Consider the following 57,671-nt stretch of genomic DNA (forward strand, 5'->3'; position numbering starts at 1 on the left):
CAAGCCCTGATGTTGAGTTGTTCTTGTAAAACAAGATTAGCAGCGATCGCAGTCATAGCTGGGGAAAGAGTACCAAGCAGTAAAACCCGCCGCGCCCCTAAGTAATTAATCGCCCGTAAAAACGCTGTATCCCCCCAACTAATACCGATAACCCCACTCAAACACAACAGCAAAATCGGCATGGGGGCAGAAATCGGTAAGGTTTCTCTAGTGAATAGGATAGTCAAAATCAACAAGGCGATCGCTACTATTCCCTTGAGCAGATTTAGCTGTAATGGCGGAATGTGTCGCCCGACAATAGCATACACCGTGGAAGCGATCGCCCACAAACCAGCCGCCAATAAAGCCGCTAATTCACCCTGAGTATTACTAAGTAGAAAAGTTAAAGAATTATTAAAAATCAAATCCTTCCCTAAATTTATGCCTGAAACTCTTTAATAATACATCAAACAACTACATAAAAAATTAGCACTCTCCGCTAGCAAGTGCTAATTTCACAAAAATCTTGAACGCCTAATTAATAGGTAATAGTTTTAGTTTTCCCAGGTCATGTTTAGGCAATTTTGACAAGCAATAAAACCAGAAAATTAGGCTGTTCCATAGAACTAACTCACCATGAGGAGCAATGGAATGAAATACACTTTTGACATTGTGGGCGTGTCTCCAGTTTGGCAATTTTTTACGCATCAACAGCAAACCTCGAATAAACCCCAGCCGCAAGCTATAGAATATTTAGCCACCCATAAATGCACCCTCGACGCATTATTAGAAACTGTAGAACCCTTGCCGATAAAATGGGGTTGGAATACCGAGCAAGTCATAGATACTGTAGTGCAGTTTTGGATGAATAACGCCGACAGTATTCGTTATTGGAAAGCGCGGTTAAACGATGCCGGGAAAGATAATATTCTCGTAGCTAGACTAGCCGAAATCACAGCGTTACAAGCGGAATTTGAATCTTTATTAGGGAGGAATTTTTGAGAAATTTCTCAAAGAATGTTTGACAAGTGATTAAGAATACTAAAAACCCCTCTCCAAACCTCTCTCCTACAAATTTAGAGACGTTGCATGCAATGTCTCTACATCATTGATTTGATGCAACTTCATAGAGAAATGGTATGAGTTTGTAGGGTGGGCATTGCTGGCAATTTGCTCAAACATTTCATATTATGTGATTGGCAATGCCCACCGATGATTAACTTATTCTACTTCATCACTTAACATAATCATCCAGCCGCAACCAACGGCTGAGTCGGAAAAACTTTACACCGTATTGATTCCCCAGTCAACAATTCTACAACATCCATACCATTGCCAATCACACCCGGCACACTGGGATAACCAGCACTGGCACCAACTAAAAACAAGTTAGGTAATTCTGTAATATACCCGATGCGATTTAACCCCACTTGCGACGGTACTAATTTTGCACCGTAAATATTACCTTGTGGTTGTCCCAAATAAAACTCACTCGTGGTGGGTGTACCCAGCACTTTCATGCGGATGTAGTTATCTAAATCAGGAATTAAATCTCTGACAGAGTTCATAATTTGCTGGTAAAATTCCCGCTTTTTAGCTTTGTAAGCTTTAGAGTCAGTTTTGTGTAGCTGTGCAAAAGGTTCATAAGGACAAACAGTAGCAATTTCTAAGATATGATGTCCCTGGGGAGCTACACCCGGTTCATGAGATTTCATTGTCGGACAAGACAGAAAAATCCACGGTTTGCTAAAATCACCTTGCAATTGTCGTTGATATTCTCTGTTTAAGTTCCCAGTCGGATAATACCAAAGATTCCAGTTACCAATACCGTAACGTTGCGGCTCAAACCGACTATCTAAACCCAAGTAAATATTAAAAGCACTCGCTGAGTATTCATAGCTAGTTAACCGCCGAGATTCTTTGTAACTGATGGCTTCTCCATCGTGCATTAATTCTACAGTTAATTTAGGGTCAAGGTCACTGATATAAGCCTTAGTAGCACGATAGGTTTTACCATCAGCAAGTACACTATGAATGCTACCGTTGCTGACTTGAATATGATTAACAGTTGTTGCATAGGCAATTACACCACCACCTGTGGTGATAGCATCAACAATGGTATTAACAAAGTCCTTAAAGTGATATTTGGGATAATATGCGCCTTCGGAATAATCCCAAACTAAAGAAGTGTGGGTAATTAAGGCGATTTCTTGGGGTGGTAGAGCATAGTCGCCACTCTGCCCGGCTAGAATTGCTTGTAATTTTGGTGATAATCCCACATGATTATATAAATCTTGTAGAGTCCAGTTTCGCCTGCGAAATAGATGAAAATATTTAGGCAACTTTAACCAATCAGACCATTTTTGGTTATACCAACGCAAATCTTTACCTAGGCTACGAATTTCTTGGTGTAGTTGCTTAATTTCGTCACAGTAGCGGTTAATAGCATTAGCTTCTTCAGGAAATGTAGACAGCAAGCGATAACGCAGATTTTCCCAACCTAAAGGTATTCTAAAATCTACCTCTGGGGTAATGACCCGATCTATGCAGTCTGAATCAAGGCTATGAAAGGCGACATCCCGACCAATATAATTAAGAAACTGCCCTATCGTCTGATTAGCACCGCATTGAGAAATATAATGTACATCAGCACAAAAACTGTATTCGCCATAGTCAAAAGTATGGCAGCAACCACCCGGTAAATAATGCTTTTCTAAAACTGCTACGTTATATCCTTGCTTGGTTAAACAAGCAGCAGTTGCTAATCCACCTAAACCCGCTCCTAAAATAACATAATCAAAGATTTCCATTTTCCTCTCCTCTGGTAATCTTGATTGCTTTTGATTTAATTAATGTTTTTTGATTTTTTGGTAAATGCTAAAAAAAATCAGCAAATCTGTGTCCAGGTTTGCAGATTTTGCCTCATATATATTCAAAAATGGAAAACCTCCAGCCAGAGACTTAAGTATTTATTCTGGGTTCATCATTGACGATGACAATGGGGTAGCACCAATCAGCTAATATGCTGTTATTTTGAGTATTTCAAACTAGATAAATACTGAGCCAAGAATTTTCTTAACTGGTAGATACTGGCTGGCTAATACGATGATTAGCAATTTACTTTGTAAATGATATTATCTATTCTATCTAATATCTTAATTTTGGAACATTAAAATTATTTATTTTAAAAATATTGTGCCAAAAGTTAGAGTTTTTTAACAAAGCTCATCTAAAAGATGGATGAGGTTGATAACTGAGGAAAAATCTTTTATTTCTAATAGCTGAATTTCCCAAAATGTAGGTTGACAGACAGAAAATTATGCTAATATATAAGTGGAATTGCAAAGAACCTCTGACATAGCAATAAGTGGCAACACCCTTAGTCACAGACATAGCCTAAGAGTCAAGCCAAACCAGGATCTGAAGAAGAGGCGACTATGGGAGGTTTAGGTAAAGATTGCAAGACCTGTAAACGAAAGTGCGTGATGGAGGACAAATTGCACCAAACAGAAGAACAGCAATGAGGGGTCTGCTTGAAAGCAACTAGACCCCTTAGCTTTTGTGGTGTCAAATGCTAAAATTTATTCTCAAGCGGCTTTTGCACCTGGTTGTCCGTTTTCCACCACAAAAGAAGCGAGGGTACTGATAGTAGCATCCTTTTCTGTAATCGTAGAAACAACCCGATAATCACTTTGCCAATTATCTCTAGTCAATTTACAACGGACATAACCCCGATAATTACCATTAAAAAATTTTGTGTGGGGATTATTGCTGAGTGCGGCTTGGGTTGATTCAATAAACCGGGTGGGAAAGTCAGAGGAAATGGAAGTACAGATAAACTCAGTACCGACTGTTGCAGACTGGGGATTATTAAAATCGGCTTTTAAATCATTTACCCAACTGGAATGGATATCTCCAGTAATCACCACTGGGTTAGAAGGCTTGCGTTGTTCGAGAAAGTTTAACAGGCGATCGCGAGATGCTACATAACCATCCCATTGATCCAAATTAAAAAATTGTACCTCAGAACGGGGGTCAAAATCAAACTGAGCTAGCATGGTTTGTTGAGCAATTATATTCCAGCGTGCTTGTGATTTGTCGAGTCCCTGAAGTAGCCAACGTTCCTGTTTTGCGCCTGTCATCGTCGCCTGGGAATCTAAAGCTGCATCACACCGGGGTTTGAGTCCGTCATTACAAGGTTGATCTGTACGGTACTGGCGAGTATCTAGAACATTAAACTCTGCTAAGTCCCCGAAAGTCAACCGCCGATATAGCAGCATACTAGATTTATTCGGTAGGGATGATAAACGCAACGGCATATTCTCATAATATGCTTGATAAGCGTTGACTCGGCGCGTGATAAATGCTTCTCGACTTTGATTATTTTCGGGGATATAGTTGGCGTAATTGTTTTCTACTTCATGGTCATCCCAAGTGACTATCCACGGGAATTTAGCATGAACCGCTTGTAAATTTACGTCGGTTTTATACAAAGCGTAGCGGTTGCGGTAGTCATTTAAGGTAATAATTTCCTCGCCAATGTGCTGGCGTGGCGTATCAGAGTTAGCCCCGTATTCGTAAATATAATCACCGAGATGTACAATTAAATCTAGGTCTTCTTCAGCCAGATGTTTATAAGCTGTGTAAAAGCCGTTTTGCCAATCTTGACAGGAAGCAAAAGCAAAATTTAGCTGTTGAATAGAATTATTCGGTGCGGGTGCTGTACGAGTGCGTCCTATGGGGCTAACTTCATTACCTACTTTAAATTGATACCAGTACCAACGGTTAGGCTCTAGTCCCCGGACATCAACGTGTATAGAGTGGGCGAGTTCCGGGGTGGCTAAAACTGTGCCTTTTTGGACAACCTGAGTCATTTTTTCGTCCCGCGCAATTTGCCACTCTACGGGGACATTTACGGGTTGCATTCCGCCACCATTCAGGGGTTCGGGTGCGAGGCGAGTCCATAATACTATACCATCGGGGAGAGGATCACCAGAGGCGACACCAAGCTGAAATGGGTAGTTAGAAAATATAGGTTGAGCTATTACAGGCCAGGTTTTGCTAGCGATGACTAAGCCTGTGAATAGTCCTGCACCGAGTAGAAAGTTACGCCGATTGAGTAGGCGATCGCCATTATATTGCATACTTACCCCTACTAAGATTTAACAGCTTTTATGTAAGCTATCAAACCAGAATCTTAGCAGGATTAAGAAGATGTTAAGTCTACAGTTCAGGAAAAATATTTAAACTCATTTCTTGCACCTCTACGTACAACCCCAGGTAAAGTAAAAAGATGCGCGATAAAGATACCTTACTTTTATAGGCTTTTGTCGATAAATCAAGGCTTTCATTTTTTTACTGAGTAATAAAATTACATCAATTTTTATTGGTGCAAGATGTGAGTAAACGCAGATGCACGCAGATATAGCTTGCTTCTCTTACGATGGCGTAAGCCTACCCGTAGGGTACGCGGATGAATCTGCGAGAAATCTTAATTTTTCTACCCTACTCTCTCCGATGAAGGCACGTTTTTAAACTTTGAGCTAAAACCTGGACATGGGGTTCTAATACAAACGTATAATGATTTCCGGGAACATCAATAATATTGATTTCTTCAGCCGCCATTACAGAAAATAATTCTACCCAAACTAAAGTCGGATCGGGTGCCATGATATGTTTTTCTCTGGCTCGAAAAACGGTGACTTTCCCAGGATATGGCTGTCGCTGATAAGAATAGGTGGCTTTTAAAGTTCCGACTAATACATCTAAAATCCGACGATTATTTTGACGTTCCACGCCAGGAGGAAAGATTTTCGCTTTTCTGGCTTTATCAATAATGTAATTGATTTTTTCTTCTAAACTTAAATGTGCGATTTCTGCGGGCGTGACTAGATTATCTAGTCCAAACATTCCTCCGAATACTCTCGAAAGTACACCCACTAAATAAACATCATCAATTGGTTTTTGTTTATCTAATAAAATGGGTACGTAAGAATCAAGTATTGCCAGCAAAGATACTTCTTGTCCTTGGCGTTTTAGCTGTTGTGCGACCTCATAAGCAACCACTCCCCCAAATGACCAACCACCGAGTTGATAAGGGCCTTGAGGTTGAAATTCCCGGATGGTTTTGACATAGAGGCTAGCCATATCTTCGACTTTGGTTAAGGGTTCTTCTTCCCCATAAAAACCTTGCGCCTGTAAGCCATAAAACGGGTGTTCATTACCGAGGTAATGGGCTAATTTAAAATAGCATAAAACATGACCACCAGCAGGATGAATACAAAAGAAAGGCTGTTGATCGCCTTGTGGTTGAATTGGTACTAAAGGCGAGTTATGAATCAGATTATTATCATCAATTGCTGCCGCTAAATCCCTAATGACTGGATTTTTTAACAGTGTCGCCAGAGGTATTTCTTTGTGAAAATGTTCTTCAATTTTCGAGATTAAATGCAAGGCTTTCAGGGAATTACCACCTAACGAGAAAAAGTTATCTTTAACTCCGATTTGTGGTATGCTTAAAATGTCTGACCAAATTTTAACTAATTCTGCTTCTACTGCATTCCGAGGAGCGACAAATTCATTAGTTTCAATGAAATGAGAAATATTCGGTTGTGGTAAAACTTTACGGTCTACTTTTCCACTAGGAGTTAAAGGTAAAGCTTCCAGCATCACAAAAGCGGCTGGAATCATAAAATCAGGTAGTTTTGTTTTCAGAAAATCACGCAAATTATTGATTGTTGGTTTTTCTGAATTATAGGTAATATAAGCCACAAGTTGTTTTTCTTCATTGTGATCAGCACGCGCCAAAATCACAGCTTCTCGCACTTGTGGATGTAAGCAGAGAACATTTTCAATCTCGCCAATTTCAATTCTATAGCCTCGGATTTTTACTTGATAGTCTACTCTGCCAACATATTCAATATTACCATCAGGTAAATAACGGGCTAAATCACCAGTTTTATAAAGCCGTTCCGAGGCTGATTTGGAATTTTTAAAAGGATTAGAAATAAATTTTTCTTGTGTTAATTCTGGACGATTCCAGTAACCACGCGCCACACCTACACCACCGATGTAAATTTCACCGATTTCACCCACATCAACAGGTTGTAAATTAGCATCAAGGATATAAATTTGGGTATTAGCAATGGGACAACCAATTGGTACTGTTGTTAAATTACTATCTTTTTGACATTGCCAAAAAGTAACATCAATAGCTGCTTCTGTAGGGCCATAAAGGTTATGTAATTCGCAGTCAAAATACTCGAAGAATCTATTTTGTAAATCTACAGGTAAAGCTTCACCACTACAAATAACTCGCTTGAGAGAAGTGCATTTTTCCACACCACGACTAGCTAGAAATATTTGCAGCATGGAGGGGACAAAATGCAAAGTCGTAATTTGTTCTTGAATAATTAAATTAATTAAATAATTACTATCTCGATGTCCACCAGGTTTAGCAATTACTAACCGTGCGCCTGTTAATAAAGTCCAGAAGAATTCCCAAACCGAGACATCAAAACTAAAAGGGGTTTTTTGTAAGATACTATCTGTAGAATTTATCTGATAAGTTTCCTGCATCCACAGTAAGCGATTACATATACCCTTATGGGTATTCATTGCACCTTTAGGTTTACCAGTAGAACCAGATGTGTAAATCACATAAGCCAAATTATCTGGTGTTACGCCACTGTCCAAATTAGTATTTGGTTGTGTAGAAATCTTCTCCCATTCTGCATCTACACAAATAGTATCAGCTTGATGCTGGGGAATTTGACTCAGTAACTTTTCCTGAGTTAATAATACATTGACCTGAGAATCTTCTAACATATAAGCGATGCGTTCTTGGGGATATTCTGGGTCAATTGGTACATAAGCACCGCCAGCTTTCAGAATTCCCAATAAACACACAACCATTTCTACAGAACGTTCTACACAAACACCAACTAATGTCTCTGGTTTGACTCCGAGTGTTTGTAAATAATGCGCTAGTTGGTTAGCTCTAGCATTTAGTTCTTGATAGGTTAATTGTTGCTGTTCAAAAGTTACAGCGATGGCGTTAGGGGTGCGTTTTACCTGTGCTGTAAATAAGTTATGTAAGCCTTGAGAAAGGTCGTAATTTCTTTCTATACCGTGGGGATTTATTAGTGTAGTTTGCATTTTTCAATATGAAGAATAATGTTAGTTAATGGCGTTGTGGAAGTGGAAGAATTTACTCACGCAGAGGCGCAGAGACGCAGAGAGTAAGAGGGAAGATTTTGAGGAGTCCTTAAAAAATAGGGTTTTAAGTTCTCCTCCGCGCCTCTGCGTCTCTGCGTGCCATAAAACCTCTTAATCTCCTCCCAATTCCACCAACTTACCGATGTTGAAATCTATCCGCGTCCAACCTTTGAGTTGACGGAGGTTGTTCAATAACAACAGAGGAATTTGCCAATGATGTACCATTAAGAACGGTAGCGGGTCATTTAACTGTAAAATCGCATCAGTTCCCCGCCAAATGTTCGCTAACCATTTCTTTAGCTGGGTGAAGGAACGAATACCAGTCAAACGCCAAACTTCGTGATAAGTCCAATAGGTTGGTTTGCTGGTTGGTAATGGTTGTAAGGTTTGTGTGAATGGTGTTTTACCAATGTAAGCTTCTGCAACTTGGGGGTGGTTGTAGAAGGTGGTAATTGCTGAGTGTGTGCGGGGGTTACACTCGATGACGTATACTTGTCCGTCTTCTGCTTGGATGAAGTCAAAGGAAATTTGTCCTGTTAGCTTCTGTTCTTTGACAAAGTGCTTCACCCATGCCAATATTTCCGGGTTGTCAACGTTTTCATAGTTGACTTGAAATGCTGATGACTCACAGCAACAATGTAGTCTTATTTCGCCATCCCTGACTGTGCTGTGGGTGCAGAATTCTTTTCCGGGAATGAATTCTTGCATAATCCACGGTTTTTCGGGAGTTATGGGTAAACTTCTGACGAATGCTGCTGTTTCTTCGGGGGTGGTGCAGGGGAGTTTGGTTAAGTCCAAACGTCGCACTGAGTCGTAAGGTATGCTTTTGAGGATGTATTTCCGAGTCTCGTCGGAAAAGTCGAAGTTGATGACTTGTTCGGGTGAGGTGATTTTAAAGGATTTGGGTACTGTTAAACCAAGCGATCGCGCTTTCTCTGCTAGTGCAAATTTATCATCCAGCATTTGGGTGATATCTGCATCAAAATGAAATACTTCGCAATAACGCGATAACTCTGGTTTGGCTAGGGAGTCGTAATAACTCCCGACGGGACTGGTGACGGGAATATATACATCAATGTTTTCTCTCTGGACTATATCTACTAAAGCTTTGATATAGTCTTCTGGTTGTTTTTGCGGTGCGGGAACTGTGTAAAATTTATCCACCGCTTGAGAAAATCTATGTCCCGTCAACCAATATTTATGAGTTTCCAGCAGTACCACCCGATGTCCTGCGGCGTGAAATGACCTGGCTAGTTGCAAAGCTTTGGTCATTTTTCCGCCACTGATGAGGATATTTTTTGGGTTGCTGGTTGTCGCGGTTTGGGGACGAAAGATAGCACCCAAAACCAAGTATATGAAAACAATACTGGCATTGATGGGCAATGCTAAAAATAGCACAGCCAAAGTCCCAATATTTTGCATGATTGCGGCTATTTTCGCCTCTAAACCTAGAGACGGTGTAGCCGGTGAGGAGTCAAGAGAAATTGATTGTGTCATAGTTTACACTCTGCGGATAATCGTCAAACCATCGCGCAGGGGGAGTAAAACCTGTTCAACACGGGGGTCTTGGGCTACGGTACGATTAAAGTCAGCAATAGCTTGGCCGTTAACACTGCGCTTTTCAGGAGGTAAATAAACTTCTCCTTGTAGGAGTGTGTTATCTACACAAATAAATCCCTGCGGTGCTAACAAGTTCTTGTCCAGCAGCATTTGGAAGTAAGTAATGTACTCTTTTTTATCGGCATCGATAAATACTAAGTCAAAACTTTCTCCACTGGCGGCTAATTTTTCTAGGGTGGCTAAAGCTGCACCTAGTTCTATCTGTATCTTGGCACCGTAGGGAGATTGGTTAAAAGCTGTCTGTGCTACCTTAGCCGCGTAAGGGTCTACTTCACAAGCTACTAATTTACCATCTTCTGGTAAGGCTTCCGCCATTGCTAAGGCTGAATAACCTGTGAACATCCCAATTTCTAGGGCTTTTTTGGCTTTGGTCATGTAGACAAACATCTTTAAGGTTTGTCCTTCGATATGACCAGACAGCATCTCTTGTTCTAGAGGACGCACTGTTGCACCTTGGGTAAAGTGTTCACCCCAAGCTTCTTGTGCGGTGGTTTTCGCCAGTGCAGCCAAGACGTTTGATTCTTGGGTGGTGCATTCTTCTAGATAAGGGTCGATACCTGCTGCTAATTCCCATGCTTGCTGAATTTGGTCTACTAATTCAGCAGGTAAGTTTTGCTGTTGCTTGACTTGTTCAACAATGGCTTCTAACTTCTGGGTTAAAATTCCCAAGGGTGTGACAGGTCTAGCTGTCGGTTTTGTGATTATATCAGTCATGCTGTAGCACTCCCTACAAGTTCTTTCTGGCTGCTGAGGGGATACATATCTACACCCTCGCCACCACGGGGATATGTGCTGCAAAGTTCTTTATGTTCTGCTAAAGCTGCGGCGGACTCGTCTTTTGTCAGGTCGTTGACGAAGAAGCATTCACCGATGGGTTTGGGCATGGCGGCTCTGAGTAAACCGTCTCTGGTGAGTGTGATAGACTCAGTTGCACGCCATAATAATTCTGCATCTAGTAGGGGATGGTCGAGGGCTAGACCGATGCGACTCATTAATCCTAAAATGCGATCGCGCTCTTGATTAGTAATATAGCCTCTACGTGCTGCCATAGTTGCAGACAACGCCATGTCAATATTCACAGCATGACCGTGGAACATGGGGATACGTGGCGCAAGTTCTAATGTCGGACTCCAAGTATGTCCATAGGCAATTACCCTGTCTAGGTCTAACTCATGCAGGTTGGGAACTTCCAACTCCAACATCTTTTTAATCGCTTTGTAGGTGACTTCGTTGGCTACTGCTTTGATTTCTGGCGTAGCATCAATATTGCCGAAATGCGTATGTAGTAAGTCTTCGCCGTACTTCTCCAACAACTCAAACACTTCTTTGTGTGCAACTACGGCAATTTTGACTAATTCCGCCATACCGTTACGCACTTGGTCTGTTGGTAGAGTCCCCAAGAAGGAGAAGTCTAAGAACACTTTGCCAGAAGCATGGTAAGCACCTAAACGGTTTTTCAGCTTCTTATGGTTAACTGCGACTTTGATGGCAACACTAGCATCAATTAATCCGATTAATGTGGTAGGAATACGGATGTAATTACTGCTGCGGCGGTATGCAGAACAAGCAAAACCGACAACATCTGTAATCAAACCACCACCAACTACTAATACTGGTTCTTTGCGAACTAGCTTGAAGTCTGCAAAGACATCTACTACTTTCTCAAATGTTTGAATTGTCTTGTTTGGTTCGCTAATAGTAATCGGAAAGAGTGTCAGATCAATATTGTGATATTGGAAATATTTTTGAATTTGGGTGCTGTATAGCTGACTCACATTAGCATCGACTATCGCCAAGCATCGCCCAAAATTTTTGTAGACTTCTGCCAGTTCTGGATTCTTAATCTCAAAAACACCATCTACATAAACTAAGTCGTACTCAATTTTTTCGTAGCCTTCTACATGGAAAGATGTTTCTTTCGCTTCTAAGGTGGTTTGAACGATGCTCATATTTTTTGCCTTTTAACTGCAATGAATTACTGTATGCGTTGCCTGAAACCTTGGGAAAATCCAAAAATGGTGAAATCACCAATACAGACTTCAGTCAATTAATCAGCAGCCTAATTTACTCTGATTTTTACTCAAAAACAGAGGGAATAACTGGCAGCATTTGAGGTGGTCAAAACTTAGCTGCACCAGAAGATAACGCTTATTATGTATAGCGTCTGGCTTTCGTATTTAGGGAAACATCTATGAGTCTTGGTTAAACTTTAAGACTCGGCAAATACGAGCAACATTCATTAACTTTCTCCCGTGTTTTAGTAGTGTTACTAGATGGAGTCCAATAATTATTGGGCTGATCGTAGACGGGTATATTATGTCAGTGGTTAGCAGGATTTGTCTGATTTGCTCAAGGAGCTTAAGGTTTTCTTCACATTCGTAAACATAACACTATTTGCGGAATAGTTGCAATATTTTGGAAAAAAATTTCCAAAAAATATCAACTTTGGGCTGAAACTTAGTTTACATAAGCATCATAGTTTTTAGATTGAACTGCCAACCCAATAAATTAGATGTAAGTTTGATATTCATTTCCATGTTCCGTCTCAACACTACTACAAAACTATCAATCCCATGCAATACCCAGGCAAAGATTTCCTGAATTCTTGAGCCAGAATAGGAGTCTAAAAGGCAAATTTAGAGATAATTGTTGCTTGCTAAAAACGCCAAAGTGGAGTGCTAACTATATTGCACTTCTACTTTTATCAGCGCAGCAAAAATGTCTTTGGTTTGGTTGAACCTTAAGGCTGCTACCAACACCTACAACAAAACTTCATGAATTTGCGCTTATTTTTAAGTTGGTAACACCACCGCAAGTCCTAAGTAATAGCGGACTTTTTGCAGTTGGGCAATAGGTTACAAGCTATTTTGAGCAGTTATCTTACTTGCTCCAAAGCTTAAACCATACTTTACATTTCTCAATGTAACATCCTTTGTAAAATATTGCACCTAAACTAAAGATATATTTTTAATCTTCTATGGCTGTTGACTAGATGAAAGGGAACAGGGAAAACTAAGCCACCCACAAGGGCTGGGGTTTCTACCAGCCTTGGGAAATAAGGATTTTTTCTCTGACGAGACGCTACGCGAACGCCCACAAGGGGCTTAGTAAAAGTTCTTCTCCCCTGCTTCTTCCTCTCCCCTACCTCCCCACTGCCTGTGTTTCTGAGGAGAAAAATTCATTAGTCCAGTAAAATTACTGATTGACAAAATGGTTTTTATCCTAGTTGATTAAATAAGTCAGCTAAGACCACATTAGAAAATAAAAACCCCTCTGGATCACACAGGCGTAATCTTTCGTTGACTACTTCTACCCAACCTTTTGTGAAGTAAGGTTGTAGACATTTGTAAACTGCTGCGATTTTCTCTTGACCAAATGTCTCTGTGAGTGATACCAAGTTTACACCCTCAGCCAAACGTAACCCCAACATTAAAGTTTCTAATAATCTGTCTTCTAGGGGTGTGATATCACAATCAATGACACAGCCAGTCTGTACCCATTGGTAATATTCTTTTGTGGTACGGGGACGAGTGAAGCGTTTACCATCTATATAACTGGCTGCACCCATACCAAAGCCATAATAGGGGCGATTTTCCCAATAAACTCGATTATGTTGACATTGATACCCTGGTTGGGCATAGTTGGATATTTCGTAATGTTCGTAACCTACAGATGTTAAAACTTGCTGTGCGGTTTGGTACATTTTGACAGTGGTTTCATCTGTGGGTAGGGGACTGTCACCGGGTTTGTAGTAACGACCGAAGGGGGTTTTTGGTTCAATGGTGAGATCATATATAGATATGTGAGTGGGTGCGATCGCTATTGCTTTTGTAAGAGAATCTTGCCATTGCTCTAAAGACTGATGCGGCAACCCAGAAATTAAGTCTATGCTAAAGTTGGGGATTTCGGCTTGGTGAATTAATTCTACAGCTGCAAAAATGTCTTCGACCGAGTGCGATCGCCCAGCTACTTTTAACAATTCCCCTTGCAACGCTTGTACACCCAAACTGACCCGATTCACACCCGCATCACGATAACCTGTAATATGGGCTAAATCAAATGTCCCTGGATCTACTTCCATAGAAATTTCCACACCCGCACTCATCCCAAACCGCTTGTCTAACACCGCTAAGATTTGTTGTAACTGGTTTGGGGATAACAGCGAAGGAGTCCCACCACCAAAGAAAATTGTCTGTAGTGGTTGACTAAAAGCTGGTGTCATGATGATTTCTTGACACAGCACCTCGACATAATGGGAAATAGTACCAGAATTTTCACCCCGCAGGCGATCGCCCACCACCGACACCGGAAAATCACAATAAAAGCATCGCCGTCTACAAAAGGGAATATGTACGTAAGCAGAACTCACAACGGCTAAATCATTAACTTTTTGCATAATCGTGAACAATAATAAACTTAACTAACAGAAAATTAGAAATAATGAAAATAAGTAGTTTATTTACAGTTATTATCTTTTGCTGACGAAACTATGAAATATCGGAAGAGAAAACACTTTAGTTATAATGTTTGCAGACATTGCCTGCATAAAACCCTAGTCTAAGTCAATATAAGTTAGTCTCTCTTACCGATGAAATTCAAAACTCTCGACTTTATCGGGTAAAACACTCGCAGGAATCAATCAAAACCATGCTTGATGCCATTATTATTTTCTCATTTATCCTGGCAGCAGCAGGAATAGGATTCTACAGCACCGATCTATTACCCAATGGTACGTTAGATCAGGTGACGAATCTAGAAGCTTTACGCTTAACTGTTGCTGTCTTTGCTGCTATTATTGGCGGTGCGATTGGCTTGAGTTTCCAAACGACATATCGCCGTTTAGAAGCACAAGTCCGAGAAATGCCACTGGAAGTTATTTTAACCCGTGCCATTGGCTTAGTAATCGGGTTATTGCTGGCTAACTTAATGTTAGCACCACTATTTTTACTACCGATCCCCACAGACTTTAGTTTTATTAAACCATTGGTGGCAGTTGTCGGTAGTATTATCCTCGCCGTCACCGGGATGAACTTAGCCGACACCCACGGACGGGGTTTATTGCGGTTCATTAATCCTAACACTGTAGAGACAATGGTAGCTGAGGGAACACTCAAACCCGCCAGAACCAAAGTTTTAGACACCAGTTGTATTATTGATGGTCGCATTGAAACGCTGCTAGACACGGGATTTTTAGAAGGACAAATCATCGTTCCCCAGTTTGTCTTGCAGGAGTTACAACAAGTCGCTGACGCAAGCAAAGATCAAAAACGAGTCCGGGGAAGACGGGGACTGGAAATCTTGAACCGTATTAAAGAAGCATATCCCGACAGAATTATCATCAATCCATCGGATTATGAGGATATTCCCACAGTAGATGCTAAATTAGTGCGTTTTGCTCAAGAAATCAACGGGACTCTCCTCACAAACGACTACAACCTATCTAAAGTCGCTAGTGTGCAGAAAGTACCTGTTTTAAATGTGCATGACTTAGTTAATGCTGTCCGTCCTAGCTACTTACCTGGAGATAACCTGGACTTAAAAATTCTTAAAGAGGGTAAAGAACCAAGTCAAGGTATCGGCTACCTCGATGATGGCACAATGGTTGTTGTCGAAGAAGGTAGTAGTTATGTGGGTGGTGAATTACGGGTAGTAGTCACCAGTGCATTACAAACCTCAGCCGGACGGATGATATTTGCTAAACCCCAAGCTTCAGCATTGACGTGAGGCAAATGTCTGCTGTAAATCGAGTTAAACTATGCTATCGGTGCAGTCAACCTGCACCGCTTTTGTATCGGGTGAAATTTGAAGAAAACGGAAAGTGGGTTTTCGTTTGTCCTCAATGTTGGACTGGTGTCAGCGAAAATAACCCATTTTATGTTTATGGTGGCACTTGGAAGGCGAGAAAGCAAAGAAAGTAATAGCATTTCTTAATGAAGATGCCCTTGATTCTGCACTGTAGAGACGTTGCATGCAACGTCTCTACATTATGGGCGACGAAACACAAACATATTACCCGTTGCGCCTTTTCCCACCCTGATTTCATCGTCTAAATATGACGTTATCCATACAGCCTGTTTTCGCAAAAATTCTAAGACTGGAATTGTTAACTTTGGCAAATTTAAGCCAGATATCCCCAAGGGTTTGACAGCTTGCACAGAAAAGCCATGAAAACTCACCATTGCTTCCTGTTGATTATCTCCCCAAGTCCAAATTCCGTCAGCCGAGATTTGCCAGTTTCCTAACAAGGGTAATTGTAACTCAGCACCATTGCTAGCACAGATGTGGTTGCGATCGCCTACAACCAATTTTTGCCACACCCGTTTAATCTTGATTCCACCCCACACCTCAGAAATTGAAGCCAACGGACGAGTAACCACCGTTCCACGAGAAGCATACACCAACTGCCAATTCCCACATAAATCATCTACGTGATTCACACTCAGGGGGTTAGGGATGGGATTGAGCATTTCTAACTGTTGCACCAGTTGATCAATCTTCGGTTCTGGTGATGGAAATAAAGCTTGCTGTACATCTAAGGCTGCTACTCGCTGCAATAGCTCATTTTTTAAGCCGAGTCTCCCGCCATCATTCTCCATTATCTCTTGATATCTCCCCTGATAAGTGAATTTTATCAGCATTATCACCCTTTTCTTGTCAAGTCAGCTTGACAGTTTGTAACATTATTGTTAAATTTATTTACATAAGTTAACAAAAGCTAGAAAAAAAACTATGTATACCACCATCAACGAAGACGGCATCCTGAACAACTACGCAACTGAACCAGAAATGTACTATGCTACCTATCCCAACCAAGAGGAGCAACGCCGCTACAGACTCCAAGGAGCATTTGCTACATTGCTTGTCACCACTTTAGTTTTAGTTGCATTGGGTGTTAGTTAAAATTTTTACTTTTTACTAGGTTTCTCATCGTCATTCGGACTTCTCCTTATTACCCCAGCTTGGCGGCTGGGGTTTTTTGTTGCGGATAAATATAGGATCAGCATTGGTGAACCCCTAATTACCATGACCAAATATCATGAACAATCAGCAATATTCCTACTTATTCCCGATTTTCAGCCCAATATACCAGTAATTTTACTGAGGTATTATATGGCTAAATTTGCGTAATATTGGTTTAATTACGCCTAAGCTGCCTAAAACAACTCTAATTTATACAAGTTATGTTCATGTAAAAGCTTAGGTGTATCAATAATTTATACAAATCAGTATTGGGTCAGCAATGGGTAAGGCAATCGGTATTGATTTAGGAACTACTAATTCTGTAGGTGCTTTTAAGTTAGCAGAAGTAGAGGTAGTGACAGCTAATGACAACACACCACCAGATAGAAAACTGACGCGATCGCTCGTAGCTTCCGACCAAGATAAATTATTAGTGGGGGATCAAGCCTACAATCAATTGCGGGCTGACCCAGAAAATGTGATTATTTCCATCAAACGGTTGATAGGTAGAGGTTTTAGTCACCCAGCAGTACAGGAACAAAAATCAAAAGTGGGTTATAAAATTACCGAACCCAGCCAAGGCACTGATAATAGTATAGCAGTTTGGCTAGGTGGCAAAGAATACAGCCCAGAAGACATTTCCGCCGAAATTCTCAAAAAAGTGGTACGAAACGCCCAAGCTTATCGTCAGGGAATTGGTAAAACCGACGAAGTAATTGATCAAGCGGTAATTACTGTCCCGGCTTACTTTAATGATCAACAACGCTATGCTACTCGTACCGCCGCCCTAAAAGCGGGACTCACTCCCTTAGAATTATTACCAGAACCTACTGCTGCTGCTATATCCTATGGTTTTTCACCCAATAGCGATGATGTCAAGACAATTTTAGTTTACGACTTTGGCGGTGGGACATTTGACGCATCTCTGCTGACATCTGCTGGAACTTCATTTATTGAACATGGCAAAGCCGGAGACTTATGGTTAGGAGGGGATGACATTGATACTCGACTGATGAACTTTGTTAAAACCCAAGTCGCCACAGAAGAAAAAATTGCTGATATTGAGGGCTTAATTGCCAAAATGCCCTATTATCAACGGGTAAGATTTAACGCTGACCTGAAAATAGCTGTAGAACGTGCCAAAATTGAATTGAGTAGTTCTCAGGTAGCGCGAATTAGTCCAGCTACTCAGTTATTAGATGAATTAGGAATTGCTATCCCCATTGAGGTAGAAATTACCCGCCAGCAATTTGAGGCGATGATTAGCGATTTGGTAGAGCGTTCGGTGCAAATTTGTCGCCTGGCGGTACAAGAGGCCGAATATCATTTAGAAATGGTGGATATAGTCCTGTTAGTCGGGGGTTCTGCTCAAATTCCCTTAGTACAGCGCAAAGTCAAAGAAACTTTTGGGGCTGATAAAGTAGTTTTGCATCCGCGCCCGATGTATGCAGTAGCGGAAGGTGCAGCGATCGTTGCGGCTGGGCAAACAGAGAAAGTTACAACAGTGTCCCGTGATTATTATATCAAGTTAGTGGACGATAAGTATAAAGTTATTAGTCGGAATGATATTCTGCCTGTGAAAACATCCCACACCTTCAAAACTGTGGCGGATGGACAACGGTTAATTCATTTTAAGTTTTTTAGCCCTGATCAGGTGAGACAAGAATTAGATGGGCTAGATGCAAAGGAAAGTATCGGGGATATGTGGTTGGGTTTAGATGAGGTTTATCCCAAAGGAACGGAAATTTTAGTCTATTTAGAGTTAGATGAAAAAACTAGCGATTTGAAAATGACAGCTACTCTCAAAGTTGATCCTGCTATGAAAGTGAGTTGTACATTTTCACATGGTGAGGCTGACGAGAAAATTTACCAAGAATTAGAAGCTACCATTGCTGAACTCAACAATCAAGAACTAACCCAAGTAGGTGTAGAAGCAGCGTTAAAGTTAGCAGTTCCAGTAGTGCAATCAGCTAACCAAATTATTGATTATAAAACAGGGCAAAACCGTACAGATTTACTGAATCGCGCCAAAGCCAGTTTACAAACATTGCAAATTTCTATGTCTGAGGAGTGTTTGGAAGCAAAATATTTAGCGGGTGAATGCGATCGCCTCCTGAAATTATGTCATTTTCTCATCCCCGAACCACAGCAGCAAAGATTAGAAAAACTGACTGAAAATTTGCAATTGGCAATTAATGCTCATGACTTATCTCGAATGGAATCTTATAGCGAAGATGCTCGACAAGAATTGAAAAATTTACCAGATGAAGTGCAACTAATTCAAATTTGTCTAGCGGCTATTCGCCAAGCTCAACAAATTGCACCCACCCAAGCTAATGCGATGATTGAAAAACTCTATCGTCTACTCGACGCAATGGCAAGAGAAAATCAACAAGAAGCTCAACGTTTGTGGGAAGAACTACTTCCAGATGTTGAACGTTGGCTAGATCATGATTTACCCAGTAACATAATTGTCACCGGACTTAGCCGATGAAGATTAATCTTAATTGTCCTGTGTGCAGCTACCAAGGTATTACAGGTGATATTTGTCCTAATTGTGATGCTGACTTGAGTTTAATTCGGATGCTACAAGAATTACCTCAACAGCAAACTAGAGCAGTTTTCTCCTGGAAAATTATCTTGTTGATGTTGCTCATTGGTTTAGGTTTAGGATTAGGAACAAGCATGATATTTTCACAACCCCAGTTGAATACAGTGGTTGTTTCTCATCCCATTCCCATTGAGCGCACTAAAACTACTCCTCCCGTTGTTGTCAAACCCCAGCCACCACCAGCACCAACGACATACACAGTAAAACCGGGAGAGCATCTGAGTGCGATCGCAGAAAAATTCTGTGGTAAAAATACTTCTTGGCAAATCATGGTAAAAGCCAACCCGCAACTTCAAGGTAGGGAAGATTATATCAATGTGGGAGAAGTATTAAAAATTCCCAATTGTCAGGAGGGGATTTAATGAACCTTCTGGAAATTATCAATCAATTCACCAAGAATATTTTTGGCATAGGAATTGTTGACGCTTGGCAACAAGCACCACAAACTAAACAAGCTAGTCAAAAAGCAGCAGAACTAGCACAAAAAAAACACCTGCGACAAGCTATCACCATCGGCGAAACCGCCCTCGCTTTTTGGTCAAAAAAACCCGGTTTTTGGGAACGTTGGCTTACTCAATTACTGTTAGGAAATCTGCTCAAGCAACTAACTCAGCAAACGCAAGAGTGGCGTAAACAAGTAGCAACAGCTAATAAACTCGCCGCTAATGCTAAAAATCTCCTGAAACAAGATACAGGTGATCCTTGGGAAACACAAACACTCGCAAATGCCATCAATATTTATCAACGCTGTAGCAAAATTCTCCACGATGAACGGCTATTGCAAGCTATCAACCGATGTCAAGGGGAACTAGACAAACGCCAACAGTTTCAAGGATTAGTACAACAGGCGCAGTCTCAAGCAGAAAATCGCTACTTTAAAAATGCGATCGCCATTTATTCCCAAGCTCAACAACTTTATTCTACACAGGCTCTCACAGAGGCGATTGCTAACGCGACAGCCCAAGCTACCGAAGAAGCAGCTTTTGAAGCTAGTTTACAAAGGGCGCGACAAGGGGAACGGGAAGGAAAATTACGAGGTGCGATCGCGCTTTTACAATCGGCGGTAGCTAAATTTCCCCGCACCGACGGACAAGATTTATTAAACAAACTCCAATCAATTATCAAAGGTAGAGAACTTTACCGTCAAGGTTTAGCAGCAGAAAAAGCCGGAGATTTCAAAACAGCTATTTCTCTGTATGAAAATGCTCAATATCTATTACCAGATGTCAGCAACTGCCGAATCAGGTTAGCATTGGTAGCAATTAAAATTCAAGATTGGGGACAAGCAATATCTTACCTAGAAGGTTTAGATAGTGAACAAGCTGCATATCTGCGGGGGTTTGCTTACGCCCAACAACAAAATTTACAACTAGCATATCGGGAATGGCAAAGTTTATCTAGTAAAAACATCGCCCCACAACGAGAAATTCTCAAAACTCTCAGCCAAAGACAACGCTTGCTATATCTCCAAAATATTGAACAATTAGTTAAAGCTGAAAATTTGCCGCAAGCCAAAACAGCTAGTACAAAATTTATAGAAAAATTTGGTTATGATTCATTAGTAGAAGAAAACCTTCAGCAACATATTCAGCCACGTTTAGAAATAGCAGTTTGGCAAAGTGCAAACTGGGAACTTATTAGTGAACAAGCTGAAAAAGACTGGATGGAACAACCTAATATTATCACCTTACATAATTGGGCAGTTGCCAATTATTATCATGCTCAAACAGACTCTAGCAAATTATCGCATTTAATTATTTCTTTGGCAACTGCCTTAGCAAATTTGCATCAAGACATCAATCTGCAAGATGTACCTTGGCTGGGAAATAAATCTGTTGATTTTGCTGCCATATCGGCACAATTAAAACACAGATTAGAAGCAATGATTGATATTGTCAAAGATAGCAATCTTCATGATTATTTTAACCTGCGTGATACTTGGCGTTTGGAATCAGTCGCATTAGAATTAATTGGAAAAACGCCAGTAAACGGTGTCAAAATAAATGATATATTTGTAACTCCTGGTTGTTATCAACATTATATTTCTGGCAAACAAACTTCTTTAAATAAGATAGATACTAGCGAAAAAATTCTACATTGCTTATACACAACTTGGGGTTTAGCAGTAGCAGCTTGTATCGTTGGAGATAGCCAAAGGGCGATTAAATTAAAACCGACGAATCAAGCCAATTCTGAATTAAAAATATTTGCTCAACAATTTGTAGCTTACCATGAAGGATGCTATTATTTACAACAACAAACATGGCGGGAAGCAATTAATCCCTTTAAGCAAGCACAGCCACAAATTCAAACTAATCAAGAATGGCAAGAAGAAATAGATAGACTTTGCAGTTTACAGCGTAGAAATATCTCAGAAAACACAGAACATCTAGCTTTCGCTCAGTTTTGGTACGATGTGATTAATAGTGCCAATGCTAGAGCTTATTTAGCTGAATATAAAGCAGAACAAGTCAGAGAGGAAGTTGCTAATGAGAAAATCACCAAACAGCAAGCTTTAGAAAAACTAGAGAGAATTAAACTAATTGATGTGGAAAATCCGATTGTGCTTGACTTAATGCAGAGCATTGAGAATGCCATAGCACTAGACGCAATTAAAGTATTTTTTGACAAAAATGATTTAGAAGGTGCTGTGAGGTATGCTAAACAAAATGGTCAAACAAAGGTTAAAAATATAGTAGCAGAAATTTGCATTGATATATTAATTGATGGATTTAAAACTAGAAAATTAGGATTTAGAGATATTTATGAGTTAGGCAGTTGGGCTTATGAACTAAGTCCTGAAAATCCCACAGTGCAAGAGATGTATATTATAGCCCAGGAAGTGCAAGAAATTGGCAATTTGATCAAGCGCGATCGCTATGAAGAAGCTGTTCGCCATGCTCAATATTCCCAATATGATGGTATCCGATACTATGTCGGGGATTATTTCATGATGATATTAATCAAAGGAATTGAAAACAATGCTTTATCGAGTTATTTAGTGCATCAACTATGTCGGTGGGCTTGTGAATTGTGTCCTGATAATACAGATTATCAAGCAATTCGTCGTCGGCTAAATGGTTTTTGAATCAAGGTGCAAGATGGAACAGAATCCTTATGATATTTTAGGTGTATCGCCAGCAGCGTCAAAAGCTGAAATTACGAAAGCTGTGGCAGTAGCTATGAAGCGCAAGCAATATCCTGTAGATGTCATTGCTAAAGCCCAAAAAAGCTTAATGAAGTCAGAGGAGAGAATTATAGCTGATTATTTACGTCCGATATTACCTGCGATCAAACGTTTTAAAACCAGTGATTTATCAGCGTTAGCAGAGTCCGCGCCGAATTTAGTGATATTACCAGAATTTGATGGCTTAGAACAAGCGATCGCCCACGCCACCCAAGAAGAAAACCAAGAACGAGAACCGTTAACGATACCCTTAGCAAAACTATTCAGCGAGGGTGTGACAGCTTGCCAAGAGAAACGTTACCCCAAAGCCATAAAATATTTAGAAGACTACTGCCAGATTTGTACAGAACGCAATACAGAGACTTATATTCAAGCGCAAATGTGGCTAATTAGAGCATATCAGATGGGTGGACAACTACAACGAGCGATCGCCCTCTGCCAAATGTTAGTTAATCATTCCCATCCTCAAGTGCAAACTTGGGCAAACAAAACCTTACCTATGTTATCTCAAGAGATGTCCCGTGTCTGACTCGCCATCCATGTATCTCAAAGTTACCAATTGGCTGAAATCCAAACTTCTTGGTGTTAACCCTGAAGTATCCTCATCTGCTCAAGACGTACTTTCATCCAGCCAAAACCGCTATATTCTCACATCAGAACAACGAGAAAAATTAATAGCAGAATTCAGCAACTTACAAAAACAAAATACTTTACTCCAGCAAACTTTACGCGAACAACAAACTCAAGCAGCAGCTAATAGAGAAGATTTATTTTTAGAACTATTAGAAGTGACTGACGCGCTAGAAGCATTGCTAAACTACTTAGAAAACAACCCAGAACCCAACCCGGAAATTTTCCAACGCTTACCCAAGTCTGTGGGAATAGTTTATCGGAAATTTCTCAGCGTACTCAGCAAACGTCAAGTTGTACCCATAGAATTATCAGGAAATCAACCCGACTTTAATTTATGTAGAGTAGTAGATAGAGAAGTGAGAAATGATGTAGAAGAACAAACAATTACTAAAATTGTCCGTCCAGGTTTTATGATAGGTGAAAAAGTTTTACGCCCAACAGAAGTAATTACATCTAAGTCAGAATAGTCCTCAACTTTTTGTAAGTAGGACTTACGCACTTGTGAGCATCACAGTCTTTTGTAGGGTGCATCAGAAAATAAAATTTGCTAAAAATCAACTGCTGTTCAACATCTGGCCTACCCTAATAATATGCCAATTGTGTCAGTCCTGGTAATATGAACAAAGCCTAGCCAACTAGCATCATATTTTCAGTTAGTAGTCAGGACTTTAGTCCTGTTTTTATCTCTCACTCAGCAACCATAACAGTCAAATACTGCGGTGGTACATGATCTACTAACCACACCCCATTTTCTGAGCAATAAAAAGTAAATCCTGCTTGATACATCACCATCGCGTCAACCGAGAAAATAACTGGACTACCATGACGTATTCCGACTTTTCTGGCTGTTTCTATATCTTGAGATAGATGTACATGATGACGCGACATCTTCAAAATTCCAGATTGCAAAATTGCTGGTACTGATTTTTCTCCTGTACCGTGATACAGAATATCTGGGGGAATTTGTCGTTTTAGTTGCAAGTCTACTGTTACACTGTGTCCCTGATTGGCTCGGATTTTTGTTCCGGTTTCATCAAATGAGAATCGCTGTTTATCGCTATTTTTTACAACTTGTTCTAATTCGGTACGGGAAATAGGAAAGTTATGAGATGCACAAGCTGTAAGTAATTCATCAACTTCTACCCAACCACCAGCAGTTAAACTGAGTTTAAGCAGTTCTGGTGTATGCCGCAAATGCTTGCTTAAAAATTTGCTGATTTTTATCTCGCGTGATTTATCCATATCTAGTATTAGACATCTGACGAAAAATTTTTATAGATATTAAGTAACTCAACTTAGTAAGTAGGCTTAATTAATTGTTAGATAGTGGAACAGGCTTCTAGCCTGTTGACAGGCTGTCCGGCCCATCCGTAATACTCAGATACCCGACTTCTCAAAGAAGTCGGGTATCTATCCCATCAGTATTTTATTTTTAACACTCATAAATTTCTAAAGGCAAGTTATCAGGGTCTGGGAAAAAAGTAAATTTTTTACCTGTAATTTCATCAATTCTGATATTTTCTACCTCGACATGATGAGCTTTTAAATAATCAACAGTTTCTTCTAGATTTTCAACAGCAAAAGCTAAATGTCTTAAACCACAAGCTTCTGGATTACTACATCTTTGGGGAGGATGGGGAAATGAGAATAATTCAATTTGGGTAGTTGCGTTAATTCGTAAATCTAATTTATAGGAATTTCTGGCAGCGCGAAAAGTTTCTTTAATAATAGGAAAACCGAGAACTTCTACATAAAACTTTTTTGAGCGTTCGTAGTCTGAACAAATAATAGCGATGTGATGAATGCCAGTAGTTTTCATGATGTCAAGAAGTCTGTAAAATTGTCTTGGCAGCCATGCGTGTTTTTTTCAGGTCAGCATCGGAAAGTTCTTGACCAGATTGTAGACGGGTGGCGGAGGTTTGTAAAACTGTCGCTGCATTCTGATCACCGATTTGTAAAGCAGTTTTGGCGGCAGTTTGTAACATTGTCACCGCACCAGAGCGATCGCCTAGTCGTAATTTAGTCTCGGCTAACTGGGCTTGGCGATACTTAGCTAAGGTCAAAATCCACTGATGCACTTGGGAGTTGAAATCTGGTTGATATTCTGGTAAAATGTTGGCATATACTGGCCAAATAGTCGAAAAAATTCCCTCTTGTTGCCTAGAGGGGTCATCATAGCGGATCTGCACTTTGCCAATGACTTGCTGTCCTGGCGGTAACTGTCCTAAATACAAATTCAGCAAAACCACCCGTTCCATATTCGTCATCAAATCACCCAAGCGGACAATAAAATCGCCATCTGGGGATGTTTCCACGGGTAACTCAATAATGTCTGGGGAAACTTGCGCCACGGGTTTGAGTTCAGCTAACTTGACATCAGGAGCTAAAGATAGTAACAGGTAAGCATTGGTGAGTCCTACCGACTGCACCCGTGTAAACAGACGATTAAATTGATGGGTTGCTTGTTCAGGTCGCTCAATATGGGCGAGAGTGCCGCCACCAGCATCAGCAATTTTTTCGAGTAAATCTTGATTCCAGCTATTGCCGAAACCGAGACTATTAATCGTTAAGTTAATTTTTGCGGCTTTGTGAGCCAGTTCCAGACACCGTTTACTGTCATCGCGGCCGATTTCCCATTTCCAAATTTTCAGACTGCTTTCACCGTGACCATCAGTGAGGAGAAACGCTTGGGAAACCGCGCCTTTTGTCCCCTTCATTAATTCCGTAATTCCCAGTTGCAAACCCTCAGCAATGGTTGTACCACCACTAGCAGTTAATTTATGCCTAATTTGAGATTTGATGGTTTCACGGTCTAAAACTGGTTGATTGGGGATGATCACCTCAGCCGAACCCGCAAACGCCACAACTGAAATGCGATCGCCTGGCTCTAGTCTGTCTAATAAGCGTTCTACAGCCTCAATCACAGTTTTCAGGGGTTTGCCGTGCATGGAACCACTTTGATCCAAAATTAAGCAGAAATTAAGCGGCAAATTCTGCTGAAACTTTTCAATATTCGCAGAAACAGAAATTGCCAATTGACGCTGACTGGTGAGTTGAGCCGCATCAACATTGTAGTCACTTAACGCACTGAGCAATTGGACTTTCATCTAAGAAGAGGTATCTTGCAAGACAGTTTTGGAAACGATTCTGGTTTTCTTGCGATCGCTTTCTGATAAATCTTCACCAGATTGCAGTCGAGTGGCTGAGGTTTGTAATACAGTCGCCGCACCCCTATCTCCCATTTGCAGAGCAGTTTTCGCAGCCGTTTGCAACATAGTAGCAGCACCAGAGCGATCGCCTTGTTGTAGTTTGGCTTCTGCAATTTGGGTTTGACGATACTTAGCTAATGCCAGAATTGACTGCTGTACCTGGGCATTAATATCTGGTTGGTAGACCCGCAAAATATTAGCATAGATGGGGACATTAGGCGTGAATAACCCGACTTGATTTTGGGACGGGTGATCATAACGCACTTGGACATTCACAATCGGCTGTTTACCTTCCGGCAATTGTCCCAAATAAATATTAGCCAAAATCACCCTTTCTACATCCTTCATCAAATCACCCAACCGGACAGCAAAGCGGCCATCAGCTTCTTGTTGCACAGGTAACTCAATTGTGTCTGGTGCAACTTGGGCAATAGGTTTGAGTTCTGCAAATCTGACATTGGGCATCAGAGAGAATAGCAGATAAGCATTAGTCAAACCCACAGTTTGAATCCGACTGAACAAGCGACTAAATTCATCTACAGCTTGTTCCGGTTTTTGGATATAGGATAAAGTACCCAAAGCCGCATCAGCAATTTTTTCTAAAACATCTTGATTCCAGTTATCGCCAAATCCCAGAGTATTTAACGTCAAGTTATAGTTAGCCGCCAACTGGGCAAATTTTAAACAGCGATTATTATCACCGTGTTCATTTTCCCCATCGGTGAGCAAAAACGCCTGAGAAACCGTGTCTTTTTTGCCTTTGGCTAACTCCTCAATTCCCAAGCGCAAACCTTCATCGATAGCTGTACCGCCATCAGCCGCCAGACGGCTGATTTGTTTTTTGATTTGTTCAGGGTTGTCAATGACTTGATTAGGGACTAAGACCTTAGCACGATGATCGAAGGCTACCACACTCAGGCGATCGCCCACTTTTAGTTTATCCACCAACCGATTCGCCGCTTGTTTAACAATTTCTAAAGGTCGCCCATTCATCGAACCACTATGATCCAGAATTAAGCATAAATTCACCGGCACATTTCGGTCTTGTGGTTCCGCACTCGCCGAAACCGAAATTGCCAACTGACGCTGACTGCTTGCTTGACTTGCGTCAATATTGCCATCATTGAGGAGAGGTTGCAAATTAACTTTCATAATCCAAACATCACAAACAGGATATATACATTTATGAATAGCTTCAAATCGTTACAGCAATGCTACGGAAAAATTAATTTCAGCAATCCATGAAGATATTTCAGATAATATATTCAGAATATCTTAGAAGCCAACCATTGGCAGATGCCCAGCTATCTTGCCCATAAGTGAGAAAACCGCACTTGCAGATAGCTAGCATCGCGCTAGGATGTATTACAGTTAACGGCATAATTCAGGCGATCAGTTGCTATGGACATTTCCCCCATCAAGGCTGTTCAAGCCCCTTACTACGGCGATAACTTCTACCGGACACCGCCGCCAGATTTACCTTCCCTACTATTAAAGGAGCGAATTGTCTATCTGGGAATGCCACTGGTGCCTGCTGTCACGGAATTGATAGTTGCCCAACTATTGTATTTGCAGTCCGACGACCCCGAAAAGCCGATTAAAATTTATATCAACTCTACCGGCACCTCCGGTTATAGTGGCGAACCCATCGGCTTTGAAACCGAAGCCTTCGCCATCTATGACACGATGAAATATATCAAGCCTCCCATTCACACCATTTGTATTGGTTCAGCGATGGGTATGGCGGCGATGTTACTCAGTGCTGGCACAAAAGGTTGCCGTGCTAGCTTACCTAATGCCTCCATTATCTTGCATCAGCCCAAGAGCTACGCCCAAGGGCAAGCAACCGATATTCAAATCCGGGCTAAGGAAGTTCTGGCTAACAAAGCCTCAATGGTTGATATTTTGTCGCGTAACACCGGACAAACCCCAGAAAGAATTACTAAAGACATGGATCGTCTCTTTTACATGACTCCTTACCAAGCCAAAGAATACGGCTTGATTGATCGAGTCTTTGAAAAAGAAGAACTTGCCAATCCTCCACTACCCGCTAGTGTTCTTTAAAGCAACATTAGTCAACAGTCAATAGTCAACAGTAATGACTAATGACTAACGACTAATGACCCTTACGGGTTCGCCAGTCGCTCATGGGGGAAACCCCCAAGACCGCGCTGACTCACTAATGACTAATGACTAATTACAAACGGAGTCAAATATGCCTATAGGAGTGCCTAAAGTTCCTTATCGGATGCCCGGAGGACAGTTTACAGATTGGATCAGCATTTACGATCGCCTGTACCGAGAACGTATTATTTTCCTGGGGCGTGATGTTGATGATGAAATCGCCAACCAAATCATTGCCGTAATGCTGTATCTGGATTCGGAAGACCCAGGTAAGGATATTTACTTATATATCAATTCCCCTGGTGGGATGGTAACATCCGGCTTGGCAATTTATGACACCATGCAGCACATCAAGTCTGACGTGGTGACAATTTGCGTCGGTTTAGCCGCTTCAATGGGTTCTTTCTTATTGGCAGCCGGGACAAAAGGCAAACGCCTAGCATTGCCCCATTCTCGGATTATGATTCACCAACCCTCTGGCGGTACTCGTGGACAAGCCACCGACATCGAAATCGAAGCCAGAGAAATTCTGCGGATTCGTAACCAGTTAAATAACATTTATGCTAACAACACTGGTCAACCCCTAGCCAAAATCGAAAAAGACATGGATCGCGACTTTTTCATGTCCGCCCAAGAAGCCAAAGAATACGGCTTGATTGACCGTGTGATTGAAGAACGGATTTAGGATTAGGGACTGGAAGGGACTGGTGACTGGGTACTGGGAGCAAGGGAAAAGAACTTGTACCCAGTCAACAGTCAACAATTTTGAATTTTGAATTTTGAATTTTGAATTTTGAATTGATCTGCCCCAATCCCTAGCAAAAATGTCAATTGCACTACATAATTGATTCGGAAGATACTGAGTTTGGCGCATCGTCCAAGCTGATAAACTATAATAGAAGATTATTTATTATTAAAATTTCATGCTGGCAGCTAGTAGCTGATAGCGGAAATATTCAACCACTAATAGATCAAGATGGATCTTGGAGATTGCTACCGTTTATTGGGTTTAAGGTCGGGTGCTTCTTTTTCCGACATTAAAGCCTCCTACCGACGACTCGCGCAGCAATATCACCCGGATATTAATCCAGGGGACAAAAAAGCTAAAGATAAGTTTATCGCCTTGACAGAGGCATATAGATTCTTATTGACAGTAGTACCACCAGAAGAGACTGCCCAAAGTGTAAAGCAGTCTTATACATCTACGTCTAGTCGCCAACAGACTCAAGCCACCAAGCCAGAAACAGCACCTAAAGCCACCACCGCCACCACGGAAAAGCCACCCACCCAACCGCCTAATATGGCGGAAATAGAGCAACGGCTGAAGTGGAAGACTTACGAACAACTGCAACGGTTTTTAAAAGAACGGCGATTTCCCCAAGCGATCGCCTTAGCAGAAGCCTTAGCCGCACGTTTACCCAAAGACGCAGAAGTACGCCAATGGCAAGCGATCGCCTATCAAATTTGGGGACGCGCTCTAATTAATGAAAACCAATTGCTCAAAGCCAGGGTTTATCTCAAAAAAGCCTTAAAAACTGATCCTCACAATAAAGCCTTATGGGAAGAAGTACAGCGTGATTTCCAGAAGTTAGAGCAGATTTTTTAGTCATTAGTTATTAGTTATTAGTCATTAGTCATTAGTTTCTCGCCTCCGTTCCCTCCGCTCCTCCGCTCCTCCCCAGTCCCTACCTTTGGGCGTGGATATAATCTACAAAGTAAAATTTGGGAGTTAGCCAGAATTTGAGCCAAGCATAGACAGCAAGGCTTAAGAGTGCTGTAATAATTAGGGGTAAACCTAACTTTAGTCTGACGCTATCTGGGAGGATGGCAGCCCCGGCGACTGTAATGGCAAAATATGTGAGTAAGATGAATTGCGATCGCTCGATATTTTTCAGGGCTTGACGGCAGCTACTACAATGTTGGGTATGTTGTTTGTAACGATCTAAAATCACAGAGCGATCGTCATTAATGGTTAAGCTGTCTGTAGGATTAATTCCTACCTCTTGCCAAGGTAACTTGCCCTGACAATAGCGATCAAACCACCTCCGAAACTCTATCACTAAACGGTCAGCACTGGTAGGCATTTTGTAGGCAGTTTTCCAGCTTTCAGTTGATTGTTTTTGTTGCAAAATCTTCTCTTGCTGGAGTAGTAAAATCATATCTCCATCTAAAACCGCATTACGGTTAGTGATGTGATCCCACCACCGGGGGGTAAGTCGATGGAGTTTAGTCGCAAAATTGCGGCTAAATTGGGCGACAATCCGAGATTTACCCGGAGCTACAGGAATACAGTAAGTAATCAATCCTACTTGTTTGCCAGCATTACCGAAACTAATGGCATACTCTAAACGACAAGGTGGCTCAAAGGTAATGGTGCTGTTAAAATTGCCCTTAACATGGGCTTGAATTAAATCTGCTGTAGATTGCACAATTTCCATAGGAACAGGTTTTGCTTGTTCTCGCTTACCCTGTACCCCATGATGAGCAAAGGGAACATGACTAGGATCTGCCACATTTTCTACTAAAGTTTGCCAGTCATAAGCCAAATCACGCACAAAAGAACTCCAAACAAAACCTTTGCTTGTATCTATTTGCGGTGATAAAGGTAAAGCTTGAGTAGCTGCTAATTCTGGTGATTGAGCATCCAGCCAAACCCAAAGCAAATCATTGGCTTGGCGCACTGGTAATGTAGTCACACAAAAACTGTGTTGATTTTGGGTAACAAGTTCTGGATTTTCAGCTTGGGGGATATGAGTACAAATTCCTTGCTGATCAAATTGCCAACCGTGATAGCTACACATTAAATTTCCCGTCTTCTCATCCACTCTTCCCTCACTCAAGGGAGCTAGACGATGGGGACACTGATCTAAAAACACTCGGTAAGTTTCGGAAGTTTTAGGTTTCCAGATAACTAACCGCAGTCCTAAAATAGTAACTGGGGTTGGTCGTTGGGGGTCTAAGTCTTCAATGGGTGATACAGGATACCAGTTTTGCAGAAAATTGAATTCAGCTTGCATATTGTGAAATAATTACATAAATTTTAAAAAACGTATACCACCAGAGGTAGAGGTAATAGTCAACATTTTTGCTAGTCAGAGTCAGCTATTAACTAGCTACTGCCTAGACTCAACTTTAATGATGACCGAAATCGGCAAAATATTGTTGGTGTGTTCTGTGTTTTGAAAACAATTCTTGTACTGTGGTAGTCTGCGTTTTTCAAACAAAATCCTCGTACCGTCAAATCGGTAGGGAAAAATTTTATGTGCAATTGTGCAATCACCATTACCGTCAAATTGTTTGCCGCTTATCAAGAAGCCTATGGAGTTTCAGAATTGGTATGGGAATTTCCTGATGGTACACCTGTAAGCGCAGTGTGCGATCGCCTGATTGCTGAACACCCAGAACTAGCTAAATGGCGAGATGTCACCCGTTTTGGGATTAATTTAATGTTTGTTGAACCGGATACCGGCTTAAAAAATGGTGATGAAGTCGTGTTAATTCCCCCGGTGAGTGGTGGTTAGGAAGAACTAGGGGGGTAGGGGGTAGGGAGCAGGGGAGCAGGGGGGGAAACACTAATGACTAATGACTAATGACTAATGACTAATGACTAATGACTAATGACTAATGACTAATGACTAATGACTACTACTTAACCTTGGCGCGGAAGCGCACAAAGCCATAGGAATTAGTTGGTGTACCAGAGCCAGTTGCTTTTGGTAGATTAGGTACATCGGGATTGCGGGTTATATTGACTGCTACAGCACCATTAGTATTATTGCTAGGACAATAAGTTGGTGTATTGGGGTCATTGGCTGGGTAAAAAGTGCCGCGATCGCCATCTGCTACACTACTCAAAAATACTGTATTCAAGCCTACAGCCAAAGCAATACCATGATCAGCCCCAGCTAAACCCCCATCATTAGGAGTTTGATTATTAAAACCATTAGTCAAAAACGTCACATTATTAGGAACTAAATCACAGAATTTTACATTATTTGCATTGACTTGACCATTAGACAGGAAATAAATCGTATACTCTAACTCATCACCTGGTTGAACATTACCAGCATTGATCAAACCCCGTAAATAACCCACTGGCCATTTAGAATCATTATCATCAGTATCCCGTGGTGCCGCTACATAGTTAGTAGCAGTTGGCGGAACATCACTACGACCATCTACAATATCAGTGAAATCTTGGTCATTAATCCGGGTGATCCGTTTGACTAATACTATATTAGGTGGATTGGTAGGCGCAGTAGCTACTGTTAACAGAGTCGGATCATCATCTCCGGTTTGAGTCGGATTATTACCTACATTTGAACCATCATCAGCAGTTTGGGCAAAATAATTTCCTACAGTTGGCGGATTACTACTACTACCAGATGAATCTGCATCAGTTAAAACAGTACCAGACGTTGCTTGAGCATTATCGGGAGTATTAAAAGTAGCACTAGCTTGGTTACTAATCGGATTACCACCATTATTATGATTAATTTTGGCAGTAATTTTAATGCTGATAGTATCTCCAACTCGCAAAGTGCCGCTATTAGTTAAAGCTCCAGTGCCATTGTAATTAGGATTGAGCGTGATATTATTGCCCGCAGTAGCACTGGTAATAATTGCACTTTGATAAGTTAACTGTGATGGTAAGTTATCAGTAATTATAAAATTAATCGCATCACTATTACCAGGAGCTAGGTTAGAATAAGTAATAGTATATTCTACAATATCACCTACATTTACAGTTTCCCCTCCATCACTATCTACCGCAAAGCGCACAGATTTAGTTGCTCTGACATTGGCTTGTTTGTTAGTAGTAATTACTAAAGGTGTAAATATAACTTGACTGGGGAAGAATGTCCAAGTGTCTATACCTTTAAAATCACCATAGTTGCTACTAAAAGCGTGTCTATATAAAGCATTATTACTGTCTACTCCTCTAGCAGCATTCCTGGGATTACTAGCCCCTGTACCATCTAAGCTGACATTGGTACCATTAGCAGTTGTATAGTTAGTATCATTATAATAAATTGTGGTAGACCCAATATTTTGTCCATTTTGATCTTGAATTATCGGGTAAGGGGCTGGTGGGTTTTCCATCGTAATTTTAAACCCATTCGGATTATTTTCGGCATCAAGTAAGGGAAAGTGGTATTCACCGCCTCTCGTAGTAATTTGAGCATCATAGGGCTGATTTCCGGGACGGGGTTGTAAGTTCACCCCATTAACATCTTTCCCATCCCAGAAAACTACAACCTGCCCGGCAGACATGACATTTTGTAATACCCGGTCTGCACTAGGGTCAAAAATGCCATCGGTATTACTATCAATAATAATTTGATAACTACCACTGCGAGCCACATTAAAACTAAAATTTCCTCCCACACCCACAAAAGTCTGATTACCACTGCCACCGCTTCCACCAGTAAACAGAAAATTTTCGGGGACTGCTGGTGGTGTTGCATTTAAAGGAACTCCTAAAGCATTAAGCGTTACCGTCGCTGGGCGGTTAATGAAAACATAATGGGTAATATCAGTAATTGTGTCTGGGACATCAGGACGCTGGACAGCTACATTACCATAAAAGTTTAGGGGACTCAGAGGAGCATCTGGAGAATTGGCAGAGTGATAGAGTGTAGAATTATTCGTTTGATCAATAAATCCCCGGCTATTAGCAAAGAAGATGAAACCAAAGGGATCTAGTCCATTCATATCGGTTTCGTAGCGATAGCCATCGTTTGTTTGAATGTAGAGTTTAGAATTGAGAGAGCGACCATTACTACCCATATTCAGGGCTAGATAATTAGCAAATACCCGTCCAGTTTGAGCTACACCATTATTAGCCACGGTAATATCCCAAGCTGCTATCCCGCCGTTTTGAGACGCATCTGTAGGAAATTGGGCGGTAGCCAACCTAGCAGGGGGGTTTACGCCATCCAGAGGGCTAGTAAGGGGTTTAGGAGAGCGAAATTCTACTTCATAAATACCTGTTTCCGTAGCTACAAAGCTACAGGGAGTGTAACCACCAGTCCTTAAAGGTGCAGGGCCAAGGTTTTCTTTAGTTAGTGTGTTAATGTGACCAAAGCCACCATTTACAACATCACAAGCACCGTTTTGACTGCCAAAGGGACTGCGGTAAATAATATCTTGATTATTGGCAACAGGATCAGCATTGTAAACACTAGAGCCAAGATAAACTGTTTCTCCAGCTTGAACATAGACTTTAAGTGTATTTTGTCTGAGAATTCCCGCAGTTCTATAGGTGTTTGCGTCTAGCCATTCTAGGTAAGGTCTATCTCCACCATCTGCAACTAACTCTTTACTTCCTTCCGCCCAACTCGGCTTGATACCTGCTCCTAAAATACACAATAAAGCTAGGCTACCTAAGTATAATTTTTGGTGGTGATTTGATAACGACTTGCCCATACTTTTGTCCTACCGTTAACGCGCCACTGGTTTCTGTAATCCAAACCCATCAAATAATTCGTTAAGTTTCAACGTCAAACCCAAATACAGCCCCCCCGCAGAACGTGTACCCGAAAAATCTCGGTCATCGACTTTACCAAACACATAACCAGCTGCCAGACGCAAATTAGGACTTAAATAATAACCTGCTTCCACTACCAAGCCTGTCTCAGTATAGTTAGCTTGACCAATCACACGCGCTTCACCCACTAAATCCCAGCTATAGCCGAAGCGATAGGTAGCACGGAATTGTCCCAGATTGACTGTACTTGTACCTGCTAAATCACTAGCTAAATAAGAAGTGCTATTTCGCAACGCATATTTACCATAAAATTCCCATTGCCAATTGGGTGCGTAAATGGCTTCGACAGCAAAGGTATGGTCTTGTGAACCTGTACCACTACCTAAGAAAATGGTGTCAGGGATAGTTGCGGGATTTTGCCGATATTCATAACGCAATAAGGCGTTAAATTTATCGTTTTTGGGGTGACGATAAGCTAAACCTAATTTCAAATTCGCTGTATCACCCAGTCCAGTCAGTTTTTGATTGGCAGAACTGGCTTGCTGATAGCGGACTAAAGCTGTTAACGCACGGGAAATTTTGCCCACGGCGGCGGCGGAAATTACGGTGTTAGAACCACCGGAGGAAGTGCGATGTTCATAACGTGCGCTAGCTTGAAACTCAGGATTATTCGCATATTCCAAGCCGATACTGTAGCTATCGCCGCCATTAAAGCCGATACTAGAAGCACTTTGTCCCGGTGTAAACGGTTGGGCAAATTGTTGACCTGCGGCGGTACGCTGGAAGAAGTTACCAAAAACGTGTTCGTAAGCTAAATTGAGTCTCAACCCTGGTGCAATCATCCAACGGTTATTTAAACCAATTGCACCTTGAGTAGTCATTTCGTTAGCACCACCGATAATTGAGTAACGAGCCGTTAAAGTGGTATCTGTGCCAAGTTTGTGTTCACCGTTAATATTTAAGCTAGTAATTGAGTTACCAGAATTTTGACCGCTACTGTAAAACTGTTGAGCTAGGCTAATATTCACACCGGGAACAACCGCCCAGTTTAGCCCGAAAATAGTTCTGTCTGCATATACGATGTCTTTTTGTGAAGATAAAGTTAGCTCATTTTGAGCTTGGAAAGTCAGGTTATTGGTGAGGGAATAGGTGAAACGACTACGCAATTGCTCGGTTGTATTTTCTACAGCGTTTGTCGCTATTCTGTCTTCTCGATGACGACGAATCCAATCGACATCTATGGTGGCTTTCCCGAATCTTTGTTGAATTCCCGCCGAAATGGTGGTGAGAGAATTATCCACTTGGCTACCGGGTATAGCTTGAGAACGGGGTGAAAATAATTCTTCAAATGTATCTAAAGGTTGGGGTGCAATGCCAAAGTTATCTTCATGGTCGTATAGCACCCGAATATTTGTGGTTTTAGAGACTCTCCCGATTAATTGTCCACCATAGCGAGTCTGACCGGGAACAAAACTAATAGTAGCGTTATTAGCAAAACCTGTAGCAGCGTAACGATAGTAGGCGCGACCTTGTAAACCTGGAAAAAATCGCCCTTCGGCTTCTAAACGGTAAGCTTCGCCGCTTACCCGTCCCATAATGTCAGAATCATTGGTAGAATGGGCGTATTCTGCGGTAAATTTACCTTGAGAACCAAGAGCAATCATCCCATCTGCACCATATAGTTCAAATCCCCGTATTCCTTGGGTTTCTCGCAGGTAGGTAGCAGCTATCCAACTTTCTTGGTTAAGGGTGCGGGAAAAGTTATATTGCAGACGACCTGCATAAATTTTGTTATCGGAGTTGTTACTGTCGTATTGATAGCTAACCACAATTCGCCGGACGAGAACTTGTCCTGTTGCGTCAATGTCGGTACGCAGAATTGGTTCTCGAAATAATAGAGTCCCGCGATCGTAATCTATTTCGTAGTCTGGCCCCCGGTTTAATGCTTTCCGTTCTAATACAGTACCAGGGCGGTTTAATTCTTCTAACTCAATAAAGACATTTTCACTTCCAGGAACTACTAAGCGACGCGACAGAAAGTAATAGCCGCTAGTACCATCAGGTGCAATGGTATCTCTTTGAAAAGCTTCTAAATTATTACCGTAGAAGCCTGTAATTTGCAGATTGCCTAAGTTGTAGTTAGCTTTAAAGCCGTGGAGTTGACGAGTTACAGCTGTAAACTGCTGGGATGGACGGGCAAATTCTTCTGTACTGTAGTCTCCCCACATCGCATAATCAGGTGCAACGCCAGGAATGCGTGTGGAACGTTCAAAACGCAGATAGACACTATCAATGGAAGGCGTAACTACATCAACTTTGGAACTATCACCATAAACAGGATAGTTTTGTTCACTAAATTGATAAGTACGAAATAGGCGGTTGTCACAGTTGCAATCTTCGTTGAGACTACGAGAACTGTTATATGCACCAGTAAACAACCACTCGCCAATCCTACCCGTAGCAAAAATAGCTGAGTGAAAATCTAATTGGGTAGTTCTCTGGCTATCAGGACGGAGAAAATCACGAAAACTGCCGTAATAATTCGTCCCTCTTGCGCCTAAACGCACATCAATCACCCCAGTCACGAGGCTAGAACGCAATGCGGTTTCAAATTGTATTTGAGTAAAGGCTTCTAAATCGTTAGCTACTGCCCGAATGCGTACAGTTTGGGCTTTGAGGTTTGAGCGTAAGGTAGCTGTAAATTGTCCTGCTTTTGCTTCTACCTGAAATCCTGGTTGTTCGGGTTTGAAGTCTGTTCCAATTAACTCTCCCGCCGTTGGGATGATAGTGACTACTGTATCTTGATAGGAAAGATTTCCATTGCTATCTAATAGTTGACCTTTAATTGTGGCTGTTGAACGTGCATCAGCTAAAATCCGAGATTCAACTGTTTCTATAGTTAATTTGCTGGCTGTTCCTCGTACCACTACCCGCACTGTTACGGGTGGTTCGGAACTGCCGATGATTTGTGCAGAAATATGATTTACACCGTCGTTGAGTGGGACTCCATACCATGTCTGCGTTACTAAAGCAGTATCCGCATCGGTTTCTGTGCGTCCCAGCAAAGAAGAGTCTACTAATTCCCCATTTACCCGTAGTTCTATGGGACTACCTTCGGGAAACTGCACCGTTATCTGAGTGGCGCGGATATCTACAACATTGTCAGGAATGGGAGTGAGGATTTTTAGAGATGGGGGACTGGGGACTAGGGATTGGGAATTATTTTCTTTGTATTCATCGCCTGTGTTTGATGGTGTTGTGATTAATTTACGTAAGCTATTGGGTAAGGCTGTATCCTTTCCTGGTTGAAAGGATGGAATTTCTGTGAGTCTGCTTAAACCTTGAGGTACTTCAATATCAGCTGACGGTTGAAATGGTGGAATGGTGTTTTGAGCAAACTGAAAGTTTTCCTCGTGGGGTGTGGTGACTTCTGCTGTTAAGTCTGGCGGTGTTTGTTGTTGGCGGGAGTGCGTACTGAATTCGGTTGTTTGACTTAAGCCTCTTACCCGCTTCCCTAGTTGAGAAGCGGGAATATGTCGAGATGTTTCCTGAAATGTCGGTGCATTTGTCAGATTGGGGTTGTCTAAATCTGATGCCATGTACAGATGATCATTACTCTTGGCGTGAACTGTCGCGGGATACAAAACGCTACTGAAAGCTCCTACCATCACCCCCATTAACCTTAAATGGAAATTAGTCACAGGTTTCATGGTTTAACTACCTCCTCTGAGATGGGAGTGAGAGCGAAATTCATGCGGACTAAACCCCCTGGTTCTAAACGCACTAGGCGCGCTTGGCTGTTGCGTTCTCGGAATTTTTTGTTAGGGGCTAGTTTGTAGCCAGGAACACTACTCAGGTCTAATACTCCTGTGTGACTTCCCGGTAAAACATTAGCTAGTGAGAATAAACCATTGGCATCAGTAGTAATGCGGTTGCCATCTTGTAAGAAAATTACTGCATTGGCAATTCCGGCTTCTCCGTCTTGTTGTTCCCCATCAAAGTTTTTGTCGATAAACACTCGACCGATAATTGTGCCACAGTCAGCAACTATACCTGGGCGAATCCTGAGTTGGTGGGTGACTGGCCCATCTTTGATGCTAAAGCGATTATCAGCACGTTGAGCATTGGCGATCGCACTATTCCGACCTGTACCACGGAGAGAATCGGGTGTTAATTGGGCAGCATAGGCAATATTTAGCACCTGCCCAATGGGAATATTGGCATCTGTACGTAAGCTGACTGTACTACCGTTGCGTGTGGATGTGATGGTAACTGGCTGACTATTAATTTCTCCCTGGACAGATTTAGGTAAAAAGTTAAATCCTAATGGTAAATTATCGGTGATCATGAGATTATTTAAAGCCGCATCAGAGAGATTTCTGACTGATAGGCGATAAATCACAGTATCTCCTGGTTCAGCTGTAGCGCGATCGCCTGTTTTGATCATCTGCATCTGATTGGCTTGGCACATATTAGTGGTAAATTCAAAAGTTAATAAGTCCAATCCCACTAACTCTGCATTCGGAACTAAAACAATTGTGCCTTCTACTCTATTTTCACCCGTCAGTCTAATTGGTTGACCATCTAAAGCAGTAGCCAGATATCGCACAATATTATTAGCTGTACCTGTACGGTTGAGAATTTCTATCTTGATGCGTCGTTGCTGATAAATAGAATTAGCTGGGGGATTAACTACAAAAATATAGGTTTTACCTGGGTCAGTTTGACCTTTATTCGGATCAAGTAAGAAATTATAGACACCAGCCGGATTATTTGTAATCAAATAGGGATTAAGATTTTCACTATTTGGTGCTTTACCACCAGGAATATTATTATTAGGAATATCAGGGACTTCTGTACGTGTTAACGAAACAAGTTGTCCTAATTCTGTGCCGGTGGCATCGTTGGGGTTAGGTTCATATACACTCACAGAAAAACCTGTGTAGTCTGGTAAAATCGCACCTGCACAGCCTAAAATCCGTCCTAATGGGTCAACTAATGGGTCAAAATTCAGATTAAGTTGACTGGTATTACCTTGATATTTATTGTTACTGGAAATATCTGTATAAGTATAAGTAGCTTGATTGATCAGATTAACAACAGGAGGTGCTTGTGATAATGCTGGTGTGGGTACGATAGTCTGCCAGCAACTTCCCAGGAGAATAGTTGCTGTTAACTTTTGCACCCAATTACTACCAGAAGTGTTTTTTTTGCGTTGACGAGGACGGAACACTGAATTTATCTCCTCTGAAATGCCTTCACTCATCAAGGCATCTATAACAAAGTAAAAATTAATACTAATCAGCCGGTGTTGAAAAATGAACGCATAAACAACGGCTGACTATAAAATCAAGTTTTCCCAAACACAGCACCAAAGTTATTAATTAACGTACTTGAGTTTGATAAGTTGCGGTGACTACTGCCTTGGCTGCTATTGAAGGTACTTGTAACCGAATGTGAGTGTAAGCAGTTGCCGGGGCTGGTTTGGTTTCGACTTTGCCATCAGTCAGGGTAACTTTAATGATCGGATTTTCTACAAAACTGCGTCCGCCATCGATGCTGTAGGTGATTTTGGCATCTTGATTGTTGATATTGGCAGACTTCAGCACATATACCATACCGTTGGGGATGGATTGATTGAGAGTGAGATTTTTCAGGGGGCGATCGCTTGTATTTTCCCCAGTTACGGTATACCGTAATCTATCCCCCGGTTTAACCTGTGCTTGACCTTTCAAAGCTTGCCAAGTCACTTGCTGCTTACCTTGTTGATTCTTTGTTAAAATCTGCTTTTCTGCTTTTAAATGCAACTGTAAAGGCTGCTGCTTTTGGGGACTTTGAGCAAATGCACTGTGAGATGACCACCAACTAACTACCCCTGGTAAATGAGTAGGAAACGAAAGCGTTGTCAGCAGTAGACCGGCACTTACCCCGGACATCAAGAAATGTTTTATCTTCATAATTAGTTAACCTTGCGTTGGAAGGTAAATGTTCCTGTCTGACCAGGGGCAACTGGATTAGTGAGAGTATTTATATACTTGGTGATATCGCTATTTGCACTACTACCACTTTGTTCACCAGCCAGCAGATTATTAGCAGAGGTACCACTGAAGTATTGAATTGTGCCAGCACCTTGAGCCGAACCAAGCACGTGACTGGTATCAATTATGCCGTTGCTAGGTGCGTTATCTATTGCCCAGTTATTGGGTGATGCTGTACCATCTTCAGTAATCACCACATTGCCAGCATTCAAGATTACATTACCAGTACCGACGGCTGGCTCAGAAATGTTTTTGTACTGAATTACGTACTCAATAATATTTCCAGGCGCGGGTGTCTTGGGTGTTGTACTTAAAGTACCATCTGTACCTTGAACTGCTGGGCCAGTTCCCTGTAAAATCCGGGACTGTTTGATCAGTTGTAAGAAGCCAGTGTATACCCGGTCAATGGTAATGTTAAACGCTGCATCATCAGCCAAACCGTTACTATTGCTGTCAATAAATGCTGTAATTGGTACAGGAAAACCGCTTTCAAAACCAGGATCAGTTGACAGTGGAGTAGTAGGTGGTAGGTCAACGGTGACAGTGTAGTTAGCTGTACCGTTGGCTGCTACATTATCAATTCTGACTGGGTTAGTAGCACTGACTGGGTTGCCTCCGACAAGACCAGTACCACTGGTAAAGTTAAATTGCGTGCCATTGTATGTATAAGTAGCAATTGTGGCACCATTGTTAGCAGATATAGTCACGACTGTATTTACTTGTAAGTCACCTGTGTTAGCTGGTGGTGTAGGTAGTAAAGAGATATTGTCTGCTTGAGTACCACTATTTCTCACAGTGTTAGTAAAATTAATTACATTTGGGTCAAATGTTGAACCTGGAGCAGTATTAGCCGGAACATTGGAAGACCTATTAGTAAAATCATCATTATTGTCTGTCGGGCCAACCGCATCTGGCGAACCGTTTGGCCCGTTCACCACTGAGGACACATTCACGCTAAAGACGTTAGCTTCACCACCTGCATTTGCACCTGGATTGTTAGTATCACCAGTATTATCACCAGCAGTATCCGTTCCGGTGGTGTTTAAATCACTTGGGTCAGTTTTTGGATCAGTGATATAACCGTCAGGTACAGTAGGCGGTAACTGATCAGGTACATTATCCCCATTAGTGTCTGTGTTTGATGGGGGTGTCATGTTACCTGAAGTTCCGTCAAAGTTGCTGGGATTTTGATCACCAGACTCATCCAACACAGGAGCATTTGTTTCTGGGGTTTTACCAAAAACTTGAGCAATGTTGGCTATGGTTAGAGGAGCAGTTTGTCCTGTTCTCACTCTTAACTGCATGGAGAATGAGGTTGACTGGCCATTAGCAGCAAGGTAAGTATTGGTATCACCGTCTGTAGTGGGTTTAATAAAACCAATGCGCGTTACTGTACCTAAATCTCCTGGTTGTACTGTTGTCCAGGTGGCTACATTGGCAGATGTGGTGACAGGAGTCGTAGAGTAGACTACTTGCCAACCGGTGGGAACTGTTGGTGCTACTGCTAGTTGCGTCCCAAAAGGAATAGCATCAGCAACTAAAATATTACTCCCAGGAAGACCAGGTACGGTAGAACCCGCTAAAGGTGAGGGAGTGATACTTTGTCCTGTCACATCGCTAGACTCAACTCGCAGACTCAAATTGTAGTCGATGGTATCGTCTGTGATATCTCCTGGTGTACCGTTATTGCTATAATTGCCACGAGTTTTGAGTATGGTAGCCAAAGAATAATACTTCGGAGAAACAGTTATGGAGGCTGCTGCACTGCCTTCTACTACACCATTAGCCGGTAAACCTGTAACTTCTTCAGGTGTACCATTCAGGTTATCTACAGTATAAACGTCTCTGTTGTCATTCACCGATCCGGCTCGTGGAGAATTAGTTGCGGTTTCAGCCGGTGTAGTTTCCCCTAAAGTAACTTTAATCGTTTGACCAGGTGTAACACCGGAATTTACTGTTACCGGTACTCTTACCTGTATTGTTCCATTAACTGGTATGGAAGCTGTAGTAAATCCACCATTAGGAACATCTGTCCATGATGTCCCATTGGTACTGTATTGTAATGTGCCTACTGTACCTGGGCCTGTGATACCAGCTTGGGTAGGAATTTGGAAGCGAGTTGGATCATTACCAACGTTGGTGATCGTAAAGGGATAATATATGAGATCACCCGTTTGAATAGTTCCAGCGTTGTTATCTACAGGTGTACCAGCTACTACAGAAATACCCGCTACTTCCGCCACAGTCACGGTTACGGTGTTAGAAGTAGTATTTAGTCTTCTAGGGTCATTAGGATTATTCGGATCAGGTGGGTTATTAGGATCTTCGTAAGTAGCTGTTGCTTGGTTGTTGATAACTGTACCTGCGCTAGTTGTTTGAGCTAAAGCAGGGGAGACAAATTGGAAAAAACCGCTTGCTAGAAGTGCGGTTGTCACTAAAGCCGGGTGAAGTCTTGATGTTTTAGCCTGATTCAATTTTTGACGGGATTTCATCGTGTGTAGTCACTGGATAGCATGACGCTGGGTATCAAGCACAATAGATGCAAAATACCTCTAATTCGCCAAATTATAAAAGTGCTGAATATTACAGGTATTTATCTACTAATTAGTTGAATTCACAGTAACTAAAATTACTGTGTTTTGCCAGAATATTTTGTTTACTGGGTTAGTTGTTAGCAGTTTCTGGTTAATGCAGTTTGATTTACTGATATAAATTTGATGACTCGGCACATAGCGATCGCTTGAAAATATTAAATCAAAGTCTGCTGATTTTAAACCAGTGTAAATACTGCTATTAAAAGCTCTGAAGAAAAATAAAACTGTAAATATACTTAAATAATCCTAGTTAATTTAAGTGATTTTATTATATTTGAAAACATTTTTTATTCTGTATATTCCCTGGTAAAATATGACATAACATATTTAGACAGGTTAAGGCTAAAGATTAATTTCTCTAATTTCTTAAAATTGATTTTCTGTTTTGAATTGGTAAATTTAGTGTAAAACCAGTCAAAACCCTTGTATATTAAATGTTTTAGTAAAATCCGACAAAAATAGTCGGGTATGTTTGACGGGTATTTTTACTCGTGTTACTATTCAGGCACAGTTGACAGACAAACAGGGAAAAATAGTTACTATGACTCAGGCAGTATCCAAACCTACCACAGCCACCAACGCCGCTTTTAGTGCTTTGAAGTGTAAGGAATGTGGCGCGGAATATGAACTCAAGGCTAGTCATGTATGTGAGTTCTGCTTTGGGCCTTTGGAAGTGAAGTATGACTACAATGCTTTGCGTCTGTCTGTAACTCGTGAAAAAATTCAAGCGGGGCCTAATTCGATTTGGCGTTATCGTCCCTTTTTGCCTGTCGCAACTGACAATGTAATTGATGTGGGAACAGGTATGACTCCCTTGGTGCGTTCCCACCGTCTAGCCCGTCGCCTGGGTCTAAACAAACTATATATTAAGAATGATGCGGTAAATATGCCCACCCTCAGCTTTAAGGATCGGGTGGTATCTGTCGCCCTTTCCCGTGCTAGGGAGTTGGGTTTCACTACAGTTTCTTGTGCTAGTACGGGTAATTTGGCTAACTCCACAGCTGCGATCGCCGCCCATGCTGGTTTAGACTGTTGTGTATTCATCCCCTCAGACTTAGAAGCTGGTAAAGTTTTGGGTAGCTTGATCTACAGTCCTACCCTGATGGCTGTTAAAGGTAATTATGACCAAGTAAACCGCCTCTGTTCAGAAGTAGCGAATACACATGGTTGGGGTTTTGTCAATATTAATTTGCGTCCCTACTATTCTGAGGGTTCTAAAACATTAGGCTATGAAGTGGCAGAACAATTAGGTTGGGAACTACCAGATCATATAGTTGCACCTTTGGCTTCTGGTTCACTATTCACCAAAATTTATAAAGGTTTCCAAGAATTTGTAGAAGTTGGTTTAGTAGAAGGTAAGTCAGTCCGCTTTAGTGGCGCACAAGCAGAAGGTTGTTCACCTATCGCCGAAGCATTTAAAGAAGACCGCGACTTTATTAAACCAGTGAAACCGAATACAATAGCTAAATCAATTGCGATTGGTAATCCCGCAGATGGTGTTTACGCTGTTGAGATTGCCAAGAAGACTGGCGGTAATATAGAATCTGTCACCGATGCCGAAATTATCGAAGGTATCAAGCTATTAGCTGAAACAGAAGGTATCTTCACCGAAACGGCTGGGGGAACTACCATTGCTGTTCTGAAAAAATTGGTAGAAGCTGGCAAAATTGATCCAGATGAAACCACTGTGGTTTACATTACTGGCAACGGTTTGAAAACCCAAGAAGCTGTACAAGGCTATATTGGTGAACCTTTGACAATTGATGCTAAACTAGATAGTTTTGAACGTGCATTAGAACGTTCTCGGACTTTAGACCGCTTAGAATGGCAACAAGTTCTGGTTTAGTTATTAGTCATGAGTCAATAGTCATTAGGATTGGAATAATGACTATTGATAGCTAACAAACATCTCACAACTGATCACGATTAATTCACTATGGCTGTAAAAGTTTTAGTACCCACTACTCTGCAAACTCTCACAAATAATCAAGCTACTCTAGAATCTAGTGGGAGCAACATTGCTGAACTGTTAGACGCTTTAGAATCAAGCTTTCCTGGTATTAAAGCACGGTTGTGCGATGACAATGGACAGCCAAGACGTTTTTTAAATTTATATGTCAACAGTGAAGATATCCGCTTTTTGGATGGCACAGCTACACCTTTAAAAGATGGTGATGAGGTGAGTATTGTTCCTGCTGTGGCGGGTGGTTGATAGGGTGCTATTTGCTTATACCGAGTTGCAGTCATAGAGAGTAGGGGTTTAGCATTGCTAAACCTCTAGAGAGATAATGCAACTGAGTAACAATATCTTTATCAGCAAAAAGGTTTTTAGTCTCTCCTCCCTTCGCAATTAGGAGAGATTCAGATGTCAACTGTTTTTAGCATGAGTAGTGTAGATTACTCATGCTTTTTGTATATGTTGCCGATGGTTAGGCGATAAAGTCGATTTGGATAATCATGTCATCAAAATCGCGATCGCCACCATTGGGTAAATCTTCAAACCCAAACACATTATCGCCTAATAAGCGGATATGTTCCGAGCGATCGCTGTTAGCACCCAAGAAGGGGAAGTAAACTTGACTGATATCAAAGCCATTACTCAAGTTGTCATCATTGGCAACAATAAACGGCACTAGAATACTATCCCCAGTCAGCGTGACATTGTTAATCACATTCGCTGATTTAGTAATCGAGACATTCAACCGTTGATTAACTGCCAATTGAGTATAGTCACTATCACCAGGTAAAGCAATTGTACCATTAGCGCGACGAATACCGCCTTGCTCATTGACTGCTGCATAGAAGCCGACAAAATTAGAGAAAGCCGCCTCGTTATTAACTGTAATTCTCACCAGACTGTCTGCTTCTCCCCGCAAATCAATCACTTCCAAACCTGATTGCATTTGTAGTGCTGTACCTTTCTTCATCAATCCGGGGGGTTGTTCTTTTATTTGTAGCACTAACGCATCAAACGCGCCTGTGCTTCTGTCTTTAAACTTGATTCGGAAGTCTGCGGATGGGAAGTTTTCCACCTCTACACCATTGAGATTAGAGAAAAACACTTGACGAGTTAACCCGTTTTGCAATTCCTGAACAGTACCATCAGCAATTAACATAAAGCCGAGACGAGTTCCTGCGCCAAATTCCAAAGCACGACTTAAACCACTCACAGAGAAACCACTAGGTAAACCACTAGGGTTATCGCTAGCCAATACAGAAAAAGCTACCTGTGTCAACCCCGAAGTAAAGCGATGGTTAGCAATAATTTGAGTCAGATAATTAAGATTATCTGGACTAATCAAAATCGGATTACCCTGGTTATCTGTAACTATGTTGCCATTGTTATCTCTTTGAAAGATGTTACCGTTGGCATCATCCACCGTAAACATTAAGATTTCATTTGTCTGGTTAGTGCTGACGGTGTTGACAGTTAACTCAATAGTTGTGTCACCCCGCAAGCGGAATAAACCATTTTTGCCATCTTGGTTTTTCTCAAAGCCAAACTGTGGCTTTAAGTCAATAGCAATATTACCTGTATTAGTTATCCCATCAGCATCAATGACAGTGATTTCTAAATCGAATTTTGGTTCTTGCTCAAATCTATCGATATCAATATCGTCACTGTCGTTAACCTGAACTTGTCCGGTACTGCTGTCAATTACAAAAGCAGGATTACCATCATCATCTAAATCCAGATTACCACCTGTAATCGCATAAGTGAGTAGATCATCGTCTGAATCTGGGTCATCAACTAACACATTACCGACAATAGTACCGGCTGGACTTCTTTCCAGCAAATCAGGTAAAGCATCATTCAGAAAGACTGGTGGTTCACCAATATTGATTTCAAAAGCTAGAATTTGATTATTCTGGGGGCCAAAACTATCAAAGTTGTCATCACTGACGATAATTAAGGAGCGTTTACCATTGGGTAATACAGGCCCTAGTGTCATCCCTTCTATATTATCAATCTGGATATCCAGAGTTGATAAATCGAATAATAAACGTTTGCTGACTGGGGTGATATCTGCATCTGAGACAGAGGCAAGATTACTGATATCGGGCGAGTTTTGTAGACGAATTTCGTAGATTTTGCCGCTATAGCCTCCCTCCGCCGTAAAAGCTCGCTCTAATGTTAGTAAACTACCTGTATTATCGATAGCTACCAAATCCACTAACCCGTTAGTATCAACGCTGTTACTGTTGTCTACAGGGGGAATTGCATCAGTTTGGTAAAGAAATTCTTTCACCACCTGGGGAACTGTACCAGTGAGATCGTACTGGATAATTCTCACGAAACTGCCATCTGTAGCGTTGGCTGTTTCCCCATCTTGAATTAAAGCATTTTCGGTGGCGGTAAATAAGAAGCGTTGATCAGGGGTGAGGGTTAAACTTTCAAAAGCTAGGTTATTGCGAATACCTTGGTTAGCTTGGGGAAGGAATTTCTCAGGAACTACAAAGTTTTGTAATTGTCCCCCGGCTAAGGAAAACTCACGCACAAAGGGAGCAATAGAATTATTAGCATCCCCTTCTGAGGAGACAAATACAGTACCATTATCAGTCCAGGCAATGCCTTCTGGATCTAGACTATTGGCAGCAAAAGGATCACCGTTTTCATCTAATAAGCTAGTGACGCGGGTGATACTGACATCACCATTGTTTAAACTACCATCGCTGAGGTCAATGGTGAGACTGTAAAATCTGGCGGGGTTAATGTTGCTGCGATCGTCGGAAATTGCATGATAGACTTGCTCAACTGGATCATAGGTAATCCCAGAGAGTCCGCCAACGGTGGTATTATTTCCTGTTACTGGGTCAAGAAACTGAATTCTGCCTTGGTTATCTGTGGTTAAGCCATTATCATCTAATAAGTCTTGCCCAATAAAGGTAATTCTTGCCGCACCTCTGACTTTATCATCTAGGGGAGCAATACCCGTGTTGTTGCCAGCATTGTTATCAATTAGAACATTATTGGCAGTCAGATCCTCTGGCTGGATGTTTTCGATAGTCGCTAGGGGAACGGTGCTATTTGTTGTGTTGATAACGACATGATTACCGTCAGCAGTGATGACTAAATCATTGAAGCTTTGCACACCTTCTAAATTGATGCGGAGGGTGTCTTCAATGGGGTTAAAGTCGGTAATGCGGTTAGGGTTGGTGGGACGTTCCGCATTAGCTAACCAAAATACATCATTACCCAATCCACCACGTAGGGTATTACCACCTCTACCTGCATACAGGGTGTCGTTACCAGAACCACCAGAGACTAAATCATCTTGGTCAGGGAATAAGATATCATTTCCAGAACCGCCAAACAAACGGTTAGCACTGGAGACATCACCTTGGGGGTCAGAGGTTAGGGTATCATTGCCATAATCACCAAAGGCGCGATCGCCAATTTTAACAAACAGTTCATCGTCACCCAAACCACCACTAACAATTTCGTCGCCATTGTCAGTGATGACATCGATGTTATCATTACCTGCTAAACCAAGGACAAGATCAGCATTGGCATCTTGGATATTTAAACTATCGCTGTTGGTAGTGCCTTTGATGATAGCCATAACTTCTGCAATTTCCTCACAACCTTAAACTGAACGTGAAAAAGAATATACCTGCGGTTTGCAAATATTTCTCCGTCGTACATAGATGATTGGTGAAAGATGAAGTTTATTGATGCTGTTGTCATGATTTAGCTCAATTTAATCAACAAACCCATTAAAGTTGGCTAATCTCATGCTTCAGCAGTTGAATTTAACTTTCACCACTTGACTAAAATCTCATGTACTTCACTGACGGAATACCACGCCTGATAAAATGACACGTCTAGGTTAAGAATTGGCTATCTGATAGGTAGTGTTTAGTTAAGAATTGATGTCAAGCTGCGGCAATTTTTAATAATTGAACGCAGATGGACGCAGATGGACGCAGATGTAGAAAGATACCGCAGGGTAAACGGATGAATCTGTATTCTATCCGGTGGCAATCTGCTATAATTTCGCTCTGTTAACTATACAGTTACACCTGAGTGTAAGATATTGAGTTATTGCAGGGTTTCATTGGCTATTAATTTTTTAAAGTCCTCATCATCTGCAATATCATCAAAATCTATATCGGTTGCTGCTTCTGCTCGATATTTGGGATTTAAGCTAATGGCTGTTTCTAGGCTGGCTAGGGATAATTGTAGTTCTCTTTGCAGGGCAAAACAGGCGGCTTTGTTATAATAGGCTATGGCATAGTCTGGTTTAATTTCTATGGCTTTGTCAAAAGATTTGATGGCTTCATTATCACGCCCTAATCTGACGAGAATGTAACCGCGTTTATTCCATGCTTTAGCAGAGTTGGGTTGTAATTCTAGGGATTTGTCGAAGGAGGCGATCGCTTCTTCGTATTGTTCTAATTCTATCAGAGCTAGACCGCGATTCATCCAGGCAACCGCATCATCTGGTTGAATTTTTACCGCCTGTTCAAAAGATTGAAATGCGTCTTGATGTCTTCCTAAATAGCCAAAAGCGACACCGCGATCGCACCAAGCTTGATGATATTCTGGTAAAATTTTAATGGCTCGATTATAAGCACCTATAGCTTGTTTATAGCGTTGCAATCTGGCGAAAGTTAGACCACATTTTAACCAGATTACCGCATTATCTGGCTGGGTTTTGACCGCTTGTTCATAAACTGCGATCGCATCCTCATATTGTTTTTGAGCAAACAAAGCATCACCCTGTTGGATATACTCCTCAGCATTGCTTTGTCTTGCTTCAGGTTCTCTTGTTGGTTGTGTTTCTTGTCTTACTTCCTGTGCGGGGGTAGCTGTGGGTTTAACCTCCGACAATTCCTGTAAAATTGTATCCTTACGTTGTTGAGCATCTAACTGCAACTCAGACAGTTGAGAAACGAATTCTGTTTCTAACTTCTCCAGCTTTTCTAAAATCACAAATTTTTGCTGTTGAGCATTTAATTGTAACTCGGAAAACTGGGAAACAAACTCTGAACCTGATTGTTCTAAATTTTCGATAATTTGCTGCTTGCGATGCTGCACCTCTACCTGTAACTCAGCTAATTGAGCAGCAAAATCAGACTGTAACTTTGTTAACTCTTGCGTAATTTGTGATTCTACTTCCTCAATTTGCGCTTTAAATACATTCTCCAATTCTAAGAGATTTTGTAATACTTTCTCTTGCTGACTCTTGACTTCTGACTGAGAATTATCAACCTGCTGCGCCAATTGTGACTGTAACTTAGTTAAATTTTCAACTATATTATCTCGATGTTGCTGTGTCTCAACTTCCCAAGTTGATAGATGAGATTTAAACTCATTAGCGATAACTTGCAGATTTTCTAGCTTAATATCTTTTTGTTGCTGTACATCGTCCTCTAAAGCAGCCAAATTCACCGCAAATTCTGATTGTAAATTCATTAAGCTCACAAAAATCTCATCTTTCTGCTTATCAGAATCAGCATATAAATTTGCTAACTGAGTTTGAAATTCAAACTTAGTTTTTTCTAAATCTTCTAGAACTGAATTTTTTTGTCGCTCAGTATCTTGCTGTACCTCTGAAAATTGATAAGCAAGCTCTGATTCTACCTTCCTGATATTTTCTACCGTGCTATCTTTTTGATGCTGAGTATCTAGCTCAACTTGAGATAATAAATTTTCTATCTTTCTTTGAAAATTTGTAACTTCCGTAGTAATTTTAGTTAAATTATCCGCCTTAGCTTGCAAAAGTTCTGATGTAACAAAATCTAAATTATCATGTTCAGTTTTAATTTTTTGTTGTAAAGCTTCCGCTTCCTTTTCTAAAGCGCGAGTAATACCTTTAGCTTCTTGAATCAGATTTTCCGCATCTTGCTTAACGAGAGTTAACTGTCCTTCTAATTTTTCCACACCTTGCAACTGTGTCATAGCTCTATCCACAATTTCGCGAATAGCGACTCGCCGCAATAGCCAACATAAAGCAATGATGACAACTGGAAATAAACTTAAAATAACTAACGAAATATTCAGCAAAATCGTAGTACGGTTAAAGGCTCGCTCAAAATCTGCTGGTATTTGCTCAGTAACATTGGTTTGTGCTGGAACTTGCGCTATTATCTCAGAATTAATCTGTTGTTTAGAGGTGGATGGTGTAGTTTGTCCACTGCTCATCTCAGCAGACAGCAGCAAGGGTGAAAAGACGATGACGCTTTTCACAAATAAGGATAAAATAATCTGGTTCTTGCTCTTCATCACAACCATCCTGATATATTGGTCAGTTTTTCCAGTGTGGTTATTTCCTAATCTATAACAGAATTTGCTTGTTAACGGTGGGTAGTTTGTAGTGAGGACTTTAGTCCTCTCTCAACCATAAAGGGCTAGAGCCACTTACTACAAACTTTCAAGTTGTCATGAACCTTCATAGAATGATAACGTCTACAAGTTCGGACAGCATAGACACAGTTATCAGATCATGAAGTGCAGACACCAATTAACCTCACTCATCAGTCTTAGCTTAATCTCTAGCTACTTAGTACCATTATCTGCCGTTGTCGCTGCACCACCGAGAAACGCAGATAAAACGGTAAATTGTGACATTTTAGTAGTAGGTGGGGGACTTTCTGGTGTTGCTACAGCTTATGAAGGTTTGCTAGCCGGAAAAAAGGTTTGTTTAACAGAAATAACTGACTGGTTGGGGGGACAAATTTCTTCACAAGGGACATCTGCATTAGATGAACGTCCCACTCAACGCCGCTTGCAATTCTATTCTCGCGGTTATTTGGAACTGCGAAACCGCATCCAGAAGAAGTACGGTAAACTGAATCCTGGGGAATGCTGGGTGAGTGACTCTTGTTTTCTACCGCGTGATGCTCATGAAATTACCAGGCAGATGCTCAAAGATGCGGAAAAACGAGGTAGAGGTAAGCTGGAATGGTTTCCCAACACGGTGGTTAAAGACTTGGAAATTTCGCCAGCCGGGAAAAATGCTCATACAACTGGACAATTAATTAATAGCGCGATCGCAATCCAACATCAACCAGCCAAAGGCGCGCCACCTCTCAACACCTTTCCCCTCTCACAAACTATTGAAGACGCTTATCGTTATCAAAATTCATCTCGGTTTACTAAAACTATCATTCGCTTAGTTCCCAAACAAACCAAAGGAAACGCACCTAAATGGTATGTCGTTGATGCTAGCGAAACCGGAGAAATTGTTGGTTTAGCCGATGTTCCCTACAGACTCGGTATTGACGGACGTTCCTTCCTAGAACCTTCAGCTTCTAGCACCAGCAATAACCCTTATTGTACTCAAGGCTTTACTTACACCTTTGCAATGGAGGCGACAGCAGAACCCATACCGCAAAAAATGCCCCCATTTTATTTACAATACTCTCCCTATTTTAGCTATGAATTACAACGTCTCGCAGACTTTGGTTTAGTCTTCACCTATCGCCGTATTTGGAGTCCCACCGCAGGAGAACCTAAAAGATTCGGCGGTATAAATTTTACAGCCCCCACCCCTGGCGACATCTCCATGCAAAACTGGACTTGGGGGAACGACTACCGCCCCGGTACAGCTAAGGATAATTTAATTTATACTCGCCAACAATTACAAGCGACAGGACAATTAAAACCCGGTGGTTGGCTGGGTGGACTGCGGACGGAAACTTTAGGTAAAGCAGAGGAACACGCCTTATCTTATTATTACTGGTTAGTAGCTGGAACTACAGACTCACAGTTAGGGTCAGGTGTGAAGCGTCAACAAACCAATAACCGCTTTTTATCCGGGTTAAATTCCCCAATGGGAACAGTCCACGGTTTATCGAAATATCCTTATATGCGGGAAGGGCGACGTATTATCGGCCGTCCGAGTTGGGGACAACCGGGAGGCTTTACAATTTGGGAAATTGATATTTCACGCCGCAACTATAATGATCAGTATTATCGCCAAACCCTGCCACCAGCTATGTATCGTCAGTTAAAAGCAGCCTTGGCAGGTTTAGAAGCGACTTCGGTAATTTCTGGGCAAATTCCCCCAGAAAAAGTCATGCAGCGAACTCGTTCTACCATTTTCCCCGATGCTGTAGGTATTGGTCACTACGCCATTGACTTTCATCCTTGCATGGTGAACAGTCCCCCAGAAGCCCCCGGTAATAAAGAATATCCTGGTGAAAGGCGCGGGGCTGGACAAGCATACCCTTTCCAAATTGCACTCCGGGCGATGATTCCCCAAAAAATTGATAATTTGATAGTAGGTGGTAAAAGTATTGCTACCAGTCACATTGCGGCGGCGGCTTATCGGGTGCATTCCTTTGAATGGTCTGCCGGTGCGGCGGCGGGAACAGTTGCGGCTTTTGCTTTAAAAAATAACGTTGCACCCTACCAGCTTGTAGACGACTTACCCAAAGCCGAACCCCAATTACAAGCCCTCAAACGACTATTAGAACAAAACAACAACCCTACTGCTTTCCCTGATACTTCCATTTTTAACGAAAATTGGGAAGATTGGCGGTAATTAGTCATTAGTTATTAGTCATTAGTCATTAGTCATTGGTCATTAGTCATTAGTTTCTCTCCCCCAGTCCCTTCCAGTCCCTTCCATTCCCCATTCCCCAACATGGACTAAACTAGATATTTGTAGTGTAGTTTTGTAAAATTCTGTTGGTTAACTGCTTTATGCTTAAAACACTTTCAGCAGTGGCTTTCGCTATGGCTACAGCACCAACTGTAACTCCAGAAAAGTCTAGTCAAGTTGTCAAGAAGCCTTATCCGAATTATAAGGTGATTGTTTTAAACGATGATTTTAATACTTTTCAGCACGTGGCTGAGTGTTTAATGAAGTATATACCAGGGATGACCAGTGATTTGGCTTGGGACTTAACTAATCAGGTACATTATGAAGGACAAGCTATTGTCTGGGTAGGCCCGCAAGAACCAGCAGAATTGTATCATCAACAATTGCGTCGGGCTGGATTAACGATGGCTCCATTAGAGGCGGCTTAATTCTCATGGGTAAACCCTCCTCAGAAACCCCAAAAGCTGCTGCTCGTAAAGATGGTAGATTAGTCTGGAACCACTCAACTCATCTTCCCGGTTTGATTCCAATTTTAGAACGCCTGTGTCAGCAAGATGGCATCAACACCATCACGCCCGGCGTAATTGGCAGAGTTAAAGGCCATGCGCCAAAAATGCAATTGCGTGTGTCTGTACCTATTCGTGGTGGTTACAAAGTAATTGCGCGACACGGTAAGACGGTACAAGAGGTATTTATCCTGACTACTTTAAGTCAGGATAAACTCACAGAATTAATTGCGATCGCCATGAAGAATTCCTGATATTTTACAATCAAGGTCTTAAAACCACCACTATTGATGATTACTGTCTACTCTTCAACTTCGTGGATGGCAAATCTGTGTAGTGGCAAACTGACGATACAAGAAAAAGTTAAAAAATATGACAAAGCAGTAGTTATTTTTAAAGTCATGATTACAGGTTCAAAATTAGAGAAGACCATCTTCTCTAAACCAAACGCCACACAATAAACCAGCCAGTAAGTGAAGATCATTCTAAATAAAATCACTTCTGTTTCTGCGCGTTCATCATTCTGACTGTTTTTTTCATCCCACAGTAATAATAAACCAATAATACAAGCCACAAATGAAACAGCAACTACAAACCCGTGACATAATAAACTGCTTGTGTGCATTTGCATTCATCCCTATTTTTCACAATTGAAATTCAGTCTAAAGGAATATTCTTTGGGATTACACAAAATAGTTACAAACTGCAATATAACAATGCAAAATATGTAAACAAATGCAACAACAAATATATTAGTTTGAAGTAACTAATATAACTTTAAATATTGTGAAATTAAGTATATATTTTTTGAGTTTGGAATATTGTTGTGATTGTGGCGATCGCCATACCTCAATCACGATTTATCTGACTTAAAACTTAGCATCCAAGGAAAAGATTTCACTAACGCCACTCCTCCAATCACTACAAAAAGTGAACCCATACCAGTAAACATCACAGGTAGGAACCATAGACTCAACCAAGAATTAATCATAGCTGAATCCCGCTTTTGCGGATTGTACAGCACTTCAACCTGCTCACCTCTAGTGTGTGCCGGTGGATTACTACCTGAATTAGCTGCAAATGTAATAGGATCACCAGAGGATGGAGTAAATCTTACCACTGGATAGTAGACAACACTCCTACTACTACTAGATGAACGTGGAATTAAGTCAATGACAGTTCCTTGAGTAGTTACAGATGTAGCTACAAAAGAACGAGTATTGAACGTAATTATGATGCCTGTAACGGCGAAGATACTGCCAACACCAGCAAATATAGAGCCAAACATCCGAAAAAACTTTGTATCATCCATATTTTTCAACTTAGGTATAGCGTATTACAATCTTTTATTAAAATGACTATAAACAAAAAAAGGCAGGAAAACCTACCTTATAACCCAAAAAAAGCAATTTGTAAGCAAATACATCATTTAATATGCCAAAAAGTTATGGCAACAATTTGACAAAACTACGACGACTGTGTGAAGAACTTAGAAACTAGATGTAGCTAGAGTTTCATTGACAGGTATAGGACTGGGTTTAGCAATAAGATATCCTTGAGCAAAAGTTGCGCCTCGTTCTCGCAACCAATTGAGTTCATCAATACACTCAATTCCTTCAGCCACAGTCAGAATGTTTAACTGTTGTGCAATTTCTAAAACTTTTTCAGTAATCGCAGCTTTATATGGATCTAAATGTACATTTCTAGTTAACTCCATGTCCAATTTAATCAAATCTGGACGTAACTGATGCAGTAAGTTCAGGCTAGAATAACCAGAACCAATGTCATCAAGAGCAATAGCAAAACCCGCATCTCGGTAGTATTTGAGAACAGCCTTGAGATGCTCTAAATCTTGCGGCGTGTCTGACTCCACCACTTCAAAGACAACCCGTTCATAAGAAATACCTGCTCGGTTGATGGCTTCTACTGTACTCCGTAGACAAGACACCGGATCATAAAGTGCAGTTGGTGAAAAATTGATGAAGACTTTTCCACTCACTTGATGACGGCTGAACTGAGCAATGGAACTGAGGCGGGCAATGCGATCTAGTTGCGGTAGAAGTCCGGCTTCCGTCGCTGACTCTATAATTTGCGCTGGGGGTATTAAATTGCCTTGTGCATCTATCCCCCGCAACAGTGCCTCATATCCATAAATTTGGGATGTATTCTTCATGGAAACAATTGGTTGGAAGTAGCTGGTGAATTTTTCCTTTTCCAACATTTCCAGCAACCAGTCAGACTGAGTGAACTTGATAAACTGTTGCAAGGAGGCTATGTCACTAAAATCTTGGAGTTGAGGTTGAATAGTACCTCTAATAAATAAGACTTGTGTTTCTTTTAATTCTATCGGTGTGAGGAGTTGCCCTACACGAGAGGCAATTTCTTGGGCTTGCCCAATTTTACAGTCCAAACTCAACATCGGTTTGTCATGTATTAATTCATACTTAACAGCACATTGCTGTAAGGAGTTAATCACTTTCTTTAACGTATGTTCAACGGGAAACCAGACAAAGAGTTTGCCAGCTTCCTTGGCGTGACAGCGTGCAGTATGGCGACAGGTACAAGTTTTGTTGTTCAATGATGTTTTGCTCATAAAAAACTCATATTTATTCTTTAAACTCTGGAAACAGATAGAGCATTAACTATATACCGAAACTGAGCAATTAATGCAATCTATGAATTATCAAATATTTTAAATCGGCTCGACCATGTAGATATTACTTAAAGCATAAAGTTTTTGTTTTTCATGTTTTTCAGTTGATATTTTTTTATAAAGAGAAATTAACAATATATAATTAAAAAAAATAATTTATCTTATTTATTTATACTGGCTAAAGTGGATTCATAACTTACATTGAAGCGTTGGACAGAAAATATAATTTACTCTGTAAATAATAGAGTCTTATTAGCTTAAATATGCTAAAATAGGCAGCTTTTATCGGCTGGGTAC

General features: G+C 41.2%; 41 protein-coding genes and 1 pseudogene (1 of these 42 only partly in view). 18 read left to right on the plus strand and 24 right to left on the minus strand.

The annotated features are described in order from the left end of the window. Positions 1-404: the 5' portion of a DMT family transporter gene (locus A3775_RS01905; protein WP_066382501.1), read on the minus strand. It extends 529 nt beyond the left edge of the window; 404 of the gene's 933 nt are visible here — the first part of the coding sequence; the start codon lies at positions 402-404; its stop codon lies beyond the left edge, outside the window. 226 nt (positions 405-630) lie between these two features. On the opposite strand from A3775_RS01905, the gene A3775_RS01910 reads away from it, so the two are divergent. Continuing rightward, positions 631-981, plus strand: a complete 351-nt coding sequence (locus A3775_RS01910; protein ID WP_066382499.1) for a hypothetical protein — start codon at positions 631-633, stop codon at positions 979-981. A gap of 245 nt (positions 982-1,226) precedes the next feature. Here A3775_RS01910 and A3775_RS01915 read toward each other — a convergent pair whose 3' ends face one another. The 7 genes and pseudogenes from A3775_RS01915 to hemW all read right to left on the minus strand — a co-directional run bounded on the left by A3775_RS01915 (position 1,227) and on the right by hemW (position 14,212). Continuing rightward, positions 1,227-2,789: an NAD(P)/FAD-dependent oxidoreductase gene (locus A3775_RS01915; RefSeq protein ID WP_066423636.1), complete on the minus strand. Its 1,563-nt coding sequence runs from the start codon at positions 2,787-2,789 to the stop codon at positions 1,227-1,229. 777 nt (positions 2,790-3,566) lie between these two features. Next, the gene (locus A3775_RS01920) at positions 3,567-5,123 is read right to left on the minus strand and encodes an alkaline phosphatase (protein ID WP_066423638.1); all 1,557 of its coding nucleotides are present in this window, start codon (positions 5,121-5,123) and stop codon (positions 3,567-3,569) included. A gap of 361 nt (positions 5,124-5,484) precedes the next feature. Continuing rightward, positions 5,485-8,136, minus strand: a pseudogene (locus A3775_RS01925) (amino acid adenylation domain-containing protein); the annotation flags it as partial. Positions 8,137-8,307: 171 nt separating this feature from the next. Then, positions 8,308-9,693 carry an ATP-grasp domain-containing protein gene (locus A3775_RS01930; protein ID WP_066382495.1) on the minus strand — a complete coding sequence of 462 codons (1,386 nt, stop codon included), beginning with the start codon at positions 9,691-9,693 and terminating at the stop codon, positions 8,308-8,310. A 3-nt stretch (positions 9,694-9,696) separates the two neighbouring features. Continuing rightward, positions 9,697-10,530 (minus strand): O-methyltransferase, encoded by an 834-nt coding sequence (locus A3775_RS01935; RefSeq protein WP_066382493.1) that lies wholly within the window; start codon positions 10,528-10,530, stop codon positions 9,697-9,699. Beyond that, positions 10,527-11,765, minus strand: a complete 1,239-nt coding sequence (locus A3775_RS01940) for a sedoheptulose 7-phosphate cyclase (RefSeq protein WP_066382488.1) — start codon at positions 11,763-11,765, stop codon at positions 10,527-10,529. The genes A3775_RS01935 and A3775_RS01940 overlap by 4 nt, the downstream gene beginning before the upstream one ends. Before the next feature lie 1,268 nt (positions 11,766-13,033). Beyond that, positions 13,034-14,212 carry a radical SAM family heme chaperone HemW gene (gene hemW, locus A3775_RS01945; RefSeq protein ID WP_369815997.1) on the minus strand — a complete coding sequence of 393 codons (1,179 nt, stop codon included), beginning with the start codon at positions 14,210-14,212 and terminating at the stop codon, positions 13,034-13,036. Positions 14,213-14,463: 251 nt separating this feature from the next. Between hemW and A3775_RS01950 the strand changes: the two genes are divergently transcribed. After that, positions 14,464-15,540, plus strand: a complete 1,077-nt coding sequence (locus A3775_RS01950; RefSeq protein WP_066382486.1) for a PIN/TRAM domain-containing protein — start codon at positions 14,464-14,466, stop codon at positions 15,538-15,540. Between the two features lie 5 nt (positions 15,541-15,545). Then, on the plus strand, positions 15,546-15,734 hold the full coding sequence (locus tag A3775_RS23345) for a hypothetical protein (protein WP_082803658.1): 189 nt from the start codon (positions 15,546-15,548) through the stop codon (positions 15,732-15,734). 66 nt (positions 15,735-15,800) lie between these two features. Here the strand turns inward: A3775_RS23345 and A3775_RS01955 are convergent, their stop codons facing one another. Next, positions 15,801-16,454 (minus strand): PAP/fibrillin family protein, encoded by a 654-nt coding sequence (locus A3775_RS01955; RefSeq protein ID WP_231866920.1) that lies wholly within the window; start codon positions 16,452-16,454, stop codon positions 15,801-15,803. A gap of 91 nt (positions 16,455-16,545) precedes the next feature. On the opposite strand from A3775_RS01955, the gene psb34 reads away from it, so the two are divergent. The 6 genes from psb34 to A3775_RS01980 all read left to right on the plus strand — a co-directional run bounded on the left by psb34 (position 16,546) and on the right by A3775_RS01980 (position 23,674). Continuing rightward, positions 16,546-16,716: a photosystem II assembly protein Psb34 gene (gene psb34, locus A3775_RS23990; protein ID WP_156481550.1), complete on the plus strand. Its 171-nt coding sequence runs from the start codon at positions 16,546-16,548 to the stop codon at positions 16,714-16,716. A gap of 340 nt (positions 16,717-17,056) precedes the next feature. After that, a complete protein-coding gene (locus A3775_RS01960; protein WP_066423640.1) occupies positions 17,057-19,270 on the plus strand; it encodes an Hsp70 family protein in 2,214 nt (737 codons plus the stop codon). After that, positions 19,267-19,749 (plus strand): LysM peptidoglycan-binding domain-containing protein, encoded by a 483-nt coding sequence (locus A3775_RS01965; protein WP_066382481.1) that lies wholly within the window; start codon positions 19,267-19,269, stop codon positions 19,747-19,749. The genes A3775_RS01960 and A3775_RS01965 overlap by 4 nt, the downstream gene beginning before the upstream one ends. Continuing rightward, complete coding sequence (locus A3775_RS01970; RefSeq protein WP_066423642.1) at positions 19,749-22,475, plus strand: BTAD domain-containing putative transcriptional regulator; 2,727 nt, start codon at positions 19,749-19,751, stop codon at positions 22,473-22,475. The genes A3775_RS01965 and A3775_RS01970 overlap by 1 nt, the downstream gene beginning before the upstream one ends. Positions 22,476-22,488: 13 nt before the next feature. Next, complete coding sequence (locus A3775_RS01975) at positions 22,489-23,103, plus strand: molecular chaperone DnaJ (RefSeq protein ID WP_066382479.1); 615 nt, start codon at positions 22,489-22,491, stop codon at positions 23,101-23,103. After that, on the plus strand, positions 23,096-23,674 hold the full coding sequence (locus tag A3775_RS01980; RefSeq protein ID WP_231866921.1) for a nucleotide exchange factor GrpE: 579 nt from the start codon (positions 23,096-23,098) through the stop codon (positions 23,672-23,674). Before A3775_RS01975 ends, A3775_RS01980 begins: the two co-directional genes overlap by 8 nt. Positions 23,675-23,894: 220 nt before the next feature. Here A3775_RS01980 and A3775_RS01985 read toward each other — a convergent pair whose 3' ends face one another. From A3775_RS01985 to A3775_RS02000, 4 genes are all read right to left on the minus strand, one after another. Further along, entirely contained in the window at positions 23,895-24,449 is a 555-nt protein-coding gene (locus tag A3775_RS01985; protein WP_066423644.1) for an RNA 2'-phosphotransferase, read from the minus strand. A 190-nt stretch (positions 24,450-24,639) separates the two neighbouring features. Continuing rightward, a complete protein-coding gene (locus A3775_RS01990) occupies positions 24,640-25,026 on the minus strand; it encodes a VOC family protein (protein ID WP_066382476.1) in 387 nt (128 codons plus the stop codon). 4 nt (positions 25,027-25,030) lie between these two features. Continuing rightward, a complete protein-coding gene (locus A3775_RS01995) occupies positions 25,031-26,314 on the minus strand; it encodes a VWA domain-containing protein (RefSeq protein ID WP_066423646.1) in 1,284 nt (427 codons plus the stop codon). Continuing rightward, positions 26,315-27,568 carry a VWA domain-containing protein gene (locus A3775_RS02000; protein WP_066382471.1) on the minus strand — a complete coding sequence of 418 codons (1,254 nt, stop codon included), beginning with the start codon at positions 27,566-27,568 and terminating at the stop codon, positions 26,315-26,317. 249 nt (positions 27,569-27,817) lie between these two features. On the opposite strand from A3775_RS02000, the gene A3775_RS02005 reads away from it, so the two are divergent. The 3 genes from A3775_RS02005 (at position 27,818) to A3775_RS02015 (ending at position 30,146) form a co-directional block, all read left to right on the plus strand. Beyond that, on the plus strand, positions 27,818-28,480 hold the full coding sequence (locus A3775_RS02005; RefSeq protein ID WP_066382469.1) for an ATP-dependent Clp protease proteolytic subunit: 663 nt from the start codon (positions 27,818-27,820) through the stop codon (positions 28,478-28,480). 151 nt (positions 28,481-28,631) lie between these two features. Then, on the plus strand, positions 28,632-29,225 hold the full coding sequence (locus A3775_RS02010; RefSeq protein WP_066382466.1) for an ATP-dependent Clp protease proteolytic subunit: 594 nt from the start codon (positions 28,632-28,634) through the stop codon (positions 29,223-29,225). A gap of 291 nt (positions 29,226-29,516) precedes the next feature. Further along, positions 29,517-30,146 carry a J domain-containing protein gene (locus tag A3775_RS02015; protein WP_066382464.1) on the plus strand — a complete coding sequence of 210 codons (630 nt, stop codon included), beginning with the start codon at positions 29,517-29,519 and terminating at the stop codon, positions 30,144-30,146. 79 nt (positions 30,147-30,225) lie between these two features. Here A3775_RS02015 and A3775_RS02020 read toward each other — a convergent pair whose 3' ends face one another. Beyond that, the gene (locus A3775_RS02020; protein WP_066382462.1) at positions 30,226-31,557 is read right to left on the minus strand and encodes a Rieske 2Fe-2S domain-containing protein; all 1,332 of its coding nucleotides are present in this window, start codon (positions 31,555-31,557) and stop codon (positions 30,226-30,228) included. Positions 31,558-31,800: 243 nt separating this feature from the next. Between A3775_RS02020 and A3775_RS02025 the strand changes: the two genes are divergently transcribed. Further along, entirely contained in the window at positions 31,801-32,061 is a 261-nt protein-coding gene (locus tag A3775_RS02025; protein WP_066382460.1) for a MoaD/ThiS family protein, read from the plus strand. Positions 32,062-32,185: 124 nt separating this feature from the next. Here the strand turns inward: A3775_RS02025 and A3775_RS02030 are convergent, their stop codons facing one another. The 5 genes from A3775_RS02030 to A3775_RS02050 all read right to left on the minus strand — a co-directional run bounded on the left by A3775_RS02030 (position 32,186) and on the right by A3775_RS02050 (position 43,560). Further along, positions 32,186-34,969 (minus strand): DUF11 domain-containing protein, encoded by a 2,784-nt coding sequence (locus A3775_RS02030; RefSeq protein ID WP_066382458.1) that lies wholly within the window; start codon positions 34,967-34,969, stop codon positions 32,186-32,188. Between the two features lie 15 nt (positions 34,970-34,984). After that, positions 34,985-38,740 (minus strand): hypothetical protein, encoded by a 3,756-nt coding sequence (locus A3775_RS02035; RefSeq protein ID WP_066423647.1) that lies wholly within the window; start codon positions 38,738-38,740, stop codon positions 34,985-34,987. Then, a complete protein-coding gene (locus tag A3775_RS02040; RefSeq protein ID WP_066423648.1) occupies positions 38,737-40,296 on the minus strand; it encodes a DUF11 domain-containing protein in 1,560 nt (519 codons plus the stop codon). Before A3775_RS02040 ends, A3775_RS02035 begins: the two co-directional genes overlap by 4 nt. A 118-nt stretch (positions 40,297-40,414) precedes the next feature. After that, positions 40,415-40,981: a DUF11 domain-containing protein gene (locus tag A3775_RS02045; protein ID WP_066423666.1), complete on the minus strand. Its 567-nt coding sequence runs from the start codon at positions 40,979-40,981 to the stop codon at positions 40,415-40,417. A gap of 8 nt (positions 40,982-40,989) precedes the next feature. Continuing rightward, positions 40,990-43,560, minus strand: coding sequence for a hypothetical protein (locus A3775_RS02050; protein ID WP_066382444.1), 2,571 nt, complete (start codon positions 43,558-43,560; stop codon positions 40,990-40,992). Positions 43,561-44,203: 643 nt separating this feature from the next. On the opposite strand from A3775_RS02050, the gene thrC reads away from it, so the two are divergent. Both thrC and A3775_RS02060 read left to right on the plus strand, forming a co-directional pair. Beyond that, on the plus strand, positions 44,204-45,508 hold the full coding sequence (gene thrC, locus A3775_RS02055; protein WP_066382442.1) for a threonine synthase: 1,305 nt from the start codon (positions 44,204-44,206) through the stop codon (positions 45,506-45,508). 90 nt (positions 45,509-45,598) lie between these two features. Beyond that, the gene (locus A3775_RS02060; RefSeq protein ID WP_066382440.1) at positions 45,599-45,874 is read left to right on the plus strand and encodes a MoaD/ThiS family protein; all 276 of its coding nucleotides are present in this window, start codon (positions 45,599-45,601) and stop codon (positions 45,872-45,874) included. 217 nt (positions 45,875-46,091) lie between these two features. On the opposite strand, the gene A3775_RS02065 is transcribed toward A3775_RS02060, so the two are convergent. After that, entirely contained in the window at positions 46,092-49,226 is a 3,135-nt protein-coding gene (locus A3775_RS02065; protein ID WP_066423649.1) for an esterase-like activity of phytase family protein, read from the minus strand. A 479-nt stretch (positions 49,227-49,705) separates the two neighbouring features. Then, on the minus strand, positions 49,706-51,892 hold the full coding sequence (locus A3775_RS02070; protein ID WP_066423668.1) for a tetratricopeptide repeat protein: 2,187 nt from the start codon (positions 51,890-51,892) through the stop codon (positions 49,706-49,708). Positions 51,893-52,112: 220 nt separating this feature from the next. Between A3775_RS02070 and A3775_RS02075 the strand changes: the two genes are divergently transcribed. From A3775_RS02075 to A3775_RS02085, 3 genes are all read left to right on the plus strand, one after another. Continuing rightward, a complete protein-coding gene (locus A3775_RS02075; RefSeq protein ID WP_066382436.1) occupies positions 52,113-54,155 on the plus strand; it encodes an FAD-dependent oxidoreductase in 2,043 nt (680 codons plus the stop codon). Between the two features lie 161 nt (positions 54,156-54,316). Further along, on the plus strand, positions 54,317-54,643 hold the full coding sequence (clpS, locus tag A3775_RS02080) for an ATP-dependent Clp protease adapter ClpS (RefSeq protein ID WP_066382434.1): 327 nt from the start codon (positions 54,317-54,319) through the stop codon (positions 54,641-54,643). 5 nt (positions 54,644-54,648) lie between these two features. Continuing rightward, on the plus strand, positions 54,649-54,975 hold the full coding sequence (locus A3775_RS02085; protein ID WP_066382432.1) for a DUF2103 domain-containing protein: 327 nt from the start codon (positions 54,649-54,651) through the stop codon (positions 54,973-54,975). Positions 54,976-55,022: 47 nt separating this feature from the next. On the opposite strand, the gene A3775_RS02090 is transcribed toward A3775_RS02085, so the two are convergent. The 3 genes from A3775_RS02090 to A3775_RS02100 form a co-directional block, all read right to left on the minus strand. After that, positions 55,023-55,352: a hypothetical protein gene (locus A3775_RS02090; RefSeq protein ID WP_066382431.1), complete on the minus strand. Its 330-nt coding sequence runs from the start codon at positions 55,350-55,352 to the stop codon at positions 55,023-55,025. A 222-nt stretch (positions 55,353-55,574) separates the two neighbouring features. Further along, the gene (locus A3775_RS02095; protein ID WP_066423650.1) at positions 55,575-56,033 is read right to left on the minus strand and encodes a DUF3592 domain-containing protein; all 459 of its coding nucleotides are present in this window, start codon (positions 56,031-56,033) and stop codon (positions 55,575-55,577) included. 177 nt (positions 56,034-56,210) lie between these two features. Continuing rightward, positions 56,211-57,314, minus strand: a complete 1,104-nt coding sequence (locus A3775_RS02100; protein ID WP_082803657.1) for an EAL domain-containing protein — start codon at positions 57,312-57,314, stop codon at positions 56,211-56,213. Positions 57,315-57,671: the final 357 nt, after the last annotated feature.

The organism is Anabaena sp. 4-3 (genome assembly GCF_001597745.1).
GTDB lineage: Bacteria > Cyanobacteriota > Cyanobacteriia > Cyanobacteriales > Nostocaceae > Trichormus.

Coding starts and splice junctions, on each gene's coding strand:
- A3775_RS01960 (WP_066423640.1), top strand. CDS start 17,057: ATGGGTAAGGCAATCGGTATTGATTTAGGAACTACTAATTCTGTAGGT.
- A3775_RS02005 (WP_066382469.1), top strand. CDS start 27,818: ATGGACATTTCCCCCATCAAGGCTGTTCAAGCCCCTTACTACGGCGAT.
- A3775_RS02050 (WP_066382444.1), bottom strand. CDS start 43,560: ATGAAATCCCGTCAAAAATTGAATCAGGCTAAAACATCAAGACTTCAC.
- thrC (WP_066382442.1), top strand. CDS start 44,204: ATGACTCAGGCAGTATCCAAACCTACCACAGCCACCAACGCCGCTTTT.
- A3775_RS02040 (WP_066423648.1), bottom strand. CDS start 40,296: ATGAGTGAAGGCATTTCAGAGGAGATAAATTCAGTGTTCCGTCCTCGT.
- A3775_RS01915 (WP_066423636.1), bottom strand. CDS start 2,789: ATGGAAATCTTTGATTATGTTATTTTAGGAGCGGGTTTAGGTGGATTA.
- A3775_RS02000 (WP_066382471.1), bottom strand. CDS start 27,568: ATGAAAGTTAATTTGCAACCTCTCCTCAATGATGGCAATATTGACGCA.
- hemW (WP_369815997.1), bottom strand. CDS start 14,212: ATGCAAAAAGTTAATGATTTAGCCGTTGTGAGTTCTGCTTACGTACAT.
- clpS (WP_066382434.1), top strand. CDS start 54,317: ATGCTTAAAACACTTTCAGCAGTGGCTTTCGCTATGGCTACAGCACCA.
- A3775_RS02020 (WP_066382462.1), bottom strand. CDS start 31,557: ATGCAAGCTGAATTCAATTTTCTGCAAAACTGGTATCCTGTATCACCC.
- A3775_RS01970 (WP_066423642.1), top strand. CDS start 19,749: ATGAACCTTCTGGAAATTATCAATCAATTCACCAAGAATATTTTTGGC.
- A3775_RS02060 (WP_066382440.1), top strand. CDS start 45,599: ATGGCTGTAAAAGTTTTAGTACCCACTACTCTGCAAACTCTCACAAAT.
- A3775_RS01930 (WP_066382495.1), bottom strand. CDS start 9,693: ATGACACAATCAATTTCTCTTGACTCCTCACCGGCTACACCGTCTCTA.
- psb34 (WP_156481550.1), top strand. CDS start 16,546: ATGTATACCACCATCAACGAAGACGGCATCCTGAACAACTACGCAACT.
- A3775_RS01940 (WP_066382488.1), bottom strand. CDS start 11,765: ATGAGCATCGTTCAAACCACCTTAGAAGCGAAAGAAACATCTTTCCAT.
- A3775_RS01995 (WP_066423646.1), bottom strand. CDS start 26,314: ATGAAAGTCCAATTGCTCAGTGCGTTAAGTGACTACAATGTTGATGCG.
- A3775_RS01990 (WP_066382476.1), bottom strand. CDS start 25,026: ATGAAAACTACTGGCATTCATCACATCGCTATTATTTGTTCAGACTAC.
- A3775_RS02095 (WP_066423650.1), bottom strand. CDS start 56,033: ATGGATGATACAAAGTTTTTTCGGATGTTTGGCTCTATATTTGCTGGT.
- A3775_RS02025 (WP_066382460.1), top strand. CDS start 31,801: ATGTGCAATTGTGCAATCACCATTACCGTCAAATTGTTTGCCGCTTAT.
- A3775_RS02065 (WP_066423649.1), bottom strand. CDS start 49,226: ATGGCTATCATCAAAGGCACTACCAACAGCGATAGTTTAAATATCCAA.
- A3775_RS01920 (WP_066423638.1), bottom strand. CDS start 5,123: ATGCAATATAATGGCGATCGCCTACTCAATCGGCGTAACTTTCTACTC.
- A3775_RS02090 (WP_066382431.1), bottom strand. CDS start 55,352: ATGCAAATGCACACAAGCAGTTTATTATGTCACGGGTTTGTAGTTGCT.
- A3775_RS02035 (WP_066423647.1), bottom strand. CDS start 38,740: ATGAAACCTGTGACTAATTTCCATTTAAGGTTAATGGGGGTGATGGTA.
- A3775_RS02015 (WP_066382464.1), top strand. CDS start 29,517: ATGGATCTTGGAGATTGCTACCGTTTATTGGGTTTAAGGTCGGGTGCT.
- A3775_RS02070 (WP_066423668.1), bottom strand. CDS start 51,892: ATGAAGAGCAAGAACCAGATTATTTTATCCTTATTTGTGAAAAGCGTC.
- A3775_RS02085 (WP_066382432.1), top strand. CDS start 54,649: ATGGGTAAACCCTCCTCAGAAACCCCAAAAGCTGCTGCTCGTAAAGAT.
- A3775_RS23345 (WP_082803658.1), top strand. CDS start 15,546: ATGTCTGCTGTAAATCGAGTTAAACTATGCTATCGGTGCAGTCAACCT.
- A3775_RS01950 (WP_066382486.1), top strand. CDS start 14,464: ATGCTTGATGCCATTATTATTTTCTCATTTATCCTGGCAGCAGCAGGA.
- A3775_RS02010 (WP_066382466.1), top strand. CDS start 28,632: ATGCCTATAGGAGTGCCTAAAGTTCCTTATCGGATGCCCGGAGGACAG.
- A3775_RS01935 (WP_066382493.1), bottom strand. CDS start 10,530: ATGACTGATATAATCACAAAACCGACAGCTAGACCTGTCACACCCTTG.
- A3775_RS01965 (WP_066382481.1), top strand. CDS start 19,267: ATGAAGATTAATCTTAATTGTCCTGTGTGCAGCTACCAAGGTATTACA.
- A3775_RS02030 (WP_066382458.1), bottom strand. CDS start 34,969: ATGGGCAAGTCGTTATCAAATCACCACCAAAAATTATACTTAGGTAGC.
- A3775_RS02100 (WP_082803657.1), bottom strand. CDS start 57,314: ATGAGCAAAACATCATTGAACAACAAAACTTGTACCTGTCGCCATACT.
- A3775_RS01975 (WP_066382479.1), top strand. CDS start 22,489: ATGGAACAGAATCCTTATGATATTTTAGGTGTATCGCCAGCAGCGTCA.
- A3775_RS02075 (WP_066382436.1), top strand. CDS start 52,113: ATGAAGTGCAGACACCAATTAACCTCACTCATCAGTCTTAGCTTAATC.
- A3775_RS01985 (WP_066423644.1), bottom strand. CDS start 24,449: ATGGATAAATCACGCGAGATAAAAATCAGCAAATTTTTAAGCAAGCAT.
- A3775_RS01955 (WP_231866920.1), bottom strand. CDS start 16,454: ATGCTGATAAAATTCACTTATCAGGGGAGATATCAAGAGATAATGGAG.
- A3775_RS01910 (WP_066382499.1), top strand. CDS start 631: ATGAAATACACTTTTGACATTGTGGGCGTGTCTCCAGTTTGGCAATTT.